Here is a 49,611-nt window from a genome sequence, read left to right on the forward strand (position 1 = left end):
CTGCCACCGTGGCGCATTGACGCCTCGGCTTGGGCGAGTCCATCCAATTACAAGGACAGTGGTGCTCAGGGTTGCAGGCGACAGCCTTGACGCTCGTTGATCCATTGCGCGCTGTTGCTGCGACCCAAGCCGCTGACTGTCACGCGCCTACTGGCGGCGTCATCGGTAAAGCCACTGGTCGGCAACCACTGTTTCACATAGCTGTGGCAGTACTCGGCCGGGTTGTTCATCACGTAACGGCACGAACAATATTCCTTGGCGGTGTAGGCGCTGATGATGTCCGGGAACGCCCACAGCGCGACGCGTTCCTGCCAGACCCAGCCGAGCAAGGCGATCAGCAGGATCAACAACAGCGTGCGAAACGGGCGGCGACGAACAAGGCTGCGGCGGTTCATGGCTGCACCTTCGCGGCAAATGCCTTGAGCGCGAGTTTGAGCAACTCGTTGTGCTGGTAGCTGGCGTCGCGGTCATCGCCATAGCGCACGATTACCAGGTTTTCGCCGGGAATCACGTACATCGCCTGACCCCAATGCCCCAGCGCGGCGAAGGTGTCGTCGGGTGCATCGGGCCAGGGTTTTGCCGCGCCCTCCACCGCGCGGTTAAGCCACCAATGGCCGCCGGGCACGGCGTCGTCCTGACTGGCTTGATAGTGGGCGAACGGTTCGCGGTTGAAAGTGGTCCAGTCCCTGGGCAGCAATTGGCGCTCGCCCCAACGGCCGTCGCGCGCCATCAGCAGACCGACTCGGGCCAGATCCCTGGCGGTGAGATAGGCATAGGATGACGCGACGAACGTCCCCGTGGCATCGGTTTCCCAGACAGCGTGACGAATCCCCAAGGGTTCGAACAGAGCGGTCCATGGAGAGTCCGGATAGCGGGTCGGGCCGACGATGTTTTTCAGCGCGGCGGACAACAGATTGCTGTCGCCACTGGAGTAACGGAATGCCTGACCGGGTTTGGCGTATTCAGCGTGATCAGCGGTGAACGCGGCCATGTCCTGGTGACCACGGGTGTAGAGCATCGCGACCACCGAGGATTTCAACGGCGCGTATTCATAGTCTTCCTGCCAGTCCAGGCCCGAGGCCCAGTGCAGCAGATCGGCCATGGTCATCGTCGGGTGCTTTTCCAGCGGTGGATAAAACTTCAGCACCGGGTCCGTGAGTTTGAACAGGCCCTCGCCATAGGCCACGCCGAGGACCGTGGCCATCAGGCTTTTGCTGATGGACCAGGTCAAGTGCGGGGTGTCGGCGGTGGTGGGGTCGGCGTAGCGCTCGTAGATCAACTGACCGTCGCGGATCACCAGCAAGGCGTCGGTGCGGATGCCTTTTCGGGTGGCCTCATCACGGGGTGAGAAGGCGTAAGTCTCCAGGGCTTGAAGCGCCGGCCCGGTGACTGTCGGGGCGGTCGACCATTGCTCGGCAGGCCAGTTTTCGGCGTGGGCCGTGAGGTTGAGCAACAGCCCGAAAATCAGCGACAAGCCTTTGATCATGGTGGCTGCTCGGAGGGATGGACCTGCTGAGCCTAGTCGCGGTTGATGACAGTTCCGGGATTTGTGTTCCCCATGAGGCCCGTCAATTCAACGAAGATCCAGCGAGTGCCTTGGCCAATCGCTTCCCCCGCGCACCCGCCGCCAAATCCATCACCCCCTGATCGCGCTGCCACATCGCGGCCCAATGCTGCGGCCCATCGGCCAGTGCTTGAGTCACCTCAGCCTTGAGCCCATCGAACTGCGCGAACAAGCCACCGAGCAACACATGCCCGAACGGATTATTCGGCGCCTGCCGGCTGACTTCCGCACACCCGGCCAGCAGCGCCAGCAAACGCAGTTGCAAGGCTTGCGGCCAGTCGCTGTCCTGACCGATGCCGTACAGCCAAGCGGTCATGGCGCTCAACACATAGATGTCCTCAAGGGTGCGGAACGGCTTGATGTAAGCCTCCCAGCCATCCCCCGCCAACAGTTCGCACTGAGCGTTATCGAGAAACAGCCGACCGTGGCTGATGTCCGGCATCAACGCGATTGCCGGGAGTTTTTCCACGCGCACGCCCGGTTCATCGGGATAGACCACCGCCAGGCTCAGGCGCGGTTTTTCGTCAGGTGCTTCACTGCGAGCAGCGATCAGCAGCCAATCGGCGGCATCGCCTGCGGTGACAAAATCCTTGCGCCCGCTCAGACGCAAATCGCTGAGACGGGTCTGCATGTCCGCCACCCTCAGGCTGCGTTGTTCGGTCGCGCATAACGCGCCGAGGCTCAGCGGCGCGCTCGGCCAAAGCATGCGCAACGCCGCCTGATACCCCACCAGAAACGCCAGCCCCGGCGTCGACATCAAACGCCCGCCGGCCACCGCCAACTCGAACGGCGTGACGTTGCCCAACGGGTGCAATAAGGTCGCGAACCCCTCGCCCAGGTCCGGGTTGGCGGGCAGACGATCGCGGCGGCGCAACAGGTTTTGCCAGGGCATAGGGGGCTCCTCGTGGGCTGTCATACAAGCATCACCAAAGCTTCATGGCGATGACACCGGGGCTACATAGCCTGACTTTGCACAACACGGCTGCATAAAGAAAGTCGATCGGCTGCAACCCAAGACGGGTGACCGGCCCGTACGGAGATTCGCAATGACTCAGATCGCCCGCATCAGCGACACCGGCAATGAACGCCGCCTGCAAGCCGAACGCCTGGTGGGCGCCGAGGCCTTGCAGGAAGCCCAGGCCCTGCGCTTCAACGTGTTCAGCGGCGAATTCAACGCCAAGCTGAAAGGCGCGGAGCTGGGTCTGGACATGGATGACTATGATGTTCACTGCGCCCACATCGGCGTGCGTGACTTGAACACCGGACGTCTGGTGGCGACCACCCGTTTGCTCGACCACACGGCCGCCAGCAGCCTGGGCAAGTTCTACAGCGAAGAAGAATTCAGGCTGCACGGCCTGGTCCACTTGAAAGGCCCAATCCTGGAAATCGGTCGCACCTGCGTCGACCCCGCCTACCGCAACGGTGGCACCATCGCCGTACTGTGGGGCGAACTGGCCGAAGTGCTGAACCAGGGTGGCTACAGCTATTTGATGGGTTGCGCGAGCATCCCGATGCGGGATGGCGGCATTCAGGCCCACGCGATCATGCAGCGCCTGCGCGAACGCTACCTGTGCACAGAACACCTGCGGGCCGAACCGAAAAAACCGCTGCCGAGTCTCGACATCCCGTCCAACGTCATCGCCGAAATGCCACCGCTGCTCAAGGCCTACATGCGCCTTGGCGCGAAGATCTGCGGCGAACCGTGCTGGGACGAAGACTTCCAGGTTGCCGACGTGTTCATCCTGCTCAAGCGCGACGAACTCTGCCCGCGCTATGCCAAGCACTTCAAGGCGGCCGTGTGATGAGCCGGTTACGGGTTTACGCGCGGATTGCGCGAGTGCTTGTGGTCGTGGCGCTGGGGTTGAGCATGGCCGGAGTGTTCGGGATGTTCGAACGTTTGGGGATCGCTCATTCGATGGTCCGCCGCCAACGCTGGTCGCGGTTCTTCATGGCGCGGTTGAGCAATGCCCTGCCCTTTCGCATGACCGTGCACGGTGAATTGCCGAAAGCGCCGATGCTGTGGGTCAGCAACCACGTGTCCTGGACCGACATTCCACTGCTGGGCATGCTCACGCCGCTGTCGTTCCTGTCCAAGGCCGAAGTGCGCACCTGGCCGGTGGCAGGCTGGTTGGCGGCCAAGGCCGGTAGCCTGTTCATCCGGCGCGGTTCAGGTGACAGTCAGTTGATCCGCAAACAGATGACCCGTCATCTGGAGCAGGAACATCCGCTGCTGATGTTCCCGGAAGGCACCACCACCGATGGCCGTTCGCTGCGTACTTTTCATGGTCGCTTGCTGTCTGCGGCGATCGATTCCGAAGTGAAGTTGCAGCCGGTGGCGATTCGTTATCTGCGCGACGGTGAGCTCGATTCGCTGGCGCCGTTCATTGGCGATGATGATTTGCTCTCGCACTTGATGCGCTTGTTTGCCAATGATCGGGGTGAGGTGGAGATTCATCTGCTCAAGCCGATCGCTTGCGAAGGTCGCGAGCGTGCGGCGCTGGCGTTCGAGGCACAGCAGGCGGTGCAGAAGGCGTTGTTTGGGGAAGTGGCGAAACCTGCAGAACCGCGACGTGCCGGCGAACTTATCGCCGCGTAACCCTTTTGTAGAAGCGAGGCTTGCCCGCGAAGGGAACGCCGCGGTGTACCTGAGACACCGCGTTATCGTTCTTCGCGGGCAAGCCTCGCTCCTACAAGGATCGTGTCAGCGGTTCTGGGCAAAGTCCTGAAGCTGCGGATAGAACAACCGAAAGTCATCACTCAACGGCTCATACAACACCCGCAACTCCTGCATCGCTGCGGCCAGTTCCTCCGGCCGCGTCAACCGCCGCGAAATCCCCCGCAGCACCTGCTCCAGCACCGCGAACTCCCGGTAAGAACCCAACCAGTCATTGGCCATCATGTGCGGCGCGATCTGCGCCAGACGTTCCGGCAGTTGCGGCTCGGCGGACAAAACCCGGTACACGTCCGAAGTGAATTGCTCCAGCGGCCTGTCGGCGTACAGCGTCCAGTCACGCGCCAGGCAATGGTCGAAAAACACGTCGAGCACGATCCCGGCGTAACGCCTGCGGGTCAGGGAAAAACGCGATAACGAAACGTCCACCAACGGATGGCGGTCGGTAAAGACATCGATGCTTCGATGCAGCTGGATGGCCGCTTCGATCTCCAGATCGAACTGCCCTTGCAGCCGCCCTTTGACGAAATCGCCATACAGACTGCCGAGCAATTGACCGGGGCGCTGGCCACCGAGGTGCAGATGTGCGAGATAGTTCATGCGCGCAGCTTAGCACTGCGCCGTTGTATCGTTACACCCAGCATATCGTTATAACTCGATATACCGAATTAAGCGGTCATCAGACCAAAATCATATTGGTATATCGCGAACCAACGATTTAAAGTTCGCCTCATCGCGATATAGCGTTTTAATCATCACGAGCCCACACCATGACTATCAATCTCGACGAAATAATAAAAGCCCTGGCACACCCAGTACGGCGAGACATCCTGCACTGGCTCAAAGACCCGACCGTCGAATTCCCCGACCAGTCCCACAGCAACGAGCACGGCGTCTGCGCCGGCCAGATCGATCAACGTTGCGGTTTGTCGCAGTCCACGGTGTCCGCACACCTGGCGACCCTGCAACGCGCCGGCCTGATCAGCAGCCGCAAAGTCGGCCAGTGGCATTTTTTCAAACGTAATGAGGAAACCATTCAGGAATTCCTCAGCACCTTCAGCAAAGAGCTCTGACCCTTTACGTCAGTACGCCGATAAGGAATCAACAATGCCCCTCTCGCTACTCATTCTGGCCTTGAGCGCCTTCGCCATCGGCACCACCGAGTTCGTCATCATGGGCTTGTTGCCCGACGTGGCAGCTGACCTCGGCGTGTCGATCCCTGGCGCTGGCTGGCTGGTGACTGGTTACGCGCTGGGCGTGGCCATCGGTGCGCCGTTCATGGCACTGGCCACTGCCAAGTTACCGCGCAAGGCTGCACTGGTAGTGTTGATGGGCATCTTCATCATTGGCAACCTGCTCTGTGCAATGGCGACCGACTACAACGTGCTGATGTTTGCCCGTGTGGTCACCGCCCTCTGCCACGGTGCGTTCTTCGGTATCGGTTCGGTGGTGGCGGCAGGTCTCGTTCCGGCGAACAAACGCGCTTCGGCGGTAGCTTTGATGTTCACCGGCCTGACCCTGGCCAACGTGCTCGGCGTTCCGCTGGGCACCGCGCTCGGTCAGCAAGCCGGCTGGCGGTCGACCTTCTGGGCTGTGACCGTGATGGGTGTGATCGCATTGATCGGCCTGATCCGCTTCCTGCCGGCCAAGCGCGATGAAGAGAAACTCGACATGCGCGCCGAATTGCGCGCCCTCAAAGGCGCCGGGATTTGGCTGTCCCTGAGCATGACCGCACTGTTCGCCGCGTCGGTCTTCACGCTGTTCACCTACGTCGCACCTCTGTTGGGCGAAATCACCGGTATCTCGCCCCGCGGCGTGACCTGGACCCTGATGCTCATCGGCCTGGGCCTGACGGTCGGCAACATCATTGGCGGCAAGCTGGCAGACAAAAGCCTGGCTGCAACGCTGATCGGTGTGTTCATCGCCATGGCGGTGGTTTCCACCGTGCTGACCTGGACCAGCGTTGCAGTGATTCCGACCGAAATCACCCTGTTCCTCTGGGCCACCGCGTGCTTCGCCGCCGTACCCGCCCTGCAAGTGAATGTCGTGACCTACGGCAAGGCCGCACCGAACCTGGTGTCGACCCTGAACATTGGCGCTTTCAATATCGGCAATGCACTCGGTGCCTGGGTCGGTGGCAGCGTCATCGCCCATGGTTTCGGCTTGACCAGCGTGCCGCTCGCGGCCGCTGTACTGGCGGTACTCGCCCTGCTGGTGACCCTGATTACTTTCCGTCAGAACGGTGATCCCGAGCTGGCTCCTGCTACCCACTGATCTCTACAAGAGCGCTATTTCATGACGACTATTTTCGATCCGATCACACTGGGCGACCTCGAATTGTCCAACCGCATCATCATGGCGCCGCTGACTCGCTGCCGCGCCGACGAAGGCCGCGTGCCAAACGCGCTGATGGCCGAGTACTACGTCCAACGCGCCTCGGCCGGCCTGATCCTCAGCGAGGCCACTTCGGTCACGCCGATGGGCGTCGGCTACCCGGACACCCCGGGCATCTGGTCCAACGATCAGGTGCGTGGCTGGGCCAATGTGACCAAAGCAATCCACGGCGCGGGCGGCAAGATTTTCCTGCAACTGTGGCACGTTGGCCGTATTTCCCACGGGTCGTACCTGGGCGGTGAAGCGCCGGTCGCACCAAGCGCCATTCAGCCAAAAGGCCATGTCAGCCTGGTTCGCCCACTGGCCGACTTCCCAACCCCACGCGCCCTGGAAATCGCTGAAATCGCCGACATTGTCGAGGCCTACCGCGTCGGTGCCGAGAACGCCAAGGCGGCCGGTTTCGACGGCGTGGAAATCCACGGCGCCAACGGTTACCTGCTCGACCAGTTCCTGCAAAGCAGCACCAACCAGCGCACCGACAACTACGGCGGCTCCCTGGAAAACCGGGCGCGCCTGTTGCTGGAAGTGACCGATGCCGCGATCGAAGTCTGGGGCGCGGGCCGCGTCGGTGTGCACCTGTCACCACGTGCCGATCTCCATGACATGGGCGACGACAACCTGTCTGAGACCTTCATCTACGTCGCTCGCGAACTGGGCAACCGTGGCATCGCGTTCATCTGCTCCCGCGAGAAAGATGCCGGCGACAGCCTCGGCCCACAATTGAAAGAAGCGTTTGGCGGCCCGTACATCGTCAACGAACGCTTCACCAAAGACAGCGCCAACGCCTGGCTCGCCAGCGGCAAGGCTGATGCCGTGGCCTTCGGCGTGCCGTTCATTGCCAACCCGGATCTGCCGGCACGCCTGAAGGCCGACGCACCGCTGAACGAGGCGCGTCCTGAGTTATTTTATGCCAAGGGTCCGGTCGGTTATATCGACTACCCGGTGATGTAAGCGTCAGCAGTTTGAAACAAAAAAGCCCCAACTCGAAAGAGCCGGGGCTTTTTTGCGCCGGGTCACTCACAAAATCCCTACAAATCAGGTAGCTCACTACCTATCAACCTGGCGAGCGTCCGTATATAAAAGCATCGCATTGCAATAAGGCGAGCATTGAAGGGATCAACGCCCGCCTTAATTGTTGACACAACCGGATCCAATTACGCATTTTGTTTCATTTGCGCAGGCTGGGGCTCAAGCCCAGCATGTCCAACCCTGTATCGACCCAGCGCTCGGCATCGATGTGCAGTTCAAAGCTGTCGGGCGCCAACAGCCACTGATACAGGATGCCGTCGATGTAAGCATGCAGGCTGATGGCCGCGCGGGCCGTATCGAGGCTTTCCGGTAACTGTCCCCGATTGACCGCATTACTCAGGGCCAGGGCGATTCGCACATTGCAATCAAGACTGACCGCTCGGCGCTGCTGTCGCAGGTCGCACATTTCATCGGTGAATTCGCACTTATGAAACAGAATCTCATTGATGCGTCGGGTTTTCGGGTCCAGGGCAACTTGATGAAACAAATGAATCAGCAGCTTGCGCATGCAGCCCAAGGGGTCGAGTTCATCTTCGCTTTCACTGGCCTTGGCCATTTCATCCAGCGGCTCTTGCAAGGTATCAAGCATGGCCTGCACCAGATCCGCCTTGTTGCTGAAATGCCAGTAGATGGCCCCGCGAGTGACGCCAGCCAGTGTCGCGATGTCCGCCAGTGTCGTGCGCGCCACGCCCCGCTCAAAAAAGGCTTTTTCTGCCGCTTCGAGTATCTGGCTACGGGTTTCTTGAGCTTCCTCTTTGGTACGACGAACCATGGCAGTACAACCTCAATCAGGATGCTTCAGCGATTTCTGACTATTCGCTGAACAAAAGTGGGGCAAGCGCTCTTAGGCGTAGTCCCCGGCCTACAATTCGGATCTTTGAACAGCTTTCGTAACGGTGTGGATACACAGTCAAGGTGTTTACAAACAACCATGAACGTAAGTATATTGCTTAGCAAGCTACTTATCCACTCAGCGCACATTTTTTACCTTTCCACATTTCTAGTGCGCAATTTGCGCGCCTGACCCGAGGATTTTCATGCAATTCAAGCCAGCTGTTACCGCTCTGGTCGCTACCCTCGCCTTGGCATCGCTGCTCAGCGGATGCAAAAAGGAAGAGGCGGCACCTGCCCCACCACCCCCTCAGGTCGGCGTCGTTACTCTGCAACCTCAAGCCTTCACCCTGACCTCCGAGCTTCCGGGCCGTACCAGCGCGTACCGCATCGCCGAAGTTCGCCCTCAGGTGAACGGCATCATTCTCAAGCGCCTGTTCAAGGAAGGCGGCGACGTCAAGGCTGGCCAGCAGCTGTATCAGATTGATCCGGCTGTTTATGAAGCCACTTTGAAAAGCGCTCAAGCCAACCTGCAACAGACCAAGTCGATTTCGGATCGCTACCAGCAACTGGTCAAAGAGCAGGCCGTCAGCCGCCAGGAATACGACACGGCCTTGGCCAACCGGTTGCAATCGGAAGCTACCCTGCAAACCGCGCAGATCAATGTGCGTTACACCAAGGTCTACGCACCGATCTCCGGTCGCATCGGCCGCTCGAACGTGACCGAGGGCGCGCTGGTCAGCAACGGCCAGGCCGATGCCATGGCGGTGATCCAGCAACTCGACCCCATCTACGTCGACGTGACCCAGTCTTCCGTGGAGCTGCTTGAATTGCGCCGCGAACTGGAAAGCGGTCGTCTGCAAAAGGCCGGCGACACGGCGGCAGCGGTCAAACTGACCCTCGAAGACGGCAGCCAGTACAAGCAGGAAGGCAAACTCGAGTTCTCCGAAGTCTCGGTGGACCAGACCACCGGTTCCGTGACCTTGCGTGCGGTATTCCCCAACCCTGATCACACCCTGCTGCCAGGCATGTTTGTACACGCCCAATTGCAGGCCGGGGTAAACAGCGCGGCGATCCTCGCTCCTCAACAAGGCGTGACCCGCGACCTCAAAGGCACCCCGACTGCGCTGGTCGTCGGTGCGGACAACAAGGTCGAACTGCGTCAGCTCAAGGCCAGCCGTACTGTCGGCAGCCAATGGCTGATTGAAGACGGTCTGAAGGCAGGCGATCGCCTGATCACCGAAGGCTTGCAATTCGTCAAACCTGGCGTCGAAGTCAAGGCAACCGAGGCGACTAACATTGGCGCGAAGAACCCGGCTTCCGCACAGGCAGCTAGCAAGGCTTCCAGCGGCAAAGGGGAGTAAACCATGTCGAAATTTTTTATCGACCGTCCGATTTTCGCCTGGGTAATTGCCCTGGTGATCATGCTGGTCGGGGCACTATCGATCCTCAAACTCCCGATCAACCAATACCCGAGCATTGCGCCTCCGGCCATTGCGATCCAGGTGACCTACCCGGGCGCGTCCGCACAAACCGTGCAGGACACCGTGGTGCAGGTGATCGAGCAACAGCTCAACGGTATCGATAACCTGCGTTATGTTTCCTCGGAAAGTAACTCCGACGGCAGCATGACCATTACCGCGACGTTCGAACAAGGCACCAACTCCGATACCGCGCAGGTTCAGGTCCAGAACAAGCTGAACCTGGCCACCCCGCTGCTGCCGCAAGAAGTGCAGCAACAGGGTATCCGCGTCACCAAGGCAGTGAAGAACTTCCTGATGGTGATCGGCGTGGTCTCACGCGACGGCAGCATGACCAAGGACGACTTGGCCAACTACATCGTGTCGAACATGCAGGACCCGGTCTCGCGGACCGCCGGTGTCGGTGACTTCCAGGTCTTCGGTGCCCAGTACGCGATGCGGATCTGGCTCGACCCCGCCAAGCTGAACAACTACAACCTGACCCCTGGCGACGTGAAAACCGCCATCGCTGCGCAAAACGTGCAGATTTCCTCCGGTCAGCTCGGTGGCTTGCCTGCAGTGGCCGGTCAGCAGTTGAACGCGACGATCATCGGCAAGACCCGCCTGCAAACCGCCGAGCAGTTCAAGGCGATCCTGTTGAAGGTCAACAAGGACGGCTCGCAAGTGCGTGTCGGCGATGTGGCGAATGTCGGTCTGGGCGGCGAAAACTACTCGGTCAGTGCCCAGTTCAACGGCAGTCCGGCCTCCGGTCTGGCGGTGAAACTGGCCAACGGTGCCAACGCCCTCGACACTGCAAAAGCCCTGCGCAAGACCATCGAAACCCTCAAGCCGTTCTTCCCGCAAGGGATGGAAGTGGTGTTCCCGTACGACACGACTCCGGTGGTGACCGAATCGATCAAGGGTGTGGTTGAAACCCTGGTCGAAGCGATCGTACTGGTGTTCCTGGTGATGTTCCTGTTCTTGCAAAACTTCCGCGCCACCGTCATCACCACGATGACCGTGCCAGTGGTATTGCTGGGTACCTTCGGGATCCTTGCGGCGTTCGGTTTCAGCATCAACACCCTGACCATGTTCGGTATGGTGCTGGCCATCGGCTTGCTGGTGGACGACGCCATCGTCGTGGTGGAAAACGTCGAACGGGTCATGAGCGAAGAAGGCTTGTCACCCAAGGAGGCCACCAAGAAATCCATGGGGCAGATCCAGGGTGCGCTAGTCGGTATTGCGCTCGTACTGTCGGCGGTACTGCTGCCGATGGCATTCTTCGGCGGTTCTACCGGTGTGATCTATAAGCAATTCTCGATCACCATCGTCTCGGCCATGGCCCTGTCGGTACTGGTCGCGCTGATCTTCACCCCGGCACTCTGCGCCACCATGCTCAAGCCGATTCCGAAAGGCGAGCACGGCGTTCCGAAACGCGGATTCTTCGGCTGGTTCAACCGCAACTTCGACCGTAGCGTGAAAAGCTACGAACGTGGCGTTGGCATTATTCTGCGCAACAAGGTGCCGTACCTGCTGGTCTACGTGATCATCGTCGTCGGCATGATCTGGCTGTTCATGCGCATCCCGTCCTCGTTCCTCCCGGAAGAAGACCAGGGCGTACTGTTCGCCCAGGTGCAAACCCCGGCCGGCTCCAGTGCCGAGCGCACGCAAGTGGTCGTGGACGAAATGCGTGAGTTCCTGCTGCGTCCGAGCAAGGATGGTGGTGAAGGCGACGCGGTGGCCTCGGTGTTTACCGTGACCGGCTTCAACTTCGCCGGCCGTGGCCAGAGCTCGGGTATGGCGTTCATCATGCTCAAACCGTGGGGCGAACGTAACGCCGACAACAGCGTGTTCAAACTCGCGGCCCGTGCCCAGCAGCACTTCTTCACCTTCCGGGACGCCATGGTGTTTGCCTTCGCCCCACCGGCGGTACTGGAGCTGGGTAACGCCACCGGTTTCGACGTGTTCCTGCAGGACCGCGCCGGTATCGGTCACGACAAGCTGATGGAAGCGCGCAACCAGTTCCTCGGCATGGCGGCGCAGAGCAAGGTGCTGTCGCAAGTCCGTCCGAACGGTCTGAACGACGAACCGCAATACCAACTGGAAATCGACGACGAGAAGGCCAGCGCCCTCGGCGTGACGCTCACCGACATCAACAGCACCCTGTCGATTGCGCTGGGCAGTAGCTACGTCAACGACTTCATCGACCGCGGTCGGGTGAAAAAGGTGTACGTGCAAGGCCAGCCGGGTTCGCGCATGAGTCCTGAAGACGTCAAGAAATGGTACGTGCGCAACAGCGCCGGCACCATGGTCCCGTTCTCGGCGTTCGCCAAGGGTGAGTGGATTTACGGTGCACCGAAACTGTCGCGTTACAACGGCGTAGAAGCGATGGAAATCCTTGGCACCCCGGCACCGGGTTATTCCAGCGGTGAAGCCATGGCCGAAGTCGAAGCCCTGGCGAAGAAACTGCCGGCCGGTGTCGGTATTTCCTGGACCGGTCTGTCGTATGAAGAACGACTGGCAGGCTCTCAGGCACCGGCGCTGTTCGCGTTGTCGATCCTGATGGTGTTCCTGTGTCTGGCGGCGTTGTATGAAAGCTGGTCGATTCCGATTGCGGTGGTGCTCGTGGTACCGCTGGGGATTATCGGTGCGCTGATGGCGACCAGCCTGCGCGGTCTGTCCAACGACGTGTACTTCCTGGTGGGTCTGTTGACCACCATCGGTCTGGCGGCGAAAAACGCCATTCTGATCGTCGAGTTCGCCAAAGACCTGCACGAACAGGGCAAGAGCTTGCAGGAGGCAGCCATCGAGGCTTGCCGCATGCGGTTGCGCCCGATCATCATGACGTCCCTGGCGTTCGTCCTCGGCGTGGTGCCCCTGGCCATTTCCAGCGGTGCTGGCTCGGGCAGCCAACACGCCATCGGTACCGTGGTCATTGGCGGTATGATCACCGCCACGGTACTGGCAATCTTCTGGGTCCCCTTGTTTTTCGTCACCGTATCGGCCATTGGGCAGCGCAAAACCGCTGACCAGGACGACGTTATTGAACCTTCTAAAGAGGCTGGCTAATGAGCAAGTCGCTACTCTCCCTGGCTGTTGCCGCCTTCGTGCTCGGCGGCTGCTCGCTGATACCCGATTATCAGCAGCCTGAAGCACCGGTGGCGGGCCAGTATCCGCAAGGTCCGGCGTATTCGTCGGCCCAGGCGCCTGCCCAAGCTGCCGCCGAACAGGGCTGGAAGCAGTTTTTCCACGACCCGGCGCTGCAACAGCTGATCCAGGTCGCCCTGGAAAACAACCGTGATCTGCGTGTCGCGGCGCTGAACATCGACGCCTTCGCGGCTCAATACCGCATCCAGCGCGCCGATCTGTTTCCGGCGGTGTCGGCCAACGGCACCGGTAGCCGTCAGCGCGTCCCGGCACGCGCCTCGCAGACCGGCGAAGCGGGTATCACCAGTTCCTACTCGGCCACGGTCGGCATCAGCGCCTATGAACTCGACCTGTTCGGTCGGGTTCGCAGCCTGAGCGAAGAAGCGTTGCAGAAATACTTCGCCACTGAAGAAGCGCGCCGCAGCACCCAAATCAGCCTGGTGGCCAGCGTGGCCAATGCCTACCTGACCTGGCAAGCCGACAAGGAGCTGCTGAAGCTGACGCAGGACACCCTTGGTGCATTCGACGAGAGCTACAAGCTCACCGCCCGCAGCAACGAAGTGGGTGTAGCCTCGGCCCTGGACCTGGCCCAGTCGCGTACCTCGGTGGAAAACGCCCGCGCGCAACAGGCCAAGTACACACGTCAAGTCGCCCAGGATGAAAACAGCCTGGTGCTGCTGCTCGGCACCGGTATCCCGGCCAACCTGCAAACGCCCAAGCCATTGGCTGACGACCTGCTGAGCGACGTGCCCCCTGGCCTGCCATCGGACTTGCTGCAACGTCGCCCAGACATCCTCCAGGCCGAATACAACCTGAAAGCCGCCAACGCCAACATCGGCGCGGCACGGGCTGCCTTCTTCCCGAGCATCAGCCTGACCGCCAATGCCGGGAGCCTGAGCCCGGACCTGTCCGGTCTGTTCAAGGGCGGTTCGGGCACCTGGTTGTTCCAGCCGCAGATCAACCTGCCAATCTTCAATGCCGGCAGCCTGCGCGCCAGCCTGGATTATTCAAAAATCCAGAAAAACATCGGCGTGGCGAACTATGAGAAGTCCATTCAAACGGCCTTCCAGGAAGTCGCCGACGGCCTGGCCGCCCGCCAGACCTACACCGATCAGTTGCAGGCCCAGCGTGATTTCGTCACCGCGAACCAGGACTACTACCGTCTGGCCGAGCGTCGCTACCGCATTGGTGTCGACAGCAACCTGACCTTCCTCGATGCCCAGCGTCAGCTGTTCAGTGCCCAACAAGTACTGATCACCGACCGTCTGGCGCAACTGGTCAGTGCCGTCAATCTGTACAAGGCACTGGGCGGTGGCTGGAACGAGCAGACGGCGAAGAACGAGCCGTTGAAAGAAGAAGCGCCGAAGCTGAAGTTGTTCTGATAGCGCTGTAAAACAAGAAGCCCACCGATTGGTGGGCTTCTTGTTGCGTCGGATAAGATATTTTGCCGTTCGATAATCGCCCAAAACCCGCATTACCCGATTGAACCATCGAGTACATCCCCCGCACCATTCGTGGCACAAGACCAATAACACAGGTTCGACACCATGCCACCGCGTCGCCCGGGCCGGCGAGCTGGAAAACCAGACCTGGTCTGGCATGTTCTCGGCCAAATACGGCGGCAACACCTTCTATGTCGGCCTGCAAAAACTCACCGGCGACAGCGCCTGGATGCGGGTCAACGGCACCAGCGGCGGCACCTTGGCCAACGACAGCTATAACTCAAGCTATGACAATGCCAAAGAAAAATCCTGGCAATTGCGCCACGACTACAACTTCGTCGCCGCGGGCGTACCGGGCTTGACCCTGATGAACCGCTACATTAACGGCGGCAACGTCCACACTGGTGCCCTCACCGACGGCAAGGAATGGGCCGCGAAAGCGAACTGGGCTACACCGTGCAGAGCGGCACGCTCAAAGACCTGAACGTCAAATGGCGCAACTCGACCCGCCGCCGCGACTTCAGCAACAACGAGTTCGATGAGAACCGATTGATCGTCAACTATCCGATCAGCTTGTTGTGAGCCTTTGGTTAGACGACCGTTGAACCCAACCGAATAAGCCACACGGAAGCGGCTGTGTTTACGCAGTTATAACAAAATGAAAGTAGTTCTATTATCAAACCAACTTATCACCTGTTAGTTCTACCAGTAGACGCCTGCCCATCCGGCTTCTAGAGTCTGACCTTCGAAACATCCAACGGCTTTTTAACCAAGGAAGGTAGACACTATGAATTGGTGGCAGATCGATACGCTGATTATGGTTTCTTATGGACTTGTCCACTCTTGCCTGACAACCCGACCCGCAATGAGTCTTTATGAAGCATTCTTTCCAGCCTGGAGCTGGAATGTCGGCATGTGTGTATTTTCTGCGGGCACGCTGATCCTGGGCATTCTTTATTGGCAACCGTCCGGGCAATACATCTATGTGTTGATACCGGGCAGCCCACTGTTTCATTTCGCTGCATTGTCGATGGTGACGTTGTTGGGCCTGACCATTTACTGCTTCCGTTACACCTCGACGTTTTGGCAATGGCTCGGTGCTCACCAACTAATTGCGCGCCTAAGAGGGGAAAAAATCCCCCTTCCCTATCGCCTACACGTACAAGGCATCAAACGTTACATACGCTTTCCCCATCATACGTTCTTAATGTTGTTTTTCTGGGCTCACCCCATCATGACGTACGACACCCTGCTCTTTTCGGTCGGGGCGACGGTTTATATGTACTTGGGCACATGGCACATGGATAAACGCCTTGAAGCGATATTTGGCGATGAATGGCGGATCTATAAGAAAGATACCGGGCTCATGCTGCCGTCGCCAAAAGCATGGTCACGGCTCTTCACAGAACTTCGCCAGCTGCGCAATGCCATCTAATAGCCCGCCCTCCCAAACCCCTTTATTGCAAGGATGCAAACCATGTTTGAAACAGAACTCGAACCCTATCAATGCCGGCTGGCCCAACATCCACTCTATGCTGCCATTCGTTCGATCGAACACGTCAGACTGTTCATGAGTCGCCATGTGTTTGCGGTATGGGACTTCATGAGCCTGGCTAAACGACTGCAACGTGATCTCACTTGCACACAAATCCCGTGGATGCCGGTGCAGCATGAGGACTGCGCCCGTCTCATCAATGAAATCATTACCGGTGAGGAGTCTGATATTGGCCTGAACGGCCAGCCTGTCAGTCATTTCCGTTTGTACCTGGATGCAATGGCTGAAGTCAGCGCGCCCACTGAGAGAATCGAGACATTCATACGTCAATTCACACACTCTTTTTCTCTACCGCAAGCCCTTAAGCAGGCCCATGTTCCGGCGTACGTTCAGACATTTGTCAAACACACCCTTAAAACGGCCCGCAAGGCCTCCACCGCCGAAGTCGCCAGCAGTTTTCTTTTTGGCCGCGAAGATCCGATACCCGACATGTTTCAGACACTACTGCGAAATTGGGGTGTCACGAATAGCCAGGCCCCCACGTTCATTCATTACCTTAATCGGCACATTGAAGTGGACAGTGGCGACCATGGGCCCGGCGCGCAAAAAATGTTGTCTCGATTAATCACCACGCCAGACATGAGGGAAAAAGCGTTGAGCGCAGCCATTGACGCTATCGAACACCGGATCAGGCTTTGGGACGGCATCTATCGCGAGATAAAAAAGTCGGACATGGGTCGATAAAAATCTCCGCGATAGTTTGTCAGTCTCATGGACAGAGAGGACCACCTCATGATCACGCGACGAAAGCCAATGGCTCCCGAGAGCACCCACTGGGACGCCAAGGCCTACCAGCAATTCTTCCGCCTTCGACAACGCCCGGTTAACGAGTTACTCGACCGCGTCGAACTCAAAAAGCCCAAGCGCATCTATGACCTGGGTTGCGGCACCGGCATCGCCACGCAATTGCTGGCCAAGCGCTGGCCCCGGGCACATTTGCAGGGCATCGACAGTTCCGAACAAATGCTGCAGGAAGCCCGGTGCCTGCCGATCAAGGCACTGTGGAAGCACTGTGATCTGCTGGACTGGCAGCCAGAACAATCGGCCGATCTGCTGTTCGCCGCCGCCGTGTTGCACTTCATCAGCGACCATGAACAACTCCTGCCGCGCCTGCTCCGTCAGCTCAACCCCGGCGGTTGTTTGGCGGCGCACATGCCCGACTGGCGAGACGCGCCGTGGTACCAATTGATGCTCGACACCCTCGGAGACGCCGGCCCCGGCGGCGCCCCCTTGGGCACCGCGCAACTGCGCCAGGGCATGGCGGCGAGACCGTTGTTGTCGCTGGAGGACTATTACCGCTTGCTGGCGCCACTCACCCATAAACTGGAGATCTGGGAGACCGAGCAATTGCAGGTCGTCGAGGGGCGTTCGCCGATCTACGACTGGGTCAAGGTTTCGGCCCTGCGGCCGGTATTGATGGCATTGAAGGATGATGAGAAAGCACGGTTTATTTACCACTACCTGATGCGCGTGCATGCGCATTACCCGCCGGAGAGTGACGGGCTTACGTTATTTCCGTTCAAGCGGATCTTTATCGTCGCGACAGTTTGACGCTGCGAATACAAACTTTGTGGGAGCGGGCTTGCTGTGCAACATAGAATCTCCCACAGGGGTGTGATGGACAGTTACTCCCGGGATTCAACCCCCAACTCATCCCACACCGACTCGGCCTGGTGGAACGTCGCGGGTCCAGATGTCGCCCCAAGCGTGGCGGGTGATCATCTCCTGGAGCTCCGAGTTGAACTCGGTCAGTACGTTCAGGCTGCGGTCGACATGGGCATCGCCGAGTATTGCACGTCGGACTTTCAGGCCTTCGTCGTAACGTTGTTTCTCGTCCACAAAAAAACCCTCAATGGCCTGACAAAAATGCCAGAACCCGTTCGCTGAACGCAGCACCGGCCTGGACGTTGGACAAGTGCGCCGCATAGAACTCGGTGTACTCGGCGCCCTGCACGTGTTCCTGAATGAAGTGCCCGCCGGACGGCGGCGTGACCGCGTCTTCGGTGCCCGTGACGACCAGCAGTGGCACCTTGATCGAGGACAGTTGACCGCGAAAGTCTGCATCGCGCACGGCGGCACAGTTCGCGGCATACCCTTCAGGCGAGGTGGCGGCCAGCATGTCAGTAATCTTCTTCGCGGCAGCAGGATTCGCTTCAGCAAAGTCCGGGGTGAACCAACGTGCAATCGACGCATCACGCAATGCAACCATGGCTGGCGGACCGTCACGCAGCACGGTTTCGATCCGCGGATTCCATACCGATGGGTCGCCGATTTTCGCCGCGGTGTTGCACACCACTAATTTATGCAGACGCTGGCCGGCGTTGATCCCCAGCCATTGACCGATCAAGCCGCCCATGGACAGACCGCAGAAATGCGCGCGCTCGATGTGCAACGCATCCAGCAGCGCCAGCACGTCATGGCCCAGTTGCTCGATGCTGTACGGACCCGGCGTCACCAACGACTTGCCGTGACCACGGGTGTCGAAACGCAGCACGCGAAAATGCTCGGTGAACGCCGCAACCTGCGCGTCCCACATGTGCAGGTCGGTCCCCAGCGAGTTGGACAGCACCAGCACCGGTGCACCTTCGGGTCCATCGAGCTGGTAATGCAGTTCGCCCTCGGCGAGTTGTACGAATGCCACGGCAGTCTCCTTCAGACAGTCAACGCAAAATGTTCAGCCACCGCTCGCTCGACCCAGGTATGGGCCCGATCGAGATAGTGAGCGGGGTCCAACAGATGATCGAGTTCAGCGTCCGACAGCTCGGCGGTCACTTGCGGCTCGTCGCCGAGTACCGCGCTGAACAAGGTCGAAAGCAGACCCGGTACTCGCGTCGCTGCACCAATCAGCACCGCCGCGCCCACCGGGTTGCGCTTGTGCGGCATGGTCGAGGAACCGCCCGTCCCCGGCGCCGCCGGTTCGAACACTTCGCCGGCTTCGGTCTGCATCAACAGACTGATGTCGCGACCGAGTTTGCCGAGGCTGCCGGCGATCAATCCAAGCACGGCGCAGTTGCAACACCAGGCCGGTGTCCATCACGTCCTGGCTGGTCGCGCCCAGATGCACATAGCGCTCGGCTTCGGCATTGTTGGCCGCGATCTGTTTACCCAGCGCCTTGACCAACGGAATAGCCGAATTGCCGGCCGTGGCAATCGCCTCGCCGAGGGCGGCGAAGTCGTAGTACCCGGCCTGACATGCCGCCTCAATAGGCGCGACAGCTGTTTGCGGAATCAACCCGACCCGCGCCTCGGCCTGGGCCAATGCCGCTTCAAAATCGAGCATGGCCTGAACCCGGCCCCGATCGCAGAACACCTCACGCATGTCCCGTGCCGTGAAGTAGGCATCGAATAATTGATTGCCCGGTCGCTCGTTCATAAACAGTCCTTGCAGGCGTGGGCCAGTCAGGCCTACGCGTAGAAATCAAAGGTCGTTGTGCAATACTTCGCCTGGCAATGCAATCTCTGTGGCGAGGGGCAAGCCCCCTCGCCACAAAAGCTCCCTGACCAGCAGAGCCTTCATCACTCAATAATCAAAGAACACCGTCTCCGCGTCGGTCCCCTGCAGAATCACATTCCGCTGATAAACACCCGAAGCATCCTGCTTCGCCAGCAAGGTGCCGCGGCGTTCGGCAGGCACGCATTCCAACAGCGGGTCTGCCGCGTTGGCCGGCTCGCCATCAAAGTAAATCCGCGTCAGCAAGTGCTTCACCAACCCGCGAGCAAACACCAGCACCCGGCCAAAGCCTTCGAAGTTCGGGTTCAGGGGTTTGTCCTGATCATTTTCGGGGTGGTCGTACTTGCCGGCGGCGTTGGCTTGCCAGATCTCCACCAGAATGCCCGGCACCGGCAAACCCTCTTCATCCAGCACGCGGCCGTGGATGATGATGCGCTCACCCAGTGGCTCGCTCTTGTGTTGGGCAGTCAGGTCGTTGTCCTTCTCCTGCACACGCTCGGCGCCGATGGTCGGACCGGTAATTTCCGACAGCGAATGGGGCAAAAACACCAACGGCCTGGACGGCGAGCGACGGTTGGCGGATTGATAGGCCGGGTGCAGGTATTCCGGCTGGGTGCCCTCTTGCGGACGGCGGTAACCAGGCTTGTCAGTCATGAAACATTCCTCAGTTCTTATTAGTCGACGCTTCTTTTTTCACAACTAAACGCGTCAGACCCGTTCGATCGCCAAGGCCAGACCCTGGCCCACGCCGACGCACATGGTTGCCAGACCTTTCTTGCCACCGGTCTTTTCCAGTTGATGCAGCGCGGTCAGTACCAGTCGGGCGCCGCTCATGCCCAACGGATGGCCCAAGGCAATGGCGCCACCGTTCGGGTTGACCTGGGCAGCGTCGTCCGCCAGTCCCAGTTCACGCAGCACCGCCAAACCCTGGCTGGCGAACGCTTCGTTGAGTTCGATCACGTCGAAATCGCTGACGGCCAGACCGAGGCGCTCGATCAATTTGCGCACCGCAGGCACCGGGCCGATGCCCATGACCCGTGGTGCGACACCGGCGCTGGACATGCCCAGCACTTTGGCGCGGGCGGTCAGACCGTGTTTCTTCACCGCATCGCCAGAGGCCAGAATCAATGCCGCCGCACCGTCGTTCACACCGGAAGCATTGCCGGCGGTGACTGTTTTGTCGGGACCGTTGACCGGTTTGAGTTTGGCCAGGGTTTCCAGCGTGGTGTCGGCGCGAGGATGTTCATCCTGACTGACGACACTTTCACCCTTCTTGTGGGCAATGCGCACTTCAACGATTTCTTCCGCAAAAAATCCTGCAGCTTGCGCGGCTGCCGTCCGTTGCTGACTGCGCAGTGCGAAAGCGTCCTGATCGGCGCGGGAAACCTCGTAATCGTCGGCCACGTTATCGGCGGTCTGCGGCATCGCATCCACGCCGTATTGGGCTTTCATCAACGGGTTGATAAAACGCCAGCCGATGGTGGTGTCTTCCAGCGTCATGTTGCGCGAGAACGCCGCATCAGCCTTGCCCATCACGAACGGTGCGCGGGACATCGACTCGACGCCGCCAGCAATCGCCAGCTCCATCTCGCCACTGGCGATGGCCCGGAAAGCGGTGCCGATGGCATCCATACCCGAGGCGCAGAGGCGATTGAGGGTCACGCCCGGAATGGTGTCCGGCAGGCCCGCCAGCAACAACGCCATGCGCGCTACGTTGCGGTTGTCTTCGCCGGCCTGGTTGGCGCAACCTAGGAACACCTCGTCCACCGCGTTCCAGTCTACCGACGGGTTGCGCGCCATCAGCGCCTTGATCGGCACGGCGGCCAGGTCGTCGGCGCGAACCGCCGACAGGCCACCGCCGAATCGGCCGATGGGGGTGCGAATCGCGTCGCAGATATAAACGTCACGCATCAGGCTTCTCCGGGTGCTTGGCCGTGGGCCGCGGCAGTGCGGGCTTCCAGATCCCTGAGTGCGGTCAGTTCGACGACCGTCGGCTCTGCGGTGTTTTCAACCGTCTCGGCAAAACGAATCGCCCAACCGGTGGCAGCGACCACTTGCTCACGGGTCACGCCTGGGTGCAGCGCGGTGACCACGAATTCATGGGTGTCGGCTTCCGGTTCCATGATGCACAGGTCGGTGATGATGCCGACTGGACCGGCGCCCGGCAGCCCGAGACGCTTGCGCGAATCACCGCCCTCGCCATGGCCAACCGAGGTAATGAAGTCGAGTTTGTCGACAAAGGAACGCGCCGACTGCTTGAGAATGATCAAAACGCTTTTGGCCGAACCGGCGATCTCCGGCGCACCACCGGCACCCGGCAGGCGGACTTTCGGCTGATGGTAGCCGCCCACCACGGTGGTGTTGATGTTGCCGAAGCGGTCGACTTGCGCGGCGCCAAGGAAACCGACGTCGATGCGCCCGCCCTGCAACCAATAGCGAAAAATCTCACCGGTCGGGACCACGGTATCGGCGGTTTCCGCCAGCTCGCCGTCACCGATAGACAGCGGCAGTACGCTGGGCTTGGCACCCATCGGACCCGATTCGTAGATCAGGACCACATCCGGTGAGGACGTCAGACGCGCCAGGTTGGCGGCTTTCGACGGCAGGCCGATACCCACGAAGCACACCGAACCGTTCTTCAAACGGCGGGCAGCGGCGACGGTCATCATTTCATTGGTCGTGTAAGTCATTACTTGGCCTCCGAAGCAGCGGCCAGCTTGGCCTGGAACTCGCTGAAGTCAGCGCAGCCGTGGATGTGCTCGTTGATCCACGCGGTGAAGGTTTCACGGTCGCGGGCAATCGGGTCCCAGGCCTGGTAGAAACGGTTATCACGCTCGTTGTAGCCGTGAGCGTAGGACGGATGCGCACCGCCAGGGACGTGGCAGACCGCGCTCAACGCCCACGTCGGCAGAACGCAGGAGTTCATCGGTGCATTGAGGTCGTCGACGATTTCTTCGACGGTAACGATGCAGCGCTTGGCGGCCAACGCCGCTTCTTTCTGCACGCCGAGAATGCCCCAGAGCAGCACGTTGCCTTTGCGGTCGGCTTTCTGCGCGTGAATCACGGTGATGTCCGGGCGCACCGAAGGCACGGCCGCCAATACTTCGCCGGTGAATGGGCAGGTAACGGCTTTAATCAGCGGATTGACCTTCGGCAGGTCGGAACCGGCGTAGGCGCGCAGCACCGCGAACGGTAGGCCGGATGCGCCAGCGACGTAGGCATTGGCCAGGTCGGCGTGGCTGTGCTCTTCGATTTCCAGCGCGTGTGGCCACTGCTTCTCGACGGCGTCACGCAGGCGGTGCAGCGAACCGACGCCCGGGTTGCCGCCCCATGAGAAAATCAGCTTGCGAGCACAACCGGCGCCGATCAACTGGTCGTAGACCAGGTCAGGCGTCATCCGCACCAGGGTCAGGTCTTTCTTGCCCTGGCGAATGATTTCGTGACCCGCCGCCGTAGGGATCAGGTGAGTGAAGCCTTCGAGCGCGACCGTATCGCCGTCGTTAACGAATTGCTTCACCGCGTCGTGCAGCGAAAGGATTTCAGCCATGGGGCAGGCTCCTGTTTTGTTATGAACCGACAGTCGAAGAAAAAGGCGCGATGCGCAGCGCCGGAATGACTGAAGAGTAAGCCTCTGAAAAACGGCAAACAATCCGATAATCGACTGAGTGTTCGTTTATCGAACAGATTGTTGTCTGGCTACCGATCTTCTGCCCCCTGGACTCAGGTCGCATCCGCATGACTGACCATGCCCTTGATCACCACCGCCGTGGTCGCCAATGCCGCTGGAATCACCCGCGCTGTCAGCACCTGCTCGAAGTTCCAGCCAAGGCCCAGTCGTGTCGCGCCCATCCAGGCACCGAGAATCGCGCCGAAGCGACCAATCCCGAGCATCCACGACACCCCGGTCGCCCACCCCTGGGTCGGATAAAACCGCGCCGCCAGTGAAGGCATCGCCGATTGCGCGCCGTTGACACACATCCCGGCCACCAGCACCAACGTCGCCAGCCACGTGATGTTGCCCAGGCTTTGCCCTACCGCGTAGGCAAACACCCCGGCGAGTAGATAGAAAATGCCAATAACCTTGTGCGGATTGAACCGATCCATCGCCCAGCCCACGCCCACCGCGCTCAATACACCACCAAACTGGAACAACGCACCAATGAACGCCGCGTTCTCCATACTCGCGCCACTGTCACGCATCAGCGTCGGCAGCCAACTGGTCAGCAGATAAACGATCACCAGCCCCATGAAGTAAGTCAGCCACAGCAACAAGGTGCCGGTGCTGTAGGTGCCGGAGAAGATCACTGCGAAAACGTTGCGGGCCTTCACGGTTTTCTGGTCCGGCACGCTGAAGCTGGAAGCCTGGGCAACGACCGTCGGGTCGATGGGCGCCAGAGTCTTGCGCACCTTGTCAGTGCCGCGATTGCGGACCACGAGGTAGCGCGCCGATTCCGGCAGCCAGAAGAACAAAACGACTGCGAGGATCAACGGCAGAATCCCGCCGATCAGCAGCAGGCTCTGCCAGCCAAAGGCCGGGATCAGCGTGGCGGAAATGAAACCGCCGCCCGCCATGCCAAGATTGAAGCCGCAGAACATGCTGGTCACCAACAGGGATTTCTTACGCTCCGGGGTGTACTCGGACAGGAGCGTCGTGGCGTTCGGCATGCCGGCGCCAAGGCCCAGACCCGTGAGAAAACGCAGTACCAGCAGCTGATCAACGTTGGTGCTGTAAGCCGAAGCCCAGGCTGAAAGCGCCGAACAACACCGCGCCCACCAGTACGACTTTTCGCCCGAAGCGGTCAGCCAACGGGCCAGAACCCAGTGCGCCGAAGACCATGCCGATCAGCGCAGCGCTCATCACCGGCCCAAGGCTGGCGCGGTCGATACCCCAATCCTGAGACAGGGTGGGCGCGATGGAGCCCATGGCCGCGGTGTCGAGGCCATCGAGGAAAACAATCAGGAAACACAGGATGACCACTCGCCACTGGTAGCGCGAAATGGGTTGAGCAGGCGCTGCCGCGACATTAGTGATCTTGGGGAAAGAGCGTCAATTCGATAAACGCGACTCTGGGCGTTTATCGAACAACTTAGTGGACGGTTCAGGCGAAGAGTTGTGCGCTAAGGTCGCGGCTGGCGCTCAGAAGGCCCGGAAGAAAGCGCTGCTCCAGCTCGTTGCGGCTGACCCGGCCAGCGTGGGTACTGACGTTCAGCGCTGCGACCACTTGACCGGAAGCGTCGTACACGGGAACGGCAATCGAGCGCAGGCCCTGTTCCAGTTCCTGATCGACGATGCACCAGCCTTGTTGCCGCACCTCTTGCAGGCATTCGAGCAACGCCTCGGGGGTGTGCAGGGTTCGGCTGGTCTTGGCTTGCAGCTCTGCATGATCGAGGTACTCGCGCAGTGACGTATCGTCCAGCGCCGCGAGAAGAATCCGACCCATCGAAGTGCAATAGGCGGGCAGGCGTCCTCCCACCGACAGGTCGACGGAAATCAATCGCTGAGTGGTGGCCGAACGAGCGATGTACAAGATGTCATCGCCTTCCAGAGTGGCCATGTTGCAGGCTTCATGGAGTTGCTCGCTCATGCGGTCCAGGTAGGGCTGGGCAGAAACCGCCAGCGGAGTCGAAGACACATAGGCATGGCCGAGCGTCAGCACTTTGGGTAACAGCGAATAGGTGCGGCCGTCGGTGGTGGCGTAGCCGAGTTTGATCAGCGTGTGCAGGCAACGTCGCACAGCGGCGCGGGGAATTTCGGTACGGTGGCTGATCTGGGCAATGGTGAGGTGACGTTTGCGTTCCTGGAATGCTTGCACCACGGCCAGGCCTCGGGCGAGGGACGTCATGAAATCGGGGTCGCCGGTCAGTGCCTGGATCCGCTTGGCGGGCGAGGCAACGATCGGCGGCGCCACTGAAGCGAAGGCATTGCGCATTTGATCGTTCATATAAGGTCCTTTTCCCGCACTGATCAGCGGCTATTACAAGCGGCAGCCGGCCTCTCACACAAGCCCTAGCAACCAAGACTGTTCGATTATCGAACCATCGACCGATAATCGCAATCGACTATCATCTGGGCCAACCGACTATTGAACGGGTGTGCACCCCCTATTACCTATCTTTACACTGGCTCGGCCGCAGACTAAAAAGGGGTCGATGTAATTACCGTAACTTATTCGACTGAATGGCGTCAGAAAAACATCACTGTAAAGTCGGCGACGCGGAACGACCTAGTTAGCCGTAAAAGTTGCGAGTACCCAAACAATCACACATCAAGACCTACTTTTAACTCTTTGGCGATAGTGTTCTTCGAATCGACCGCTATAATGCAAATCAGTGGCGACCGGTTTTTAATTGCCGATTCGCCTCCTGGTAGCGCGATGTTCCATTGCCGCTGCCCGCAGCAAGCGCCTGACGCTCATTTATAGTTCGCCAAAGCGTTCGCTGAAACAGGAAACTGATGCTACGTCAGCTGTTTATCTCTGGTGCCGTGGCCGCCTGCAACATGGAAGTACTGATCACAATGCCGTAAAAACGATGCCTTCACCGGCCTTGTCCTTTCGGCGAGCGTGGTCAATACGTTTGATGTAGCGCGTTTCACCAGAATTAATCTCAACTCAATCAGGTAGCACTGTGACGAAAGACGAACTGCGCGCGGAACTTGAGCGCCAGGAACAACGTTACAAGGAAGTTTACGGCGGGGAAGTCACCACCTACGCCGCTCAGCCCGAACCAGAGCGCAAACCCTGGCGTAAACGCGCCACCGTTCAGGATCAGGCTTTCACTCAGGAATTGCAGAAAATGGAAAAGGAACTCAAGGCCGAAGAGCCATAACGGCCTTGGCCTGAGTTCTTTCAAGGGTCTGCGTCTGCACCCGTTAAAAGCGGGATGTATCGATGATGCCTTTCGCGCCCGCTATGAGCGGGCAGCGGCCACCTCACCTGTCGGATGAGGCAAATGGCTCGTGTCTGGCCCTCTTTTCAGATATTTCGCACAAGCGTACAAGCCTCTTCTCCCTACGAGAGGAATCCTTGTGGGTGCGGCCTTTTCAAAGATTTCAATGACTTGCAAAACCCCGTAAAAACCTGGGGCTTAGGCTGTCGTCACAAACTAATTCATTGAAGAATGTTACCGATGAGCACCTTGTGCATCGATTAGCAGTCTTTTCTGGCATAATCGCGCCCCCTTACGACCGGGTCAGAAAACCTTCATGATCGATTTATTCAGCGGACTGGATGCTTGGGTGCTTGTGAGCCTCTTGCTCGCCCTGGCCTTTGTCCTTGCCTTCGAGTTCATCAACGGCTTTCATGACACCGCTAACGCGGTGGCCACTGTTATCTACACCAAAGCCATGCCGCCCCATCTGGCGGTGTTCTTTTCCGGTGTGTTCAACTTTCTCGGCGTGCTGCTGGGCGGTGTCGGCGTGGCCTATGCCATCGTCCACTTGCTGCCGGTAGAGCTGCTGATCAATGTGAACACCGGTCACGGGCTGGCCATGGTGTTCTCGCTGCTCGCCGCCGCTATCACCTGGAACCTGGGCACCTGGTACTTCGGTATCCCGGCTTCCAGCTCCCATACGCTGATCGGGTCGATCCTCGGTGTCGGACTGGCCAACGCCTTGATCAACGATATTCCGTTGGCTGATGGCGTGAACTGGCAGAAAGCGATCGATATCGGTGCGTCCCTGGTGTTCTCGCCAATGGCCGGTTTCCTGGTCGCTGCCCTGATATTGATCGGCCTTAAATGGTGGCGTCCACTGTCGAAGATGCACAAGACACCGGAACAGCGCCGCAAGATCGACGACAAGAAACACCCGCCGTTCTGGAACCGCCTGGTGCTGGTCATTTCGGCAATGGCCGTAAGCTTTGTGCACGGCTCCAACGATGGTCAGAAAGGTATCGGCCTGATCATGCTGGTGCTGATCGGTATCGTTCCGGCGCAGTTCGTACTTGACCTGGGCAGCACCACCTACCAGATCGAACGGACCCGCGATGCGACCTTGCACCTGAGTCAGTTCTACAAGCGCAATGCCGCAACGCTGGGTGACTACCTGGCCCTGGGCAAAAGCGTGGAAGGCGATCTGCCGGAGAAATTCCGTTGCAACCCGCAACAGACCGAACCGACCATCACCGCCCTGCTCGGCACCCTTAAAGGTGTAGCCGACTACCACTCGCTACCGTCGGAAAGCCGCATCGAAGTGCGTCGTTATCTGCTCTGCCTGGACGACACGGCGAAGAAAGTCGGCAAGCTGCCAGGCCTCGATGCCCGTGAAAAGGCTGACCTGAACAAGCTGCGCAAAGACCTGACCACCACCACCGAATACGCCCCGTTCTGGGTGATTCTGGCGGTCGCACTGGCCCTCGGCCTGGGTACCATGGTCGGCTGGAAACGCGTGGTACTGACCATCGGCGAGAAGATCGGCAAGCAGGGCATGACTTACTCCCAAGGCATGTCGGCACAGATTACGACCGCGACCCTGATCGGCATGGCCAACATCTTCAGCCTGCCGGTGTCCACCACCCACGTTCTGTCATCAGGCGTGGCTGGCACCATGGTTGCCAACAAAAGCGGCCTGCAAGGCGGCACCGTCAGAACCATCCTGCTGGCCTGGGTCCTGACCCTGCCAGCCACAGTGGCCTTGTCAGCCGGCCTGTTCTGGCTGGCATCGAAGGCACTGGGCAGCTGATACATAGCCGCACAAAAAAGGCGCGCTCCGTAAGGTTCGCGCCTTTTTTATGGCTGCTGGAAAGTTGATCGTTCCCACTGCGTGGGTACGATCAGGCAAATCGCACGCAAAAAAAAAGGGCAACCGAAGTTGCCCAAAATGCCTTGCGTGCTCATTGCTTCCAGAAAGACCTACGGCTTGCGCTTATGCGAATCCTTCCAGATAAAAAATCCAAACCCTGCAAAAAACATAACCATGAGGCCGACAGTCAGCACTCCGGCGATCACCACGTTGTCGAAAAACATGACTGGCCTCCTGCGGTTGCCTTGTTGCGATAGGGCTAAGTTAACCAATCAGGCAGGAGAAAAAATTGACCGGGATCAATGTCGCCCGAGACTGGGCGTAAAGGAGGGGGAATAACTGACCTGCATCAACCAATGCAGGGTGTTTCAACGCTTTTTCGGTTTGTTCTTCGGCTTCTTCTTCGCTTTACCCAACGGCAGGGCTTGCTCGAACGCCTGGCGGACTTCGTTCAGGCGCTTTTCATTAAGGTCATGAACCCGCTTGGCGCGTTCGGAGTTGAGGTCGATCAGCTTGTCGTCTTGGCTCATGGTGCTCAGTGCATCGCGTGTAGTGAAATTCAGCTGCCGTATCGTCAGGCAAGGATATGCCAATAATGCGGTCTGATGGCAGCGCTGACCAGCCACCACCTCAAATCTGGATATCGACCCACAAACCCTGCCGAGGCTGATCTTCCATCAATGGCGCCACCGGCACGGTATTGTCGGCGTTGAGCTCGTCCCCGGGAATCGCCAGGTGTTCTTCGGGATCTTCATCGGCTTCACGGCGACGTCGGTCACGTTCCTGCTGCCGGCGCTGCTCCTCGCGTAGCTGCACGCCCGCTTCTTCGGGGTCGCGCTTTTGCAGGTCGATAGTGCTTTCGTTGGAGCTTTCCTGCACCGGCACCACGGGTGGAATATCCGGCCGCTGGCGAATCGGATCCTGCTGTGAGGTGATCGGCACGGCACTCAAGGGGAGCATCGGTGGCAGCATAATTATTAGTCTCCTGTCAGCAAGCTGTCGGCTGCGGGGATGGTGACTTGAGCCATCGGTCGCAAATTGTGACCCGGCTCGCACTGTAGGTGCTGCCGCCAGCCGCGATCTTTCATCGGACAACGCAGAACTCAAGTGTTCCCGAAGATCAAAAGATCGTCCGACATCGGCAGCGCCTACGCACGTAAACCTTTGGTCTGCAGGCCCGATTCCGTTAAGATAGCCCGCTTTTTCAAGGTGGGAGTCAGGCAGCATGGCGCAGCAGTATCAACCGGGGCAACGCTGGATCAGTGACAGCGAAGCCGAGCTGGGTTTAGGCACCGTTCTGGCACAGGACGGCCGCTTGTTGACCGTGCTCTATCCGGCCACTGGCGAAACTCGCCAGTACGCGCTACGGAATGCGCCCCTCACCCGCGTGCGATTTTCGCCGGGTGACTCCATCACTCACTTCGAAGGCTGGAAACTAACCGTCCAGGAAGTCGACGATGTCGATGGCCTGTTGGTCTACCACGGCCTCAACGCTCAAAACGAAGTGGTCACCCTGCCGGAAACCCAGCTGTCGAACTTCATTCAGTTCCGTCTGGCCAGCGACCGTTTGTTCGCCGGGCAGATCGATCCGCTGGCCTGGTTCTCCCTGCGTTACAACACCCTGGAACACACCAGCCGTCAATTGCAATCCTCCCTTTGGGGCCTGGGTGGCGTGCGTGCGCAACCGATCGCGCACCAATTGCACATCGCCCGTGAAGTCGCCGACCGCATCGCGCCGCGGGTTCTGCTGGCGGACGAAGTGGGCCTGGGTAAAACCATCGAAGCCGGCCTGATCATCCATCGCCAACTGCTCTCGGGCCGCGCCAACCGAGTGCTGATCCTGGTTCCGGAGAACCTTCAGCACCAGTGGCTGGTCGAGATGCGCCGCCGCTTCAACCTGCAAGTCGCGCTGTTCGACGAAGAACGCTTCATCGAAAGCGATGCCGCCAACCCATTCGAAGACACCCAGCTCGCGCTGGTTGCACTCGAGTGGCTGGTGGACGACGAGAAGGCTCAGGACGCGCTGTTCGCGGCAGGTTGGGACATGATGGTCGTCGACGAAGCGCACCACTTGGTGTGGCACGAAGAAAAGGCCAGTCCGGAATACTCGCTGGTCGAGCAACTCGCCGAAGTCATTCCCGGCGTGCTGCTGCTGACCGCGACCCCGGAACAACTGGGCCAGGACAGCCACTTCGCGCGTCTGCGCCTGCTTGACCCTAACCGTTTCCATGACCTGCACGCCTTCCGTGCCGAGAGTGAAAACTATCGCCCGGTGGCCGAAGCCGTCCAGGAGCTGCTGGACAAGGGGCGCCTGTCGCCTGAAGCGCACAAAACCATTCACGGTTTCCTCGGCAACGAAGGCGAAGCCCTGCTAGCGGCGGTTAACGATGGCGATATCGAAGCCAGCGCCCGCCTGGTCCGCGAACTGCTGGACCGCCACGGCACCGGCCGCGTGCTGTTCCGTAACACCCGCGCCGCCGTGCAGGGTTTTCCGGAGCGCAAACTGCACCCGTACCCGCTACCGTGCCCCGACGAATACCTCGAACTGCCATTGGGCGATCACGCCGAGCTGTACCCGGAAGTCAGCTTCCAGGCCCAGCCAGACGCCAACGAAGAAGAGCGCTGGTGGAAATTCGACCCCCGCGTCGAGTGGCTGATCGACACACTGAAGATGCTCAAGCGCACCAAAGTGCTGGTGATCTGCGCCCACGCCGAAACCGCCATGGACCTGGAAGACGCCCTGCGCGTGCGTTCCGGCATCCCGGCCACGGTCTTCCACGAAGGCATGAACATCCTCGAGCGTGACCGCGCCGCTGCCTACTTCGCCGACGAAGAGTTTGGCGCACAAGTGCTGATCTGCTCGGAAATCGGCAGTGAAGGTCGCAACTTCCAGTTCTCGCACCACTTGGTGCTGTTCGATCTGCCGTCGCACCCGGACCTGCTGGAGCAGCGTATCGGTCGTCTGGACCGGATCGGCCAGAAGCACATCATTGAAGTGCACGTGCCGTACCTGGAAACCAGCCCGCAAGAGCGCCTGTTCCAGTGGTACCACGAAGCATTGAATGCATTCCTCAATACCTGCCCGACCGGCAACGCCTTGCAGCACCAGTTCGGCCCGCGCCTGCTGCCGTTGCTGGAAAACGCCGACGACGGCGAGTGGCAAGCGCTGATCGACGAAGCCCGCGCCGAGCGCGAGCGCCTGGAAGGCGAGTTGCACAGCGGCCGAGACCGCTTGCTGGAACTCAACTCCGGCGGCGCGGGTGAAGGTGATGCGCTGGTCGAGGACATCCTCGAGCAAGACGACCAGTTCGCCCTGCCGATCTACATGGAAACCCTGTTCGACGCGTTCGGCATCGACAGCGAAGACCACTCGGAAAACGCACTGATCCTCAAGCCGAGCGAAAAAATGCTCGATGCCAGCTTCCCGCTGGGCGACGACGAAGGCGTGACCATCACTTACGACCGCAACCAGGCGCTGTCTCGCGAAGACATGCAGTTCATCACCTGGGAGCACCCGATGGTTCAAGGCGGCATGGACCTGGTCTTGTCCGGTTCCATGGGCAACACCGCCGTGGCGCTGATCAAGAACAAGGCGCTGAAACCTGGCACCGTGTTGCTGGAACTGCTCTACGTCAGCGAAGTGGTTGCCCCGCGCTCGCTGCAACTGGGCCGTTACTTGCCGCCGGCGGCCCTGCGCTGCCTGCTCGATGCCAATGGCAACGACCTGTCGACCCGGGTCTCGTTCGAAACCCTCAACGATCAGCTGGAAAGCGTACCCCGCGCCAGCGCCAACAAGTTCATCCAGGCTCAGCGCGATCAGCTGACGCCACGGATCAACGCCGGCGAAGAGAAGATCTTCCCGCGTCACGCCGAGCGCGTGGCTGAGGCGCAACGTCGTCTGGCCGCCGACACCGACGAAGAACTGGCGCGCCTGACCGCTTTGCAAGCGGTCAACCCGACGGTGCGCGACAGCGAACTGGTTGCCCTGCGCAAACAGCGCGAGCAAGGGCTGGCCATGCTTGATAAGGCTGCGTTGCGACTGGAAGCGATTCGGGTGTTGGTGGCGGGATAACCCCTCCTCTACACCGCTAAAATAAAGAAGGCCCGCAGCGATGCGGGCCTTTTTTTATCCACTCGTTCCCACGCTCCACGTTCTGGCGATCATTACGCGGTGACCGCCGGGATTTGCGGCTCGACCACCGCCACCAGCCCGTCCTTCATCCGCTTGGCATCGCGCACAAAACACCGTGAAGCCAGGAACAGAAACACCATGGTGAAAAACAGCGCCACCGGGATCAAATACATCGCGTCATGCAAGCCGACTGCCTTGAACGCCTCGGTCATCTGTTCGGCACCGGCCGAGAGCATCGCCGTGTGCGCAAAATGGTCGGACAAGCCGCCCACCACCACCGGCCCCAAACCGCCACCCAGCAAATACAACCCGGCAAAGAACAGCGCCATGGCCGTAGCCCGCAAGCGCGGCTCGACTACGTCCTGAATGGCGGTGTAAACGCAGGTATAGAAGTTGTAGGCAAACAGCCAGCCCACACTGAACACCGCCACAAACACCCCGATCTCGATCCGCCCGGAATACAGCGCCCAAGCGGTACACACCGTCGAGATGATCAAGCTGAATGCTGCAAACAGCAGACGACCACTGGCCACCCGCTGGTGAATCTTGTCAGCGACCCAACCGCCCAGTGTCAGGCCGAACAACCCGGTCACGCCGACGATCACCCCGGTCGCCACCGCCGCTTCCTGCAACGGCATCAGGAAGTAACGCTGCAACATCGGCACCAGAAACGAGTTGCAGGCATACGTGGCGAAGTTGAAGCACAGCCCCGCCATCACCAACCACAAGAAAGTCGGCACCGCCAGCACCCGACGGATCGGCCGGTCTACGCGTTCCTGCGAAACTTGCACGCTTTCCGCAGCGCCGCGTTTCGGTTCCTTGATGAAGAACATGAAGATCGCCAGGATCAGCCCCGGCACCGCCGCGATGAAGAATGGTGCGCGCCAGCTGTCGAAGGCCTTGACCATCCAGCCGATGGTGAAGAACGCCAGCAGCAACCCCAGCGGCAGACCAAGCATGAAAATGCCCATCGCTCGCGCCCGGCGGTGGGCCGGGAACAGGTCGCCGATCAGCGAGTTAGCGGCCGGTGCGTAACTGGCCTCACCGATGCCGATGCCCATGCGCACGATCAGGAAACTCCAGAAACTCCCCACCAATCCGTTGACCGCTGTCAACCCGCTCCAGGCCGCCAGGCCCCAGCCCATCAATTTGCTGCGCGAACCGGTATCGGCCATCCGCCCCAAGGGCAGGCCGGCAATGGCATAGACGATCGTGAAGGCGGTACCGATGATCCCCAACTGAAAGTCGCTGAGGTGCCATTCCATGCGAATCGGCTCGATGATGATGGCGGGGATGGTGCGGTCGAAGAAGTTGAACAGGTTGGCGAGGAACAGCAGGAACAGAATGCGCCAGGCATTCGCCGCTTGGGTCGAGTTCTGCATGGGTCCGTCTCTTTTATTGTTATTGGGGCTTCACTGCCAGCGCATCCGAGCCCGGAACCTGCAATTTAGTCAGGCCCGCCAGAGCTGTCTGTCATTATTTGTAAAGCTGATATCCGCCCATGGAAGATGTCGCAGCCTGTGCAACAGTTTATTTCCAAACACTCTAACGCTCATTCGAAAATGGTTGCGGCCAATGTGCCACTATCGCTTGCACTCTTTACACGCCCTCTATACTCCAAAGCATTCGCCAGCGTTCATGGCGCAGCCAGGATGACAAAGACGGGGCATGCTATGGAATGGCTTGGTTTGCTTTTCATTACCGAGCCTCCGAGAAGCGGGCAGGTAATACTCAATGGCGCACATGACCCTTTTCTGGTGTTCCTGGCTTATTTGGTCGCCTGTGTCGGCAGCTTTGCCACACTGGACATGGCCGAACGGGTGGGTCACGCCGAAAAAATCGCTTCGAAACGGCTCTGGCGCTGGGTCGGCGCCGGTTGCCTGGCGGGCGGGATCTGGGCCATGCATTTCATCAGCATGCTGGCATTCCAGGCGCCGGTCGAAATTCATTACCAACTGCCCATCACTCTGCTCTCGCTGTTATTCGCCCTGACCGCTTCGTGGTTGGCGATGCACACGCTCAGTCATCCGGACCTCAATTTCTGGCAGTACCTGCGGGCCGCGGTCTGGATCGGTCTGGGCATCGCGACCATGCACTATGTGGGCATGGCGGCGATGCGTTCGGTTGCAACGGCCTATTACAACCCCGCCTGGTTCGTCCTCTCCATCGTGATCGCGATTGGCGCCAGCCTTGCCGCCCTGTTGATTTCCAGCCACCTGCGCGATGGCACCGGTTTGTATCACCCACTGATCAAATTCACCGCCAGCCTGGTGCTCGGGGCCGGTATCGTCAGCATGCATTTTACTGGCATGGCGGCGCTGACCCTGGTACTGCCCACCGGCAGCCTGCCGATGCTGCCCGCTGAAAACAACCACCTGCAACTGGGGCTGACGGTGGCGATCATGGCCCTGTTGATCATCGGTAGCTGCATCAGCGCGGCACTGGCCGACAAGAAACTGCAAAACAAGGAACACGACCTGCGACGGGTCAATGCACTGCTTAGTCAACTGGATCAGGCGCGCATGTCGCTGCAACAGGTGGCGCACTATGACGCCCTGACCAACCTGATCAACCGCCGCGGCTTCAATCAGATCTTTGCCGAGAAACTGATCGAGAAAACCAACGAGGGAGGCATGCTGGCGGTGCTGTTCCTCGACATCGACCATTTCAAGCGCATCAACGACAGCCTCGGCCATGACGCCGGCGACGAATTGCTCAAGGTCCTGGCCAACCATATCAAAAGCTCGGTACGCAGCCACGACGACGTGGTGGCGCGCTTCGGTGGCGACGAGTTCTGCATTCTCATCGGCCTGCACGACCGTGAAGAAGCCCGGCACATGGCCCAGCGCATCATGCTGAAAATGAAAGACCCCATCGAGCTGTCCGGCCGGCGCATGGTCATGACCACCAGCATCGGCATCAGCCTGTTCCCCGAAGACGGCAAGACGTGCGAAGAACTGCTGAAAAACGCCGACCTGGCGCTGTATCAGTCCAAAGGCAGCGGCCGCAACAGCCTGCATTTCTTCAGTTCGAACCTCAGGACCCGGGCTACGATGGAGCTGCAGCTGGAAGAAGAACTGCGCCATGCCCTGCGCGAAGACACGGGGCTGATGATCCATTACCAACCGATCTACGACCTGAAAAGCGGCCAGGTCACCAAACTGGAAGCGCTGATTCGCTGGCAACACCCGATTCACGGCTTACTCACGCCGGAGCGCTTTATCGGCATCGCTGAGGCCAACGGGTTGATCGCTGAACTGGACAACTGGGTGCTGCGCAAGGCCTGTGAAGACCTGGGCGAGTTGTCCCGCCACGGCTGTGAAGCGCTGAAGATTGCGGTGAACTGCTCACCGCTGAACCTGGCGCGCGAGGAACTGGCTGACGAAATCGAATACGCCCTGCGCGTGGCCGGGGTTGCGCCCGAGCGCCTGGAACTGGAGGTCACGGAGAACGCGCTGATGGGCAACATCGCCAACACCCTGATGCTGCTGCGGCAGATCCGTGCCCTCGGGGTTTCATTGTCGATCGACGACTTTGGCACCGGCTACTCATCCTTGGCCTACCTCAAGCGCCTGCCGCTGAACACACTGAAGATCGATCGCTCATTCATTCAGGACATTCCCAAGGCAACGCAGGACATGGAGATCGTCCAGGCGATCATCGTCATGGCGCACACCCTGCATTTGCAGGTGGTCACCGAGGGCGTCGAGACCTTCGAGCAATATGACTTTCTCGAACGCCAGGGCAGCGATTTCGTCCAGGGTTACCTGCTCAGCCGCCCGGTGCCACTGGAAGAATTACGCCCGGTACTGAACGAAATCAACCAGCGCAAGCACCCGCACACGGTCAGTCCTTTGAGCCTGGCTCGCGGTACAACTGCACTAACGTCGACGGATCTTTTTCCAAAAAGCCCTGGCCCCCATGCAGGCGCATCAATTGTGCGGCCAATCCACTGATCGGCGTGGCTGAACCCTGTTCGCGGGAAAATTTCACCGCTGTGTCCAGATCCTTGAGCAGCGTGCGCACGTGCCATTTCACCGGTTCGAACCGGCTCTCGGCCATTTGCGGGGCGAGGATCTGTAACGGTTTTGAGTCGGCGAAACCGCCGGCCAGCGCATCGGCGATCAGACTAGCCTCGACGCCTGAACGCTCGGCCAACGCCACCACTTCGGCGATCACCAACGCATTGCAGGCGACAATCATCTGATTGCACACCTTGGTCACCTGCCCTGCCCCGACTGCCCCCATGTGAGTCACGCGCTGGCCGACGGTCAACAACACCGGGCGCACGCGCTCAAGATCTGCCGTTCTGCCGCCCACCATGATCGCCAGGCTGCCAGCCTCGGCACCGGACACACCGCCAGACACGGGCGTATCCATCCAACTCATGCCGGTGGTGTTGATCAGCGCCTCGGCCATTTCCCGGGTCGCCGTGGGTTCCAGACTGGAAAAGTCCACCAGCACTTGACCCCTTTTCGCCCCCTCAGCAATGCCAGCCGAGCCAAAAATCACCTCTCGAACCACCGAAGTATCCGCCAGGCACAACATCACCACGTCGGCGTGCTGACACAGTTGCGCAGGCGTGGCGACTTGCCGGGCGCCGGCCTCGACCAGCGGCGCGCACTTTGCCGGATTGCGGTTCCACACGGTCAGCGGATAGCCCGCGGCCAGCAGGCGCAGACACATCGGCAAACCCATCAGGCCGATCCCGGCAAACCCGAGCGAAGGTAACGTTGCCATCATTTGGCCTCCTTTTGATTAAAGATCGTCGAATATTGGCCGATTCATCATGACTTAGGAAAGGATTCCCCCGAGCGATGCGCAGGCCAAGGCCCTGACGCTTGGGCCAAATACGCGCTGAAAAAAGACGCGAGATCCCATCCGTGATGGTTCGACGACCGCTTGTCGCCCAACCAACCAGCCCAGGTATATGGCGCACAATGAATTCTAAAAACAATCCGGCCGCTGCGATATCCGATCTGACGCTGAGCCCGGCGGCGAACAGCCCCGCACCGTCGAAGTCATTGACGCCATCGCGCCCGTTGGCGACTCAGCAATACCTGTACTTCACCGAAACCAATACCGACCGCATCCTCGATAATCTCGACGGCCTACGCGACATGGTGTTCCCGCGCCCACCGCATCTGGAAGGCGACAGTGAACAGCACAGCGATCAGGAATTCCCGTCGGTCTGCCTGATCGGCCTGGGCCGCTGCGGTTCGAACATCGCGTTGGACGTGGCGGAGTTGGTATACAACGCCCGCAAGTTCTACCTCAACGAATTCAATAACGAAGACCGTCTTTCGCCGGACAAACGCTACGCCGAAAAGGGCTACAGCCCGGCACAGTGGATTCGCAACAATCTGCGTCTGGGTCCGAACAAGGCCCCAAAACCGGTGTTCCTGGTTGAACCACTGGTCATGCTTGGCGACCTGGACAAAGACATCGCCGGTCGTATCCGCTTCTCGCGCAAGGGCGAAAAAAGCGGCTTTTTGCGTGACTACAGCAAAATGAAAATCATGGACTTGTCGGAAGTCCACGCCGGTGGCGCCGGTAACGCGCCGATCCTCGGTCAGTACTTGGCCAAGATCATCCTGAACAAGGACACCCAGCGTTTCTCCAGCCCTGACTGGAAGATGATTCACTCGTACCTGATCGACAGCTGCGGGATCAAGGCCAACCAGTCGCGCCTGTACTTCTCGATTTTCAGTGCCGGCGGCGGTACCGGTTCGGGCATGGCCTCGGAATTCGGCCTGGCCCAGCAGCACTCGTACATGAACAAGACGTTCGATACCAAACCGATGGACGAACACGACAGCAAAAGCGGCCATGCTTTCGTCTTCGAGCCGATCTTCACCAGCGGTATCTGCGTGCTGCCGAACATTTCCGATCACCGCAGCGAAATGTCCGAGGCGCTGCACATCAACGCCGGTCGCCTGCTGTGCAAGTACCTGTCGGAAGAGTGGGACTTCTCCTACAACTTCGACAATGAAGACAGCAGCGAAGCCAGTGTCATGGGCCGGATCCGTCCATGGAACGCGATGATGCTGATCTCCAACGACATCATGCGTTATGCCGAAGAAAGCGATGACGGCAACATTCAGAACATCGACGTCAACGCGATGGAAAAGCACGCCAACCAATACATCTCACAGCAGATCTTCAACATTCTGACGGCTCAAGCGGTCACCACCGACTATGACCAGAACTATTTCCGTCGGGCCGGCATCGACATTGGCGAAACCATTCGCCTCGACGCCAACGACCTGTTCATGAGTCTGGCCGGCCCCGTAGCGATTGCCTACGCCGAGTCTGTTGTGCCGGAAACCCCGCCGCCGAGCAGCGACAAATTCAAGGTGTTCGAGAAAGAGCCGCAACGCCTGAACATCGATGACTTGTTCTTCCGCTCCATTGACTTGCCGCACTTCAACAAAGTGACCCAGGCGATCGAAGGCATCAGCCTGTTGCCGATCGAGTCCAAGCGCTATCGCGCCTCGCTGGAGCAGTACAAGAATTCGGGCTATGACGCGGCCGCATTGCACGACCTGCACTTCTTCAAGAATTGCTCGTCGGTGGTCTCGATTGTTTCGTTGCCCAAAGACTACAAGTTGTCCTACATGGACCTGAACCGGTTGAAGACCCACCTCAACAGCCTGTTCCCGAACACCACGCTCAAGCGTTATGCGCTGGTGATCGGCGCCTCGGCCAACCTGTCACTGACCACCCTGATCGCCAAGAGCCCGTGCCTGTCGGACGACTTCCTGACGCTGATCGTGGCCTTCATCAAGCGTTGCTTTGCGAAAAACCCGTACCGCTTTGACGAGACCCTGGATAACTCGATCCTGGACTTCATCATTAACGAAGATTTCGACGAAGACCGGATCGACGAGCTGCTTAATGAATTTGAGAACCCGGCGAAGATCCTCGACACCAATTGGTACGCGATCAAACCGATGTACGAGAAGAAGTACCGTGAGCTGATCAATGACAAGGACAAGTTCGTCTCGATCAACGACATTCGTTTGTCCCGGGATTGCGTGAAGAAGGCGATCAAGTACCTGCGTGAGATCTACCGTCACCGGATTGGCAAGACCAAGGTTATTTCCCTCAATAACCACACCGGCAAGACCTTCTAAGACTTGGTCACGATCGTTCCCATGCTCCGCGTGGGAACGATCACATTCAGAAACAATTAAGCAGCCATCAGGCTGCTAACAAAACTGTTCCCGTTACGTTTACGTCACCCTCGCCAAGACCCTGCTGTGGCCTTTCTCTACGGCAACATGCCATCACGCTACTCGGCTACACACTTTTGTCCGATAAAGCCGCGCACCAATCAAGTGCACGGCTTCAGCTCGTCGTCCTTTCCTGGATCAGAATCCACGGCGAAACGACCACTGCCCACAGCTCTGGATCGCGTTCAAAAAGATCCAGCGCCCGTGTTTCAGACAGCTTGGCGACTTTGTCGGCGGCCAGCCAGGCAGCCACTTTCTCGCCTTCATCAGTCGCCACTGCCTGCGCTGCAGCGATCAAATCCAGACCGGGGTCGACCCACAATAGGGCACCCTTGGCGAAGAACGGCTCCAGCTCTTTCCAGGTAATAGATGCGGTTTCACCAAGCAGCTTGGCATAGAGGGTGCTAGGTTCTTGAGTCATGGGTCCTGTCCGGAAAATAAACTGACGCAATCATAACGTCGGTGGTCTGGCAGAAAAACCCGGATGCAATTGAGTCACTGATTGAAAAGTGCAGGAAAGCCAAGGATTGCTGTTAATTCAGCCTGAACCCCCGCCGCAATTCTGTCTTTTTCTTTCAATAAAGCGACACCTTCAGGTTTTGCCCCCTGGCGCCAGCTTCCCAGGCTAACAATTGGCGCTCTACACTGTACCGGTACAGTTGCCGGGGGCATTTTCCGGAGGATATCGACGATATCTGACCCGGTTCTGCTGCTACGGCGCCAGGACTATAAAAACTACAACAGTAAGAGTGGAGCACTATGACTAAGGCTACTAAGCAGATTTCCAAACTGTTTGCCGCTATGGTTCTGGCCGGGGTTGCCAGCCATTCGTTCGCAGCTGACACCATCAAGATCGGCATCGCCGGCCCTAAAACCGGCCCTGTAGCCCAATACGGCGACATGCAGTTCAGTGGCGCCAAAATGGCCATCGAACAGATCAACGCCAAAGGCGGCGTAGACGGCAAGAAACTCGAAGCCGTTGAATACGATGACGCCTGTGATCCAAAACAAGCGGTAGCGGTCGCGAACAAAGTCGTCAACGACGGCGTCAAGTTCGTGGTCGGTCACCTGTGCTCCAGCTCCACCCAACCGGCTTCGGACATTTACGAAGACGAAGGCGTGATCATGATCACCCCGGCTGCCACCAGCCCGGACATCACTGCCCGTGGTTACAAAATGATCTTCCGTACTATCGGTCTGGACAGCGCCCAAGGCCCTGCCGCCGGTAACTACATCGCCGACTTCGTAAAACCGAAGATCGTTGCTGTTTTGCACGACAAACAGCAATACGGTGAAGGCATCGCCAGCGCCGTCAAGAAAACCCTCGAAGGCAAAAACGTCAAGGTTGCCGTGTTCGAAGGCATCAACGCCGGCGACAAAGACTTCTCTTCGATGATCGCCAAGCTCAAGCAAGCCAACGTCGACTTCGTCTACTACGGCGGCTACCACCCGGAGCTGGGTCTGATCCTGCGTCAAGCCCAGGAAAAAGGCCTGAAAGCCAAGTTCATGGGCCCGGAAGGCGTGGGTAACGACTCCATTTCGCAGATCGCCAAGGACGCTTCCGAAGGCCTGCTGGTGACCCTGCCGAAATCCTTCGACCAGGATCCGGCCAACGTCGCCCTGGCTGATGCGTTCAAAGCCAAGAAAGAAGACCCAAGCGGTCCGTTCGTGTTCCCGTCCTACTCGGCTGTGACCGTCATCGCTGACGGTATCAAGGCTGCCAAGAGCGAAGACACTGCCAAAGTGGCTGCTGCCATCCACGCTGGCACTTTCAAAACGCCCACTGGCGACTTGAGCTTCGATGACAAGGGCGACCTGAAAGACTTCAAATTTGTGGTTTACGAGTGGCACTTCGGCAAACCTAAAACTGAAGCAAAACCTCAGTAAGGCGTTGCCTGACTGACTGCCAATAAAGCCCACGGCGTGCCGTGGGCTTTGTTTTACGAATGTATTGGGCCGCGCTGGCGTGATCCGCCAGTCTCCCCACCTGAAAATCTCAAAACCGTCATCAGCGGTTCGCTGGCAAACCTCGCGTTCGAAGTGGATGCAGATCCACGGGGCTCGAGCGGGAAAATGACTCCACCAGTGAAATGCGTATCAGGTTTTTAGGAGCGCTGTAATGCCTGACATCTATCACTTTTTCCAACAGCTGGTTAATGGTCTGACCATTGGCAGCACATATGCCCTGATCGCCATCGGCTATACGATGGTTTACGGCATCATTGGAATGATCAACTTCGCCCACGGCGAGGTGTACATGATCGGTTCGTACGTGGCGTTCATCGCCATCGCCGGGCTGGCCATGATGGGACTCGACAGTGTCCCGCTATTGATGACCGCTGCTTTCATCGCGACCATCGTTGTTACCAGTGCCTACGGTTACAGCATCGAACGGATCGCCTACCGCCCCTTGCGCGGCAGCAACCGTCTGATTCCGCTGATTTCCGCCATCGGCATGTCGATCTTCCTGCAGAACACGGTTCTGCTGGCGCAAGACTCCAAGGACAAATCCATCCCCAACCTGATCCCCGGCAACTTCTCCATCGGGCCAGGTGGCGCACATGAAGTGCTGATTTCCTACATGCAAATCGTGGTGTTCGTGGTGACCCTGGTCGCCATGCTCGGCCTGACGCTGTTCATCTCCCGCTCTCGTCTGGGTCGCGCCTGCCGCGCCTGTGCCGAAGACATCAAGATGGCCAACCTCTTGGGTATCAACACCAACAACATCATCGCCCTGACCTTCGTCGTCGGTGCCGCACTGGCGGCCATCGCGGCCGTGCTGCTGAGCATGCAATACGGCGTGATTAACCCGAACGCCGGTTTCCTGGTCGGCCTCAAGGCCTTCACCGCAGCGGTACTGGGCGGTATCGGCAGCATCCCCGGAGCCATGCTCGGCGGGATCGTGCTGGGGGTGGCGGAAGCCTTTGGTGCCGATATCTTCGGCGACCAGTACAAGGACGTCGTGGCATTCGGCTTATTGGTTCTGGTGTTGTTGTTCCGGCCAACCGGCCTGCTGGGCCGTCCGGAGGTTGAAAAAGTATGACTAGGAATCTTAAACAGGCGTTGTTCAGCGCCTTGCTGGTGTGGGCCGTTGCCTACCCGGTACTCGGTCTGAAACTGACCATTGTCGGCATCAACCTCGAAGTCCATGGCACCAGCACTGCAACACTGATCACTATCGCCGTGTGCTCGGTGCTGATGTTCCTGCGGGTGCTGTTCGATCAGCAGATCAGCGCAGCCTGGAAATCCTCGCCCAACATGCCGGTGATGCCGGCCAAGGCCAGTACTTTCCTGACCCTGCCGACCACCCAGCGCTGGCTCATCATTGCGTTGATCGTCGGTGCGCTGGTCTGGCCGTTCTTTGGCTCTCGCGGCGCGGTGGATATCGCCACCTTGGTGCTGATCTACGTGATGCTTGGCCTGGGCCTGAACATCGTGGTCGGTTTGGCCGGTCTGCTCGACCTCGGTTACGTCGGTTTCTATGCCGTCGGTGCCTACAGCTATGCGCTGCTCTCGCACTACTACGGTTTGAGCTTCTGGATCTGCCTGCCGATCGCTGGCCTGATGGCAGCCACTTTCGGCTTCCTGCTCGGCTTCCCGGTACTGCGTCTGCGCGGTGACTACCTGGCGATCGTGACCCTGGGCTTCGGTGAAATCATCCGTCTGTTCCTGCGGAACCTGACCGACATCACCGGCGGCCCCAACGGCATCAGCAACATCGAGAAACCGACGTTCTTCGGCTTGACCTTCGAACGTAAAGCCGCTGAAGGCCTGCAGACTTTCCACGAGTACTTCGGCCTGCAATACAACTCGATCAACAAGGTGATCTTCCTTTACCTGATTGCGCTGTTGCTGGCACTGTTCGCCCTGTTCGTCATCAACCGCTTGCTGCGCATGCCCTTGGGCCGTGCCTGGGAAGCACTGCGTGAAGACGAAATCGCCTGCCGTGCGTTGGGCCTTAACCCGACAGCAATCAAGCTCTCGGCCTTTACCCTGGGTGCGTGCTTCGCCGGTTTCGCCGGCAGCTTCTTCGCCGCGCGTCAGGGCCTGGTGACACCGGAGTCCTTCACCTTCATCGAGTCAGCGACCATCCTCGCCATCGTGGTGTTGGGTGGCATGGGCTCGCAATTGGGCGTCGTACTCGCCGCCACGGTGATGATCCTGTTGCCGGAAATGATGCGTGAGTTCAGTGAGTACCGCATGTTGATGTTCGGCGCCTTGATGGTGCTGATGATGATCTGGCGTCCTCAAGGTCTGCTGCCCATGCAACGCCCTCACATGGAGCTGCGCAAATGAGCCGCGAGATCCTCAAAGTCGACAATTTGAGCATGCGCTTCGGCGGCTTGCTGGCGGTCAACGGCGTAGCCCTGACCGTAAAAGAAAAACAGGTGGTGGCACTGATCGGCCCCAACGGCGCGGGCAAGACCACCGTGTTCAACTGCCTGACCGGATTCTACAAGCCGAGCGGTGGCAGCATCCTGCTTGACGGTCAACCGATCGAGGGCCTGCCTGGCCATAAGATTGCCCTCAAAGGCGTGGTGCGCACCTTCCAGAACGTGCGGCTGTTCAAGGACATGACGGCGGTCGAGAACCTCTTGATCGCCCAGCACCGCCACCTGAACACCAACTTTCTGGCTGGCCTGTTCAAGACCCCGGGGTTTCGCAAGAGCGAGCGCGAGGCCATGGAATTCGCCGAGTACTGGCTGGATAAGGTCAACCTCAAAGAGTTCGCCAACCGCACCGCCGGGACCCTGGCCTACGGTCAGCAACGTCGTCTGGAAATCGCGCGCTGCATGATGACCCGTCCGCGGATCCTCATGCTCGACGAACCGGCCGCCGGTCTGAACCCCAAGGAAACCGAAGACCTCAAGGCGCTGATCAGCATGCTGCGTGAAGAGCACAACGTCACCGTGCTGCTGATCGAACACGACATGAAACTGGTCATGAGCATTTCCGACCACATCGTCGTGATCAACCAGGGCACGCCTCTGGCCGACGGCACGCCGGAACAGATCCGCGACAATCCTGAAGTGATCAAAGCCTACCTGGGGGAAGCGTAAATGCTGCAATTCGAAAACGTTTCCACCTTCTACGGCAAGATCCAGGCGCTGCACAGCGTCAACGTGGAAATCCGTCAGGGCGAAATTGTCACCCTGATCGGCGCCAACGGCGCGGGCAAATCCACCCTGCTGATGACCCTCTGCGGTTCGCCGCAGGCCCACAGCGGCAGCATCCGCTACATGGGTGAAGAGCTCGTGGGGCAGACCTCGGCGCAGATCATGCGCAAGAGCATTGCCGTGGTTCCGGAAGGTCGTCGGGTGTTTGCCCGTCTGACCGTGGAAGAAAACCTCGCCATGGGCGGATTCTTCACCGACAAGGGCGATTATCAGGAGCAGATGGACAAAGTCCTCGGACTTTTCCCACGCCTGAAAGAGCGCTTCGCTCAGCGCGGCGGCACCATGTCCGGCGGCGAACAGCAAATGCTCGCCATCGGCCGTGCGCTGATGAGCAAACCCAAGCTGCTGTTGCTCGACGAACCTTCCTTGGGCCTGGCACCGATCATCATCCAGCAGATCTTCGACATCATCGAACAGCTGCGCAAGGATGGCGTGACGGTGTTTTTGGTTGAGCAAAACGCCAACCAGGCGCTGAAAATTGCTGACCGTGCGTACGTTCTGGAGAACGGCCGGGTGGTGATGACAGGCACCGGTGAAGCGCTGCTGACTGATCCGAAAGTGCGTGAAGCGTATCTGGGTGGTTGAGCCTTTGCGGTAAACAAAAAACGGCCTTCGGGCCGTTTTTTTGTTTTTACATTCAACGACGATCATTTTCTAGCGCAGCCGATCCAGTGCCTCGCCACTGCGCTTGAACCAGCCAATCAGATAATCTGCCAGCACTTGCGTACGTTTCGGCAATCCACCCTGATACGGATGCACCAGGTACATCGGCATTCTGCGCGTCTGATAGTCACGCAGGAGCCAGCGCAAACGGCCGTCAGCCAAATCCGCTTGCAGTAAGTACGACGGCAACCGCGCAATGCCGGCGCCGGCCAGTGCCGCTTTCTTCAGCAGGCTGTAATGATTGCTGGCGAACGGCCCCGAAACCCGTACCCGCAACAACTCGTGTTGCTGGTGATAAAGCCACTCTTCGCGACCGCTGTAATGGCTATTGAGCAGGCAGCGATGTTCAGCGAGTGCCTGCGGCGTCAGCGGTTCACCGTATTGCTCAAGGTAGGCCGGGCTGGCGCAGGTCATTTCATGCCAGGCCAGCAGCGGTCGGGCGACCAGGCGCTCGTCATTGCCCACCTCGGAGCGAACCGCCAGGTCAAAGCCGTCGCGGGACAAATCACGATAGCTGTTGCTCAGGTCCAGCTCGATCTGCACCTCAGGGTACTTGCCGGAAAACTCCAGCAATAGCCCATCGAAGAATGTTTCCCCCAGCGACACCGGAACCGTCATACGCACCGGCCCAGCCATATCATCCTTCAACCGCGCCAATGCCTGACGCGCCCTCTCGACCTGGACTACAAGCGCCTGGGCTTGCGGCAACAGCGCCGCGCCCGCTGCCGTCAAACTCAAGCGGCGGGTGGTGCGTTGCAGCAAGACCACGGAAAAGCGCGTCTCCAGCAAACTGATACGCTTGGAGAGCTGGCCCTTGCTGCAACCCAATTGCTGGGCCGCCAAGGTAAAACTCCCGGCTTCGATCAACACGGCGAACGCCGCCAGATCATCCATTTCACTCATGGATTGTTTCCATTTGAAAACCAAAGGTTGCCTATTAGCGCGCTTATCAATGGAAAAAACCACTCTAGACTGAGACCTCATTCAAACCACTCAAGGATCAGCATGATGAAAATTCTTTTGATAGGGGCAGACGGCACCATCGGTTCGGCGGTCGACAAGGAGCTGTCCGAGCGTCACGAGATCGTCCGCATCGGCCGCAACAGCGGTGATTTCCATGTGGATATCAGCGACAGCGCCTCGATTCGCAAGCTGTTCGAACAGACTGGCAAGTTCGATGCTCTGGTCTGCGCCGCCGGCAACGTGACCTTCGCGCCCTTGGGCGAAATGACCGAAGAAAGTTTCGCGCTGGGCCTGAAAGACAAACTGATGGGCCAGGTCAATCTGCTGCTGGTCGGCCGCGAGTACGCCAACGACGGCGCCTCGTTCACCTTCACCACTGGCGTCCTCAGCCACGATCCGATTCGCAGCGGCGCCTCGGCAGCGCTGGTCAATGGTGCCCTGGACAGCTTCGTCCGCGCCGCCGCCATCGAACTGCCTCGTGGTCTGCGCATCAATTCGGTGAGCCCGAACGTGCTGGTTGAAGCCATGGGCAAATACGCGCCGTACTTCCGCGGCTACAAGCCAGTTCCGGCAGCCGATGTGGCATTGGCCTACGCCAAAAGCGTAGAAGGCTTGCAAACAGGTCAGACCTTTCACGTGGGCTAAGCCCTTGTGATGAACGGTCAGGCTGCGTAACGTGGCGGCACTTGTCAGGAGACTCAAAGATGCGTGTTGCCCGTTACTTAGTCCTCGTTGCCCCGCTTCCGCTGTTCACTGCTTGCCAGTTGCTCGATGGCCCGCGTGAAAGTGCGTCCCACGTGGGCCAGACCCGCATGCAGGGCCAGTTGACGGCGGCCGATGGCAAGCTGTTGTTCCAGCCGTGTAATGAGCAACGTAGTTACGTGGTCATCGACACCGGCGGCACCAGTGTCCTGCAAGAGGCCGCGACCCTGGCCGATGCCCAGGGCAAGCTGTTTGCCGACGTGCGTGGCCGGATTGTTGCCAGTGGTGTCGACAGCCGCCTCGATCTGGAGCAGCTGTACCGCGTCGAGCGCTCGGGCACCGCGTGCAACGATCCGAATTTCAAACTGCTGATTCTGCGCGCCGCCGGCCATGGGCCGGAATGGAACGTGAAAGTCAGCGGCAAAGGCATGGTCATCGACCGCGCCGGTCAGCCGCCATTGGCCGTACCTTACGTTGAAGAGCAACTGGGCGATGGCCGCTTCAATCTCAGCACTGAAGCCAATAACCAGCACATCGAATTGTGGGTTGCGCCACAACGTTGCGTCGACAACACCACCGGCAGCGTCCAGCACATGAGCGCCGAACTGCGCGTCGACGGCCAGGTTCAGCGCGGCTGCGGGTATTTCGGCGGATCGCGTAACGACTGATCGTTTTAGCCTCACGGGAATCATTCTTTGAGGCTTATAATCGCGGGCTTCAAACGCCTTGGCGCAGTTGTGCGCCCCGCGAAACGGATCCTGTCATGTTACGAATCACCGAACTCAAGCTGCCGATCGACCATCCCGATGAAGACCTGCGCCCTGCCATCGTGCAGCGCCTGGGCATCACCAGTGATGACCTGCTCGATTTCACCTTGTTCAAGCGCAGCTACGATGCGCGCAAAAAGTCCTCCGAACTGTGCTTCATCTACACCATCGACCTGAACGTTCGCGATGAGGCGGCGGTGCTGCACACGTTCGCCGATGACCGTAACGTCAACGTGGCGCCGGATGTCAGCTACAAAGTGGTCGGCCAGGCGCCGGCTGATCTCGAGCAACGTCCTGTCGTCGTGGGTTTTGGTCCGTGCGGGATTTTCGCCGGGCTGCTGCTGGCGCAAATGGGCTTCAAGCCAATCATCCTCGAGCGCGGCACCGAAGTGCGTCAGCGCACCAAGGACACCTGGGGCCTGTGGCGTAAAAGCGTGCTTAACCCGGAATCCAACGTGCAATTTGGCGAGGGCGGCGCGGGGACATTCTCCGACGGCAAGCTGTACAGCCAGATCAAGGATCCGAAGTTCATCGGACGCAAAGTCCTGCATGAGTTCGTCAAGGCCGGTGCGCCGGAAGAAATTCTCTACGTCAGCAAACCGCACATCGGTACGTTCCGTCTGACCGGCGTTGTGGAGAACATGCGTGAGCAGATTCGCGCGTTGGGTGGCGAAGTGCGCTTCCAGCAGCGGGTCACCGACGTGTTGATCGAGGACGGCCAAATGGTCGGCGTAGAACTCAATGGCGGCGAGCAGATTCATTCGAAACACGTAATTCTGGCCCTCGGTCACAGCGCCCGGGACACCTTCCGCATGCTGCATGGCCGTGGCGTTTTCATGGAAGCCAAGCCGTTTTCGGTGGGTTTCCGCATCGAACACCCGCAGTCGCTGATCGACCGCGCGCGTCTGGGCAAGTACGCCGGCCACCCTAAACTCGGGGCTGCCGACTACAAACTGGTGCACCACGCCAGCAACGGACGTTCGGTCTACAGCTTCTGCATGTGCCCGGGCGGCACGGTAGTGGCGGCGACGTCCGAGCCGGGCCGTGTGGTCACCAACGGCATGAGCCAGTACTCGCGTAACGAGCGCAACGCCAACTCTGGGATCGTCGTCGGGATTACCCCGGAAGTCGATTATCCGGGCGGCCCGCTGGCGGGTATCGAGTTGCAGGAACGCCTGGAATCCCACGCCTTTGTGCTGGGCGGCAGCAACTATGAAGCGCCGGCGCAACTGGTCGGCGACTTCATTGCCGGCAAGCCGTCCACCGCGTTGGGCAGCGTAGAACCTTCCTACAAACCGGGCGTTGCCTTGGGTGATTTGGCGTTGGCCTTGCCGCCGTTCGCCATCGAAGCCATTCGTGAAGCGTTGTCCGCGTTCGAGAAGCAGATTCGCGGTTACTCACTGCACGACGCCGTGTTGACCGGGATCGAGACGCGTACATCGTCGCCGCTGCGGATTACCCGTAACGAGTCGATGCAAAGTTTGAACGTGAAGGGCCTGTTCCCGGCGGGTGAAGGCGCGGGTTATGCGGGCGGGATTCTGTCGGCGGGTGTCGATGGGATTCGGATTGCCGAAGCCGTGGCCCGCGACATCCTCGGCCTCGAGGCCTGACACAAATCCCACAGACAACACAAAACCTGTAGATACTCTGTTCACGGTCAAGCTTTCGCGAGATGTTTTTCGCTAAAA

Annotated in this window: 42 protein-coding genes and 4 pseudogenes; 25 read left to right on the forward strand and 21 right to left on the reverse strand. The window is 59.3% G+C overall.

Features of this window, described 5'->3' with window-relative positions:
- Positions 1-65 precede the first annotated feature (65 nt).
- The 3 genes from QK293_RS23615 to QK293_RS23625 all read right to left on the reverse strand — a co-directional run bounded on the left by QK293_RS23615 (position 66) and on the right by QK293_RS23625 (position 2,456).
- Positions 66-395: an amidase gene (locus QK293_RS23615; RefSeq protein ID WP_282381668.1), complete on the reverse strand. Its 330-nt coding sequence runs from the start codon at positions 393-395 to the stop codon at positions 66-68.
- Positions 392-1,486: a serine hydrolase gene (locus QK293_RS23620; RefSeq protein ID WP_282381670.1), complete on the reverse strand. Its 1,095-nt coding sequence runs from the start codon at positions 1,484-1,486 to the stop codon at positions 392-394. Before QK293_RS23620 ends, QK293_RS23615 begins: the two co-directional genes overlap by 4 nt.
- 82 nt (positions 1,487-1,568) lie before the next feature.
- Entirely contained in the window at positions 1,569-2,456 is an 888-nt protein-coding gene (locus QK293_RS23625) for an acyl-CoA dehydrogenase family protein (protein ID WP_282381672.1), read from the reverse strand.
- Between the two features lie 154 nt (positions 2,457-2,610).
- Here QK293_RS23625 and olsB point away from each other — a divergent pair, with 154 nt between their 5' ends.
- Complete coding sequence (olsB, locus tag QK293_RS23630; RefSeq protein ID WP_282381674.1) at positions 2,611-3,366, forward strand: L-ornithine N(alpha)-acyltransferase; 756 nt, start codon at positions 2,611-2,613, stop codon at positions 3,364-3,366.
- The gene (locus QK293_RS23635; RefSeq protein ID WP_282381677.1) at positions 3,366-4,160 is read left to right on the forward strand and encodes a lysophospholipid acyltransferase family protein; all 795 of its coding nucleotides are present in this window, start codon (positions 3,366-3,368) and stop codon (positions 4,158-4,160) included. The genes olsB and QK293_RS23635 overlap by 1 nt, the downstream gene beginning before the upstream one ends.
- 105 nt (positions 4,161-4,265) lie before the next feature.
- On the opposite strand, the gene QK293_RS23640 is transcribed toward QK293_RS23635, so the two are convergent.
- Positions 4,266-4,835: an ACP phosphodiesterase gene (locus tag QK293_RS23640; RefSeq protein ID WP_282381679.1), complete on the reverse strand. Its 570-nt coding sequence runs from the start codon at positions 4,833-4,835 to the stop codon at positions 4,266-4,268.
- Between the two features lie 170 nt (positions 4,836-5,005).
- Between QK293_RS23640 and QK293_RS23645 the strand changes: the two genes are divergently transcribed.
- Genes QK293_RS23645 through QK293_RS23655 form a run of 3 tightly spaced genes read left to right on the forward strand, consistent with a single transcriptional unit; the run spans position 5,006 to position 7,580 of the window.
- Positions 5,006-5,308, forward strand: a complete 303-nt coding sequence (locus tag QK293_RS23645) for a metalloregulator ArsR/SmtB family transcription factor (protein WP_282381682.1) — start codon at positions 5,006-5,008, stop codon at positions 5,306-5,308.
- A 34-nt stretch (positions 5,309-5,342) separates the two neighbouring features.
- On the forward strand, positions 5,343-6,509 hold the full coding sequence (locus tag QK293_RS23650) for an MFS transporter (protein WP_282381685.1): 1,167 nt from the start codon (positions 5,343-5,345) through the stop codon (positions 6,507-6,509).
- 21 nt (positions 6,510-6,530) lie between these two features.
- Positions 6,531-7,580, forward strand: coding sequence for an alkene reductase (locus tag QK293_RS23655; RefSeq protein ID WP_282381687.1), 1,050 nt, complete (start codon positions 6,531-6,533; stop codon positions 7,578-7,580).
- Between the two features lie 217 nt (positions 7,581-7,797).
- Here QK293_RS23655 and emhR read toward each other — a convergent pair whose 3' ends face one another.
- Positions 7,798-8,430: an efflux system transcriptional repressor EmhR gene (gene emhR, locus QK293_RS23660; RefSeq protein ID WP_282381689.1), complete on the reverse strand. Its 633-nt coding sequence runs from the start codon at positions 8,428-8,430 to the stop codon at positions 7,798-7,800.
- A gap of 265 nt (positions 8,431-8,695) precedes the next feature.
- Between emhR and QK293_RS23665 the strand changes: the two genes are divergently transcribed.
- The 7 genes and pseudogenes from QK293_RS23665 (at position 8,696) to QK293_RS23695 (ending at position 17,644) form a co-directional block, all read left to right on the forward strand.
- A complete protein-coding gene (locus QK293_RS23665) occupies positions 8,696-9,853 on the forward strand; it encodes an efflux RND transporter periplasmic adaptor subunit (protein ID WP_282381691.1) in 1,158 nt (385 codons plus the stop codon).
- Between the two features lie 3 nt (positions 9,854-9,856).
- A complete protein-coding gene (gene emhB, locus QK293_RS23670) occupies positions 9,857-13,018 on the forward strand; it encodes an efflux RND transporter permease subunit EmhB (protein ID WP_282381693.1) in 3,162 nt (1,053 codons plus the stop codon).
- Complete coding sequence (gene emhC / locus QK293_RS23675) at positions 13,018-14,478, forward strand: efflux RND transporter outer membrane subunit EmhC (protein WP_282381696.1); 1,461 nt, start codon at positions 13,018-13,020, stop codon at positions 14,476-14,478. The genes emhB and emhC overlap by 1 nt, the downstream gene beginning before the upstream one ends.
- Before the next feature lie 178 nt (positions 14,479-14,656).
- Positions 14,657-15,120, forward strand: a pseudogene (locus tag QK293_RS23680) (OprD family outer membrane porin); the annotation flags it as partial.
- Positions 15,121-15,325: 205 nt separating this feature from the next.
- Positions 15,326-15,973, forward strand: a complete 648-nt coding sequence (locus QK293_RS23685) for a hypothetical protein (RefSeq protein WP_282381698.1) — start codon at positions 15,326-15,328, stop codon at positions 15,971-15,973.
- A gap of 42 nt (positions 15,974-16,015) precedes the next feature.
- Positions 16,016-16,777 (forward strand): DUF3050 domain-containing protein, encoded by a 762-nt coding sequence (locus QK293_RS23690; protein WP_282381700.1) that lies wholly within the window; start codon positions 16,016-16,018, stop codon positions 16,775-16,777.
- A 48-nt stretch (positions 16,778-16,825) separates the two neighbouring features.
- A complete protein-coding gene (locus tag QK293_RS23695) occupies positions 16,826-17,644 on the forward strand; it encodes a methyltransferase domain-containing protein (protein WP_282381702.1) in 819 nt (272 codons plus the stop codon).
- A 74-nt stretch (positions 17,645-17,718) separates the two neighbouring features.
- On the opposite strand, the pseudogene QK293_RS23700 reads toward QK293_RS23695, so the two are convergent.
- From QK293_RS23700 to pcaR, 9 genes and pseudogenes are all read right to left on the reverse strand, one after another.
- Positions 17,719-17,932 (reverse strand): annotated as a pseudogene (locus QK293_RS23700) (hypothetical protein).
- A 10-nt stretch (positions 17,933-17,942) separates the two neighbouring features.
- The gene (gene pcaD, locus QK293_RS23705; protein WP_282381704.1) at positions 17,943-18,734 is read right to left on the reverse strand and encodes a 3-oxoadipate enol-lactonase; all 792 of its coding nucleotides are present in this window, start codon (positions 18,732-18,734) and stop codon (positions 17,943-17,945) included.
- Positions 18,735-18,745: 11 nt separating this feature from the next.
- Positions 18,746-19,466, reverse strand: a pseudogene (locus QK293_RS23710) (lyase family protein).
- Positions 19,467-19,613: 147 nt separating this feature from the next.
- On the reverse strand, positions 19,614-20,198 hold the full coding sequence (locus QK293_RS23715; protein ID WP_282381706.1) for a protocatechuate 3,4-dioxygenase subunit beta: 585 nt from the start codon (positions 20,196-20,198) through the stop codon (positions 19,614-19,616).
- A 54-nt stretch (positions 20,199-20,252) separates the two neighbouring features.
- On the reverse strand, positions 20,253-21,458 hold the full coding sequence (gene pcaF / locus QK293_RS23720; protein WP_282381756.1) for a 3-oxoadipyl-CoA thiolase: 1,206 nt from the start codon (positions 21,456-21,458) through the stop codon (positions 20,253-20,255).
- Positions 21,455-22,234, reverse strand: coding sequence for a CoA-transferase subunit beta (locus QK293_RS23725; RefSeq protein ID WP_282381708.1), 780 nt, complete (start codon positions 22,232-22,234; stop codon positions 21,455-21,457). The genes pcaF and QK293_RS23725 overlap by 4 nt, the downstream gene beginning before the upstream one ends.
- Positions 22,234-23,091, reverse strand: a complete 858-nt coding sequence (locus QK293_RS23730; RefSeq protein WP_282381709.1) for a CoA transferase subunit A — start codon at positions 23,089-23,091, stop codon at positions 22,234-22,236. The genes QK293_RS23725 and QK293_RS23730 overlap by 1 nt, the downstream gene beginning before the upstream one ends.
- Before the next feature lie 173 nt (positions 23,092-23,264).
- Positions 23,265-24,576: pseudogene (locus tag QK293_RS23735) on the reverse strand (MFS transporter).
- A 67-nt stretch (positions 24,577-24,643) separates the two neighbouring features.
- A complete protein-coding gene (gene pcaR / locus QK293_RS23740) occupies positions 24,644-25,486 on the reverse strand; it encodes a pca regulon transcriptional regulator PcaR (protein WP_282381711.1) in 843 nt (280 codons plus the stop codon).
- Between the two features lie 685 nt (positions 25,487-26,171).
- Between pcaR and QK293_RS23745 the strand changes: the two genes are divergently transcribed.
- Positions 26,172-26,372: a hypothetical protein gene (locus QK293_RS23745; protein WP_007935837.1), complete on the forward strand. Its 201-nt coding sequence runs from the start codon at positions 26,172-26,174 to the stop codon at positions 26,370-26,372.
- 376 nt (positions 26,373-26,748) lie between these two features.
- Complete coding sequence (locus QK293_RS23750; protein WP_282381712.1) at positions 26,749-28,224, forward strand: inorganic phosphate transporter; 1,476 nt, start codon at positions 26,749-26,751, stop codon at positions 28,222-28,224.
- Positions 28,225-28,394: 170 nt separating this feature from the next.
- On the opposite strand, the gene ccoM is transcribed toward QK293_RS23750, so the two are convergent.
- The 3 genes from ccoM to QK293_RS23765 all read right to left on the reverse strand — a co-directional run bounded on the left by ccoM (position 28,395) and on the right by QK293_RS23765 (position 29,256).
- Positions 28,395-28,508 (reverse strand): cytochrome c oxidase subunit CcoM, encoded by a 114-nt coding sequence (ccoM, locus tag QK293_RS23755; RefSeq protein ID WP_282381713.1) that lies wholly within the window; start codon positions 28,506-28,508, stop codon positions 28,395-28,397.
- A gap of 144 nt (positions 28,509-28,652) precedes the next feature.
- Positions 28,653-28,814 carry a hypothetical protein gene (locus QK293_RS23760; RefSeq protein ID WP_262162692.1) on the reverse strand — a complete coding sequence of 54 codons (162 nt, stop codon included), beginning with the start codon at positions 28,812-28,814 and terminating at the stop codon, positions 28,653-28,655.
- A gap of 100 nt (positions 28,815-28,914) precedes the next feature.
- Positions 28,915-29,256, reverse strand: coding sequence for an aspartate-semialdehyde dehydrogenase (locus QK293_RS23765; protein WP_282381716.1), 342 nt, complete (start codon positions 29,254-29,256; stop codon positions 28,915-28,917).
- A 253-nt stretch (positions 29,257-29,509) separates the two neighbouring features.
- Between QK293_RS23765 and rapA the strand changes: the two genes are divergently transcribed.
- Positions 29,510-32,356, forward strand: a complete 2,847-nt coding sequence (gene rapA, locus QK293_RS23770) for an RNA polymerase-associated protein RapA (RefSeq protein ID WP_282381718.1) — start codon at positions 29,510-29,512, stop codon at positions 32,354-32,356.
- Between the two features lie 92 nt (positions 32,357-32,448).
- On the opposite strand, the gene QK293_RS23775 is transcribed toward rapA, so the two are convergent.
- Positions 32,449-33,798, reverse strand: coding sequence for an MFS transporter (locus QK293_RS23775; protein ID WP_282381720.1), 1,350 nt, complete (start codon positions 33,796-33,798; stop codon positions 32,449-32,451).
- 291 nt (positions 33,799-34,089) lie between these two features.
- On the opposite strand from QK293_RS23775, the gene QK293_RS23780 reads away from it, so the two are divergent.
- Entirely contained in the window at positions 34,090-36,372 is a 2,283-nt protein-coding gene (locus QK293_RS23780; RefSeq protein ID WP_282381722.1) for a bifunctional diguanylate cyclase/phosphodiesterase, read from the forward strand.
- Here the strand turns inward: QK293_RS23780 and QK293_RS23785 are convergent.
- Positions 36,263-37,159: an NAD(P)-dependent oxidoreductase gene (locus QK293_RS23785; protein ID WP_282381725.1), complete on the reverse strand. Its 897-nt coding sequence runs from the start codon at positions 37,157-37,159 to the stop codon at positions 36,263-36,265. The genes QK293_RS23780 and QK293_RS23785 overlap by 110 nt on opposite strands.
- A 197-nt stretch (positions 37,160-37,356) precedes the next feature.
- Here QK293_RS23785 and QK293_RS23790 point away from each other — a divergent pair, with 197 nt between their 5' ends.
- Entirely contained in the window at positions 37,357-39,552 is a 2,196-nt protein-coding gene (locus QK293_RS23790) for a hypothetical protein (protein WP_282381727.1), read from the forward strand.
- Positions 39,553-39,766: 214 nt separating this feature from the next.
- Here the strand turns inward: QK293_RS23790 and QK293_RS23795 are convergent, their stop codons facing one another.
- A complete protein-coding gene (locus QK293_RS23795; RefSeq protein WP_282381730.1) occupies positions 39,767-40,072 on the reverse strand; it encodes a DUF2288 domain-containing protein in 306 nt (101 codons plus the stop codon).
- Positions 40,073-40,410: 338 nt separating this feature from the next.
- On the opposite strand from QK293_RS23795, the gene QK293_RS23800 reads away from it, so the two are divergent.
- The 5 genes from QK293_RS23800 to QK293_RS23820 all read left to right on the forward strand — a co-directional run bounded on the left by QK293_RS23800 (position 40,411) and on the right by QK293_RS23820 (position 45,413).
- Positions 40,411-41,538, forward strand: coding sequence for a branched-chain amino acid ABC transporter substrate-binding protein (locus QK293_RS23800; RefSeq protein ID WP_282381732.1), 1,128 nt, complete (start codon positions 40,411-40,413; stop codon positions 41,536-41,538).
- Positions 41,539-41,770: 232 nt separating this feature from the next.
- Positions 41,771-42,694, forward strand: a complete 924-nt coding sequence (livH, locus tag QK293_RS23805; protein WP_282381734.1) for a high-affinity branched-chain amino acid ABC transporter permease LivH — start codon at positions 41,771-41,773, stop codon at positions 42,692-42,694.
- Complete coding sequence (locus QK293_RS23810) at positions 42,691-43,947, forward strand: high-affinity branched-chain amino acid ABC transporter permease LivM (RefSeq protein ID WP_282381736.1); 1,257 nt, start codon at positions 42,691-42,693, stop codon at positions 43,945-43,947. The genes livH and QK293_RS23810 overlap by 4 nt, the downstream gene beginning before the upstream one ends.
- Entirely contained in the window at positions 43,944-44,711 is a 768-nt protein-coding gene (gene livG, locus QK293_RS23815; protein WP_282381738.1) for a high-affinity branched-chain amino acid ABC transporter ATP-binding protein LivG, read from the forward strand. Before QK293_RS23810 ends, livG begins: the two co-directional genes overlap by 4 nt.
- On the forward strand, positions 44,712-45,413 hold the full coding sequence (locus tag QK293_RS23820; protein WP_201114164.1) for an ABC transporter ATP-binding protein: 702 nt from the start codon (positions 44,712-44,714) through the stop codon (positions 45,411-45,413).
- Between the two features lie 69 nt (positions 45,414-45,482).
- Here QK293_RS23820 and QK293_RS23825 read toward each other — a convergent pair whose 3' ends face one another.
- A complete protein-coding gene (locus QK293_RS23825; protein ID WP_282381746.1) occupies positions 45,483-46,394 on the reverse strand; it encodes a LysR family transcriptional regulator in 912 nt (303 codons plus the stop codon).
- 105 nt (positions 46,395-46,499) lie between these two features.
- On the opposite strand from QK293_RS23825, the gene QK293_RS23830 reads away from it, so the two are divergent.
- The 3 genes from QK293_RS23830 (at position 46,500) to QK293_RS23840 (ending at position 49,533) form a co-directional block, all read left to right on the forward strand.
- Positions 46,500-47,099 carry a short chain dehydrogenase gene (locus QK293_RS23830; RefSeq protein ID WP_282381749.1) on the forward strand — a complete coding sequence of 200 codons (600 nt, stop codon included), beginning with the start codon at positions 46,500-46,502 and terminating at the stop codon, positions 47,097-47,099.
- Between the two features lie 59 nt (positions 47,100-47,158).
- Entirely contained in the window at positions 47,159-47,824 is a 666-nt protein-coding gene (locus QK293_RS23835) for a hypothetical protein (RefSeq protein ID WP_282381751.1), read from the forward strand.
- A 95-nt stretch (positions 47,825-47,919) separates the two neighbouring features.
- The gene (locus tag QK293_RS23840) at positions 47,920-49,533 is read left to right on the forward strand and encodes an NAD(P)/FAD-dependent oxidoreductase (RefSeq protein WP_282381753.1); all 1,614 of its coding nucleotides are present in this window, start codon (positions 47,920-47,922) and stop codon (positions 49,531-49,533) included.
- Positions 49,534-49,611: the final 78 nt, after the last annotated feature.

The sequence above is a fragment of the Pseudomonas sp. AL03 genome, assembly GCF_029960815.1.
Taxonomy (GTDB): domain Bacteria; phylum Pseudomonadota; class Gammaproteobacteria; order Pseudomonadales; family Pseudomonadaceae; genus Aquipseudomonas.

Coding starts and splice junctions, on each gene's coding strand:
- QK293_RS23835 (WP_282381751.1), top strand. CDS start 47,159: ATGCGTGTTGCCCGTTACTTAGTCCTCGTTGCCCCGCTTCCGCTGTTC.
- QK293_RS23825 (WP_282381746.1), bottom strand. CDS start 46,394: ATGAGTGAAATGGATGATCTGGCGGCGTTCGCCGTGTTGATCGAAGCC.
- QK293_RS23810 (WP_282381736.1), top strand. CDS start 42,691: ATGACTAGGAATCTTAAACAGGCGTTGTTCAGCGCCTTGCTGGTGTGG.
- QK293_RS23800 (WP_282381732.1), top strand. CDS start 40,411: ATGACTAAGGCTACTAAGCAGATTTCCAAACTGTTTGCCGCTATGGTT.
- emhC (WP_282381696.1), top strand. CDS start 13,018: ATGAGCAAGTCGCTACTCTCCCTGGCTGTTGCCGCCTTCGTGCTCGGC.
- QK293_RS23840 (WP_282381753.1), top strand. CDS start 47,920: ATGTTACGAATCACCGAACTCAAGCTGCCGATCGACCATCCCGATGAA.
- olsB (WP_282381674.1), top strand. CDS start 2,611: ATGACTCAGATCGCCCGCATCAGCGACACCGGCAATGAACGCCGCCTG.
- emhB (WP_282381693.1), top strand. CDS start 9,857: ATGTCGAAATTTTTTATCGACCGTCCGATTTTCGCCTGGGTAATTGCC.
- ccoM (WP_282381713.1), bottom strand. CDS start 28,508: ATGTTTTTCGACAACGTGGTGATCGCCGGAGTGCTGACTGTCGGCCTC.
- QK293_RS23820 (WP_201114164.1), top strand. CDS start 44,712: ATGCTGCAATTCGAAAACGTTTCCACCTTCTACGGCAAGATCCAGGCG.
- QK293_RS23650 (WP_282381685.1), top strand. CDS start 5,343: ATGCCCCTCTCGCTACTCATTCTGGCCTTGAGCGCCTTCGCCATCGGC.
- pcaR (WP_282381711.1), bottom strand. CDS start 25,486: ATGAACGATCAAATGCGCAATGCCTTCGCTTCAGTGGCGCCGCCGATC.
- QK293_RS23640 (WP_282381679.1), bottom strand. CDS start 4,835: ATGAACTATCTCGCACATCTGCACCTCGGTGGCCAGCGCCCCGGTCAA.
- livH (WP_282381734.1), top strand. CDS start 41,771: ATGCCTGACATCTATCACTTTTTCCAACAGCTGGTTAATGGTCTGACC.
- QK293_RS23685 (WP_282381698.1), top strand. CDS start 15,326: ATGAATTGGTGGCAGATCGATACGCTGATTATGGTTTCTTATGGACTT.
- QK293_RS23635 (WP_282381677.1), top strand. CDS start 3,366: ATGAGCCGGTTACGGGTTTACGCGCGGATTGCGCGAGTGCTTGTGGTC.
- QK293_RS23645 (WP_282381682.1), top strand. CDS start 5,006: ATGACTATCAATCTCGACGAAATAATAAAAGCCCTGGCACACCCAGTA.
- emhR (WP_282381689.1), bottom strand. CDS start 8,430: ATGGTTCGTCGTACCAAAGAGGAAGCTCAAGAAACCCGTAGCCAGATA.
- QK293_RS23775 (WP_282381720.1), bottom strand. CDS start 33,798: ATGCAGAACTCGACCCAAGCGGCGAATGCCTGGCGCATTCTGTTCCTG.
- QK293_RS23615 (WP_282381668.1), bottom strand. CDS start 395: ATGAACCGCCGCAGCCTTGTTCGTCGCCGCCCGTTTCGCACGCTGTTG.
- QK293_RS23750 (WP_282381712.1), top strand. CDS start 26,749: ATGATCGATTTATTCAGCGGACTGGATGCTTGGGTGCTTGTGAGCCTC.
- QK293_RS23655 (WP_282381687.1), top strand. CDS start 6,531: ATGACGACTATTTTCGATCCGATCACACTGGGCGACCTCGAATTGTCC.
- QK293_RS23785 (WP_282381725.1), bottom strand. CDS start 37,159: ATGATGGCAACGTTACCTTCGCTCGGGTTTGCCGGGATCGGCCTGATG.
- QK293_RS23795 (WP_282381730.1), bottom strand. CDS start 40,072: ATGACTCAAGAACCTAGCACCCTCTATGCCAAGCTGCTTGGTGAAACC.
- QK293_RS23620 (WP_282381670.1), bottom strand. CDS start 1,486: ATGATCAAAGGCTTGTCGCTGATTTTCGGGCTGTTGCTCAACCTCACG.
- QK293_RS23760 (WP_262162692.1), bottom strand. CDS start 28,814: ATGAGCCAAGACGACAAGCTGATCGACCTCAACTCCGAACGCGCCAAG.
- QK293_RS23780 (WP_282381722.1), top strand. CDS start 34,090: ATGGAATGGCTTGGTTTGCTTTTCATTACCGAGCCTCCGAGAAGCGGG.
- QK293_RS23730 (WP_282381709.1), bottom strand. CDS start 23,091: ATGGCTGAAATCCTTTCGCTGCACGACGCGGTGAAGCAATTCGTTAAC.
- QK293_RS23665 (WP_282381691.1), top strand. CDS start 8,696: ATGCAATTCAAGCCAGCTGTTACCGCTCTGGTCGCTACCCTCGCCTTG.
- QK293_RS23715 (WP_282381706.1), bottom strand. CDS start 20,198: ATGACTGACAAGCCTGGTTACCGCCGTCCGCAAGAGGGCACCCAGCCG.
- QK293_RS23765 (WP_282381716.1), bottom strand. CDS start 29,256: ATGCTGCCACCGATGCTCCCCTTGAGTGCCGTGCCGATCACCTCACAG.
- QK293_RS23695 (WP_282381702.1), top strand. CDS start 16,826: ATGATCACGCGACGAAAGCCAATGGCTCCCGAGAGCACCCACTGGGAC.
- QK293_RS23790 (WP_282381727.1), top strand. CDS start 37,357: ATGAATTCTAAAAACAATCCGGCCGCTGCGATATCCGATCTGACGCTG.
- QK293_RS23830 (WP_282381749.1), top strand. CDS start 46,500: ATGAAAATTCTTTTGATAGGGGCAGACGGCACCATCGGTTCGGCGGTC.
- rapA (WP_282381718.1), top strand. CDS start 29,510: ATGGCGCAGCAGTATCAACCGGGGCAACGCTGGATCAGTGACAGCGAA.
- livG (WP_282381738.1), top strand. CDS start 43,944: ATGAGCCGCGAGATCCTCAAAGTCGACAATTTGAGCATGCGCTTCGGC.
- QK293_RS23690 (WP_282381700.1), top strand. CDS start 16,016: ATGTTTGAAACAGAACTCGAACCCTATCAATGCCGGCTGGCCCAACAT.
- QK293_RS23725 (WP_282381708.1), bottom strand. CDS start 22,234: ATGACTTACACGACCAATGAAATGATGACCGTCGCCGCTGCCCGCCGT.
- QK293_RS23625 (WP_282381672.1), bottom strand. CDS start 2,456: ATGCCCTGGCAAAACCTGTTGCGCCGCCGCGATCGTCTGCCCGCCAAC.